Origin of the sequence: Shewanella sp. (genome assembly GCF_048265805.1) — a bacterium.
Classification (GTDB): domain Bacteria; phylum Pseudomonadota; class Gammaproteobacteria; order Enterobacterales; family Shewanellaceae; genus Shewanella.
This window is the reverse complement of sequence record NZ_JBLXAT010000003.1, coordinates 57,672-115,342: the sequence shown is the minus strand read 5'-3', so window position 1 is coordinate 115,342 and position 57,671 is coordinate 57,672. Positions and strand designations below refer to the sequence as shown.

Sequence of the window (57,671 nt, the reverse complement as noted above, 5' to 3'; positions counted from 1 at the left end):
TGCGCACACTGCCCTGCAGTTACAGCGCAAAGGCTGGGATACCGCGTTTCTTGATATTCCTTTAGCGGCTGGTTTGGCTACTGAACGTTTGTCATTGCACATCGGTCAACGGGCACGTTGGGCGCGTGGCATGTGTCAGATCTTTCGTGTCGACAACCCGTTGTTTGGCAAAGGGCTGAAGTTTGGCCAGCGTTTGTGTTATCTCAACGCCATGATGCATTTTCAGTTTCCACTGCCGCGGTTTGTGTTTATTACCGCGCCGTTGGCGTATCTGCTATTTGGTTTAAATATTATTGCCGCGTCGCCGGAGTTGTTACTGGCGTACGCCTTGCCGCATCTGTTCCACGCCCTATATACCAACTCGATTCTGCAAGGCCGTTACCGCTACAGCTTTTGGGGGGAGATCTACGAAACTGTGCTGGCTTTTGCCTTGATTCGGCCAACGCTCGCTTCGCTGTGGGATCCGTCCAAAGGTAAGTTTAACGTGACGGAAAAGGGCGGTTTGCTGCGTGACGGTTACTTTGATTATGACGCAGTGCGACCACACTTGGTGACCTTAGCCTTGCTATTGGCGGGTATCTCTTGGGGCGCGGTGCGCATGGTGTTCAGTGAAGACTTTGCGATTCAACCGTTTGTGTTGGGGCTTAACCTGGTTTGGGCTGGGCTCAACGTCATTATTCTGCTGGCTGCCGTCGCGGTTGCGCGGGAAGCCAAGCAAGTACGTAACACTGTGCGGGTTAACATTGAACTGCCCGCAGTGCTGTATCTCTCAAACGGTTACACCTTGCGCTCACGGACTTGCGATTTGTCGATGGGCGGTATTCGCCTTAAAAACCCCATGGCAAATGTGATGAAAGATGCGGTGGTGGAAGAGATTGAAATCAACTTCGATGGCAAGGCGTTACTGTTCCCTGTCAGTTCGGTATCCAGTGACTCAGAATATTTGCGGTTTCATTTTCGCGAACTGCCGATTCGGCAGCGCAAGAAGTTGGTGAATGTGGTGATGGGGCGTGCCGATGCGTGGGTGGCTGATCATCAACACCCAGCAGATAATCCGTTACGCTCATTCGGTGGCGTGCTCAAAGCGGTGATGGGGCTGTTCTCTTCTGGCGCGAGTAACACTGGGTGGTTGCGCTGGCGTCGCAGTTTGTTTGGTAGCTGGAAATTCCGGTTGGCGTTTATCGCACTCACAGGTTTAGCCGTGGCGATTGTGGCTAACCGCGCATGGGCGGCGGAAGCGCCCATGACCCAGCAGATCACGCTGCAAGATGCTGGCTTCTTTGGCCCAATCTCCGTGAGTGGTAACGGCAATGATATTGGTGCGCATTTTTCAATTCGCAAAGACGAGGTGGCTACTGCTGCATCGTTGAAGCTGTCGCTCAGTTATCCAGAATCACAATTCCCGAAAGACACTTTTTTGGAAGTGTTGCTTAATGGTCAACACCTGCAACACATTGAGTTAGATACTTTTAGTGCTGATGGTTTTACCACCGACATTCCGTTGCAACCAGCGTTGATCGTTAGTGAAAATGATCTGACCTTTCGCATTAGCGGCCAAGAGTCGATCACTTGTACCACCGAAGATCTAACCGCGACACATCGCAACGAAGTGCTGATCGACAATCAGTCAGCCATTAGCCTGCAGCTGCTGCGCTTAGCACGGCCGAATAATCTGCGTGATTTCCCGGCACCGTTTTTCGATAGCGGCATGATGCGTTCGGCCACCATTCCGATGGTTCTGCCTAGCAATGCTAGTGGTCAGGCCTACGAAAGCAGTGCGATTGTTGCCTCCTATTTTGGCAGCTTGGCACGTTTCCGTTCGGTGCATTTCCCGGTGGTGAATGACAATTTGCCTGAGCAAAATACGATTGCCTTTGTGGTAGGTAACCAACTGGCAGGCATGACGTTAGCCCCGGTCACTGGGCCGGAACTGCGACTGATCAATAATCCGCTCAGCCCAATGTACAAGGTGCTGGTGGTGATGGGCCGTGATGGTGCTGAACTCAAGCAAGCTGCAGAATATCTAGTTAGCGGTGCGCCGCTGGCTGGCGAACAACAAGTCGTACAACCGATAACGCTACCTCAACGTGTCGCTAACGACGCCCCCAACTGGGTCGCTACCGGTAAACGTGTGATGCTAGGCGAGCTGACTGACGATCTATCCCTGACTGCTAAAGGTATCTACCACGGTGCTAATGAAGTGAACTTTCGTGCGCCACCGGATATTTTCCGCTGGCGTAACAAGCCAATGAAGATGGAAGTTCAGTATCTGTTCCCAGAAGGGGAATGGCTGGACGAACGTCGTTCTAAATTGAGCGTGACCCTCAACGGCAAATATCTGACCTCATTGCCTGTTAACAGTGTTGGCGTGTGGGCGTCCGTTATGCATCTGCTCGGTAACGATATTCGCCAGCAACGCGCCATTATCGAGATCCCTCCCTATCTGTTGTACGGCGAGAACAAACTCGAATTTTATTTCGATTTGCGTGTGCATCCCGATAGCGATTGCCAGCAAACGATCGGCAGCAACATTATCAGCCGCGTATTGCCAAGCTCTAGCATCGATTTTTCCGGCTCGGAGCATTTTACCGCGTTGCCGAACTTATCCTATTTCGTTAGCTCGGGTTTTCCATTTACCCGCATGGCTGATCTAGCGCAAACCTTGGTGATGTTGCCAGCAAAGCCGGCCAACAGCGAGGTGGAAACCTTCCTTGGCCTGATGGCTCGCATGGGACAGTCTACCGGATTGCCAGCCTACAAGGTGGCGGTACAGCGTGGTTTTGACCGCACTCCGATGATGAAAGACAAAGACGTGCTGGTGGTGGGCGCAACTCAGTCAGTGGCAGCGTCCTTTAGTGGTTCGCCATTCTATGTTGCGGGAGACAAGGTATCGCTGACGCCGTCAAGTTTCTCCAGCAGCTGGAACAATATCCTTGCTGGCGACTGGGGCCGCCAAGAAAAATCCGCCAAGCGGCAACTCGATGGCCAAGCAGGCTTCACTGGCGTGCTGAGTTTTCTGTCACCGCTAAATAGTCAACGGGTGGTCGTGGTAGCTACCGATGGTCAAGCAGCGCAATTGCCGCAACTGGTAACCGCATTGGCATCGCCTCAAGCTTCAAAAATTGCGCACGGAGACCTGCTGGTCGTCAATGGTCAACAGCTAAAAGCCTTCCGTGTTGGCCCAACCAATGGTAGCGGCGCGATGAGTTGGGACATGAGTTTGCGCTGGTACTTTGGTCGTCACGTCTTGTTGTTATTGGTACTGATGTTAGGTGGGATTTTATTGGGCGCAACCTTGCTCTACCCATTGTTACGTCGCCATGCCGATGAACGCTTATCTAAGGTGGAAACACAACATCATGAATAAATTACTCCTGCTAACTTTTGGTGTATCGACGCTCGCTGCGTCCGTGCACGCGGCTGTAGCGGCTGATGCAGAAGTGGCTACGCCAGAGATCCAAGCACTGTTTCAACAGGCGGAGTTTTGGCAAGGCAAGCAACGGCAAGACCTGGCTAAAGACGCCTTGAATCGCGTACTTTTGGCCGCGCCAAATAATACCCAAGCCTTGTATCGCTTGGCGCTGATTGCGTCCTTGGAAGGCGACAACACTGAGGCAAAACGGTTAGCGGAGCAATTGCGTCAAGTCGCGCCGAATGATCCGCACCTGCAAGAGTTAAATATCGCTCAAGCGGCAAGTTCAGACAGTGGCGCGCTAAAATCCGCACGCCTACTAGCCGCCAATGGTCAATATGAAGAGGCGGTAAGTAAGTATCAGACGTTATTCAGTGCTGCTCAACCGCCAGTCAGCTTAGCGATTGAGTATTACCAGACGTTATCCGCCACTAAGCATGGTTGGACGGCAGCAAAAGCGGGGCTGGAACAATTAGCAAAAGATCAACCAAACAGTGTGGCCGCGGCGGTCGCGTACGGCGAAGTATTAACGTATCGCGAAGAAACCCGCCGTGCGGGTATTAAGCTGTTATCTAACTATGCTGCGCAAGACGCTGATGCCAATAAAGCGTGGCGTAACGCGCTGTTGTGGTTGGCCGCCAGCCAAGATGATAAAGCGCTGTACGATAACTATCTGCAAACTCATGCTGACGATGTCGCAGTTGCCGAATACTACAAAAAGAAAACCACGCTGACGCCATCACAGCAAGCGGATCGTTATCGTGCGGTTGGCTATCGTGAATTGCGCGCGGGGAGTTGGACCAACGCCAGCACTTCGTTCAATGCTGCACTGAAGATCAATCCGCAAGACGCTGATGCGATTGCGGGGCTCGGGTTAATTGCACTGCAACGTAAACAATTTAGCGCCGCTGCTGAGCAATTATCACGTGCGATAAAATTGGCCCCAGCCAAGCAACAACAGTGGCAGCAGGCATACCAAAGTGCCAAGTTTTACCGTGAACTGGCGAAAGCACGGGCACTCGAAGACGCCAGTGAGCATGAACAGGCGTTGGCATTGTTACGCCCGTTGGCCGCTAGCGATAACGAAAATGCCCGTGATGCACAGTTGCTTCAAGGCGAGATTTTGCAAAAGCAGCAACGCTTGAATGATGCCGAAGTCGTTTATCGCAAGTTACTGCAAGCCAATGACAAAGATCTGCCCGCTCGCGTCGGCTTAGTCAACGTACTGCGTCAGCAACAGCGTTGGGATGAGGCAAGCACGCTCGCAGAACAACTTCCCGTGTCAGCGCAAAGTGAACTCGGTGATTTTGCTGCTAGCCAAGCGATGATGCTGCGTGATCGCGCTGCCTCTGAGCCAGAAGTATTGGCCGAGGCAACGCTGCGCCAAGCGTCGGCACTCGCGCCTGACAATCCTTGGGTACGGTTAGACTTAGCACGGTTGCTTGATCGCAGTGGTCGCGGTTTAGCGGCTAAGTTACTGATCAATCGTGGTGCTAAAGAGTACGGTAGCAATGATGATTACTATGTGGCCGCACTGTTTGCCAAAGATCAGCAGCGCTGGGATGAAGCGATTAAACAGTTACAGCAGATCCCCGCCGCCAAACGGAATGCTGCGCAAAACAGTTTGATGGAAAGCCTGACGTTGGCGGCGCGCTTAGCGGAAATCGAACGCCGTCAGCAAGTAGGCGACCGTGAAGGTAGCCGTGAATTGATGATGGACCTGTACAATCATCCGCCCAAAACGGCTGCGGGTGTGGGGCAGGTGGCCGACGTGCTTTACAGCAATGGCGAGCCTGCCATGGCGTTGCTACTTATTCGGCAACACAATCAGCAACCACCCACCGCGGCGGTTGACGACTATCTGCAACAGATTTTAGTGATGATTAAAGCTGGTGCGGAGAAAGAGGCCGATGCGTTGCTGTTGCGTTTGAGCCAACGTCGAGATCTTGCGCCCGCCGACTGGCAAGCGATTGATAAGATCCGCAATGCCATTGCCGTCGCTAAAGCCGACAAGCTGCGGCAACAGGAAAGATACGCCGAAGCTTACGATATATTGGCGCAGCGCCTGCGGGTGGCACCTGAAGATGAAAGCCTGCTGTTAGCAATGGCGCGTTTATATCTTTCCGGTGACAAAGGACAAAAATCACTGCAGATCTACCGTTACGCAGTGCAGCATCATCCTGATAGCGATGAAGCGGTCAAAGGCGCGGTGGAAACCGCCATCGCCATAAATGAAGTGCGCGAAGCACGTAAGATGGTGAACTCGTTCAACCGAAATAAAGCTCGTCGTCCCGAAATGCTGCTGCTCGCTGCCAAAGTGGCCCGCGCCGAAGGCAATGATAGCCGCGCAGTCAAGTTGCTGCAGCAGTCGCGCCAGCAGTTATTCCAACATGAACCCGCGCAACCATGGTTGATGGCCAGTGGTGAGCAAGCAGGCTTTGCGAATCCATTTGCGTCAGCTGGTCAGCAAGCCACCAACGAAGCTGACCCGAATAACCCGTGGCAACGGCCGCAATGGTTACCGGGTAGTGGTAGCGCCACGTCTGAATTAGCGACTTGGGATGGCAAGCAACCTGAGACACAACCGTCACTGGCGCAGCAGATCAACGACATGCTGGCTGAAATCCACCATGAACGAGCTAACACCATACAGACGGGGATGGAGTTCAAAAACCGGAACGGCGAAGCGGGTCTTGGTAAAATGGCGATGGTTACCACGCCATCCAATCTGTCGATTCAAGTTGGCAATGGCCGTATGGATTTTGATGTCACGCCGACCTATCTCAATGGTGGCAACTTATCCTCGGGCTACAGCCGGTTAGGTTATGGCGCCATGGCTGAAGCGGGTCAAACTTTAAACGAAGATTTGGAGGGGCTGCCAGCGGTACTTGATAGCATCGAAAGCACCGCTTATGACTACGATGAAGCGCAGACCTTGTATGAAGCGGCATTATCGGTTGATGACATTTCGCCGCTGCAGTTGGCGCAGTATCAGATCAACGCGCAACGCGCACAGCGTAGTTTTGAATTGGCAACCCAACAAAACCTGTTGGAAGCTATCGGCCTTGACATTAATGGCCTGACTGAAGAGCAGCAAAGTGTATTTAATGGTTTTGTGCAACGTCTAGTAGGCGATACCTCAACGGCGTTGTCATCCAATTCATTACAAGCATTTATCGATAGTCGCGCACAGTTAGAAAGCCTCGTTGGCCGCTTACGCACAGCCATGAATACTGCTGTCGCTCCTGCACGCAATCCCCCCGTGCTGCATGATGCTGGGGTAGCGTTGAGCTTCGGCTACAGTATCGGCAACTTTGCCATGGATATTGGTAACACGCCGCTTGGCTTTGAAAAGGTCAATATGGTGGGGGGCATCAGTTGGAATCCGCAGGTTAGTAAAAATACCCAACTGAAGTTGGGCATAGAGCGCCGCGCTGTTGAAGACAGTGTGTTGAGTTACGCAGGTACGGCGGATCCGATGACGGGTGAAGTATGGGGTGCAGTCACCAAGAATGGCATCAATGTCGGCGTAGGTTTTGATGATGGTGCCATGGGGATGTACGGCAACTTAGGCGGCTATGTCTATAGCGGCAGTCACGTAGATAACAACACCGCCTTTGATATTGCTGTGGGTGGTTATATCAGACCAATCAACAACAAAGAGCGCCAGTTACAAACGGGCGTCCATGTGGCGTTTCAAGCGTTTGATAAAAACCTTGGTCATTACAGCTATGGACACGGCGGCTACTTCAGTCCACAGGATTATGTGTCGATTGCGTTCCCCATTAAATATTCTGAGCAGCATGAGAACTATAATTTCTCGGTGAATTTCGCGCCTGGTTTCCAAAGCTTCAGTGAAGATTCGGCGCCATACTTCCCGAACGATCCTGATCTGCAGCGTATTTTAGATCTGCTAGCGCAAATTGATCTGGTCGAGCAGTCTGTGTATCGCGCTAATAGCAAGACCGGATTTGGTATGAGCCTTAACGCTCAAGGCGAGTATGAGTTCTCATCATCATTTACCTTAGGTGGCAAGTTAGGTTTCGATAACTTTGGTAATTACCAAGAAACCTCGGCCCAGTTGTACCTCAAGTATCTGTTGGGAGTGAAGAGTGAATAAATTAACGCAGCAACCGTTGCGCTATTTTGAACAGCAGCATTGCAGTAAACAGTGGCGTTTGGTGATCGCCTCTTTGGGTGACGCGTTAGCAAACCTTGATGTCGCACTGCGGCAGCAAGTGTTGCACAGTACCGGACAGCAGATGGCGCAATCGCTATCGCTGACGGTACAACCATCGCTGGCAGCGTTAAACCAGCAGTTAAATGACTTTTGGTTTGATTTAGATTGGGGCTATGTGGATATCGGGCTGCGGCAAGATGCGCTATACCTTGAGCATCATCATTGTCCGGTGTCATTTGGCCGCTATGACAGTCATGCTTACGTGGCTTTAAGTCAACTGCTGGAAGGATTTTATAGTTATATCCTCGAACAGCAGGGCGGTGATAGCTCCGCCAAAGTGGTGTTTATGCAGGCGGGAAATCCGATGGTGTTTGGCTATAAAGATCAGGGGCAAGGGTAATGCGGTTTATCTGCTTAATGATGGGACTGATAGTTAGCGCTTCGCTGTTAGCTGACGATGATTGGCAGCAATATAAACAGCGTTTTGTGACTGCCGAAGGCCGTGTGGTAGACACTGGCAACAATGGTATTAGCCACTCAGAAGGGCAAGGTTATGGCATGTTGTTGGCGCAAGCCTATGACGACCAGCAAAGTTTTACAGCCATGTGGCTATGGGCCCGTAAAACCTTAGGCCGTCACGATCTACCGCTGTTTGCCTGGAAGTATGACCCACAACATAAACCTGCCATTGCCGACAATAATAACGCCTCCGATGGCGATATCTTGATTGCTTGGGCGCTGCTTAACGCCGGACGTAAGTGGCATAACTCCAATTATATCAATGCATCGCGCCGCATTCGCGTTGCTGTGCTTGATAATATGGTGCACGACTACGCAGGGCATTTGGTGTTGCTTCCTGGTCTCAACGGCTTTGATGGTAACGGTTATATCGACATCAACCTGTCTTATTGGGTGATGCCTGCGCTGGTAGATTTCGCCCAAACGGATAATGAACCGCGTTGGCAGCAACTGGCCGATAGCGGGGTAAAACTGTTGTCATTGGCCAAATTTGGCGATGCCCAGCTGCCAGCAGATTGGATTCGCATGACCAACAAAGGCAAGTTGTCACCGTCGCCAAAATGGCCAAGTCGTTTTAGCTTTGATGCGGTGCGCGTCGGGTTGTATTTCCCATGGGCAGGTTTTGGTGACGATGCGGCGTTAACGCCAATCAAGCAGTTTTGGGAAGCCGGAGGTGCTACACCGCCAGCATGGATAGATGTCAGCAGCAGTGAGGTGGCGCCTTATGCTGCGTCATCTGGTATTTTGGCTATGCGCGATGTACTAAACGACCAACCCGTGACACGGCATATCAGTGATAGCGATGATTACTATAGCGCTTCCTTACTGCTACTGAGCCGCTTAGCGGCACAAACTACACAGCGCTGAAAGCACTCGAATAGTCAGTCAGTTGAGTCGTACGTATTGCGAGAGATACGCTATTAGCTGTGCGGGTTAGCAAAATCGGTGAAGCAATATGCTTCACCGGCGATTAAGACCGCGCTTTTTGCCAAGAGCCTAATAGCTACGGCTAAATTCCTGTTTGGTGAAAAATGGCTTATTCAATTGCTGTTGCTGTTCGTAAATCATTCGATAAGAGAACACACCCTGCACGTATTCGCGTGTCTCGCGATAGGGTATCGATTCAATAAACTGCATCACATCCAACTTGCCACTACTTTGCTTCAACCACTGTTTGACACGATATGGCCCAGCGTTATAAGACGCGGTAGCTAATACGCGATTGCCATTAAATTGTTTGAGCAGCCCACCAAAATAGGCACTACCCAGCGGAATGTTGATGGCAGGATCGTACAAACTACGAGTGCCGTGGTAGGTCAACTTATACTGGCTGGCGGTGAGTTTAGCGGTTTTTGGCATCAACTGCATAAAACCTCGGGCGCCCGCACTGGATGTAGCGTAAGGGTAGAATGCGCTCTCGCGCCGAGCAATCGACATCAGCTGAAATTCATCAGTATTAAACTGTTTGGCGTATTTGCTGTACAGCTCCGGATGTACCACCGGAAAACGCAACTCAAGATGATCCCATGCTTTAGCGCTAATGCTGCTATCAACACTTAAGTTGTACCAGCCTTGTTGCAGTGCATATTGGCCATACTCAATACGTTCTTCAGGTGTGTGACGTTCCATTAAGTCGCGCCATTCGAGCTTGGCGTCAATGGTTTTATCAATGGCCATCAACTCGACAATACGTTGCATACCTTGGTCTTTGAGCAGCTTAGCATTATCCAACTTGTCGGGCAGGGCGGCCAGTTGCAACTGCGGCTGGACACCCTCCTCATAGGCGGCAGTAAAACCATAGAAGTTACGCTCTTGCAGCAATAGTTGCCGATCGAGTTCAGTGCCGACACGCAGTTTCACTCGCCAATAACGCCAGCGGGCATTTTGGCTTTCTTCATCACTGAGTAGTGGTAGCATATTTGCCACGGTTTTATCGTCGCCTTCTGCTAGTGCCCAACGTATGCGCATTTCGAGGAGGGTATCGTCTGGCTGTTTGACTAACCGTTCATCGGCATATTGCTTGAGCGTGTCTTCGCGACGTAGCAGCGCGCGATAGATTAAAAAGTGCTGTAGTTCCTGCTGCTGAAATTCACTAAAACGGCCAGCATCGCGGTATTGATCAAACAGGCGCACAGCTTGCTCGATATCACGTACTGCAAGTCGCATAATGCCACCGCGCACGATCTCGCCATACACAGGTTCCGATTTGCTGAATTGTTTAATATCGCGAATTTTCTGTGGATTGCGGTACACCTCATATAGCAATTTGGCATAGGCTTGGGTGCTGGTCGCGCGTTGCACTAGATAACTCAACAGACGGCTTTGCCCGTTATCAAAACTCAGAATGATGCGCTGCCACAGCAAGGATTCGCTGCGAAGCCCCGCTTTAGTCCAGTTATCAAATAACGGATCGCATTCTTTAGGCTGCGATTGGCCGCTTAACCACAGCATTTCCGCCCCTTGCCATGCCATCTCTAAATGACCAGTTTCGTACTGCGCGACATAGAATAAGCATTGCAAGCTATCCGAACGCGGTGCGACCGGACTCATGGCAAGAAAATCCTGCCAGTGGCGCCGATTGGCGGCACGTTCCAAATAACGGTGCTTAAGCGTGTCGTATAAAGGTGAGCCGAGGAACGGCGTCAGCGCGGTTACTGCGGCGTCACCGGGCAATGCGAGAATTTTATCTTGCTGCTCATGGAAATCGAGATAGATATTGAGCGGATAGTCATCTAACTGCGCGCGCAATTTTTCATACTGCGCTTGCTTTCTCTTATCTAACGCTTCTCGAGCAGCAAGATAGGTTTTGCGGAGTTGGCTGTTGTCGGCGGCGGTAGCAGGCAAAAAGGTCAGTGCACTTCCAGTAAGGGCTACGCTCAGCGTCAGGTTGCGCCAGAGAATTGTATGAGAGACAACACCCATCTTATTCACGTCCCTAAATAGCAGTTAATTTTGACGAAGTTGGCTTATGCTGCTGACGGTAGCATCAGTGCTATCCGTTGTAGCGTCTGATACATCATGGCTTTCATCAAGCGCTTTATCCAGTAGTTTGGCATCAAGTTGTTTACTACTTTCACCGCCCATTCGTTGCAGTTGGTGAGCTTGACGGATTAGGTTGCCTTTGCCGCTAGCTAATTTGTTCATTGCCAGTGCAAAGCTCTTGTCTGCGGTATCTAGCGCACGGCCGAGTTTGTCCATATCATCAACAAAGCTGACTAATTTGTCGTAGATTCGGCCCGCTTGTTTAGCGATTTGTTGAGCGTTTTGGTTTTGATATTCGTAACGCCAGATGTTGCTAATGGTACGCAGTGCCACCAGCAGGTTGGTCGGGCTGACCAACATAATGTTATGTTCTAGGGCGTAGCTGACAATCTGTGGGTCACGCTCAAGTGCCAGCAAAAACGCAGGTTCAACGGGGATGAACATCAACACATAGTCTAGGCTCTTGACGCCATGGAGTTGTTGATAGTCTTTCTGGCCTAAGCCTTTGATATGCTGTCTTATTGAAGCAATGTGCTGCTTTAATGCCTCAATGCGTTGTTCATCATTATCAGCATTGAAGTATTGCTCGTAGGCGACCAATGACACTTTGGAGTCGATAATAACGTCCTTGTCGTCAGGCAGATGCACAATCACGTCGGGTTTGAAATGCTTGCCACCTTCATTTTGAAGATCTTGCTGCACGTCGTATTCGTGACCAACACGCAAGCCACTTTCATTCAGCACTCGATCTAAGATCACTTCCCCCCAGTTACCTTGGGCTTTGTTATCACCTTTTAATGCTTTGGTGAGGTTAACGGCATCTTCGCTCATCTGCAGATTAAGTTGCTGCAACTGCTCAAGCTGGTGCTTAAGCGAAAAGCGCTCCTGCTGCTCTTTGGCGTAGGATTCGTTCACCTGTTGACGGAAGCCTTCCAGCTGTTGTTTAAATGGGCCTAGAATGCCGCTAAGTTGTTCAGAGTTGTCCACGCGCATCTTCTGGGTTTTGTCCTCGAAAATGCGGTTAGCTAAGTTTTCGAACTGGGTTTGCAGGCGGGCTTCGCTGTCTTCAAGTAGCTCCATCTTGTCGTTCAACGCTTGGCGCTCCGCTTCAAAGCGTGCCGTTAGACTTTGCTGCACTGCGTTAGATTTCGACAGATTGAGCTGCGCCTCCATCAAACGTCGTTGCTGTTCGGCCAGTTGCAGCTCTAGCTGCGGTACGCGTTCAGCTTGTGCTTCGGCTTTTCCTAATAGACTGGCTTTGTCCTCTAATTTATCCTGTAACACGGCATATTGTTGGGCAAATTCGGCTTGTAGTTGTTCATTGTTTTGCTGTTGCTGGTCAACTAATTGATGTTGCCGCTGTCGAAAATAAAAAATACAGATAATTAAGGTAACTAGCGCCGTCGCCACGACGACTGAAGTAATAAGGTATGGCAGGGGAAGGGTAGCGGCCAGATCCATAAGAATTTCCTTGTGATAAATCGCGTCAGCCAGATTGGCATGATGATCTTACGGTTGCAAGCGGCTGCCGACAAAATCGCAGGTAGTGATATTTGCTTGTTCAAAATCTGTTACTAATGTAAATGAACCCAATATGGCCAACGGCCGTATTGCTTGATTAATAAGCACAGAGGGACCCATTATGGCACGAGGAAAATTTGTTCAAGGTATTCATAAGCGACCATCGTGGCAGCTGGCTGATAGTGAAGTCACTCCCCAAGCCGTTTTTGCGGCCCGGCGCCGAATTCTTAAAAGTATCGGTGTGGGCAGTATTGCCGCCAGTATCCCCGGCTACGTACAAGCCGGCCTATTCGATCTGTTTGGTGATAATCCGCCGCCGTTTGCGACGCGACCACTGCAGAGTCAGCCGAATGCGCAATTTCAAGCCTCTGACGAACGTACGCCGTACGACAAAGTGATTCGTCACAATAACTTTTATGAGTTTGGCACGGGTAAGCAAGATCCATATGTTAACGCGCAGCAGCTAAAGGTGAACCCTTGGCAGTTGCAGATTGACGGTATGGTCGATAAACCATTGACCTTAGATTATGACGCGTTGTTTGCCAAAATTTCCCTAGAGCAACGTACTTACCGTTTCCGTTGTGTTGAAGCTTGGTCAATGGTGATCCCTTGGGTTGGTTTTCCTCTCGCGTCGCTGCTCAAATTGGTCGGCGTGCAGCCATCGGCGAAATATGTCGCCTTTGAAACCCTATTCGATCCAGAGCAGATGCCGGGACAACGTAATCGATTAATGGGCGGCGGCATTCACTATCCGTATGTTGAGGGATTAAGGCTTGATGAAGCGATGAACGAGTTGGCATTCTTGGCCGTTGGCCTGTATGACCAAACATTGTCACCACAAAGTGGTGCGCCAATACGCTTAGTGGTGCCATGGAAATACGGTTTTAAGAGTATTAAATCTATCATCAAAATTCGTTTGCTCGACAAACAGCCGCCTACCAGTTGGAACCAATTAGCACCGCAGGAGTACGGTTTTTTTGCAAATGTGAATCCGCAAGTGGACCACCCGCGTTGGTCACAAGCGTCAGAGCGTCGTATCGCCAGCGGCGGTCTGTTGTCTGCGGCACGTATAGATACACAGATGTTCAATGGCTATGGCGAGCAAGTCGCTGACCTTTATCGTGACGTGGATTTAAGGAAGTTTTATTGATGCGACGTTTGAGCTATCGCACCGTGGCAATTAGCCGCGCTGTGTTGCATGTGTTGGCGTGCTTACCATTGGTTTGGTTGTTCGTTGCGGTCAATAGTGGTCAAGCGGGTGGCGACCCAGTGCAATACATCATCCATTTTTTAGGTAAAGGGGCGCTTAACTTACTGGTATTAACCTTACTGATATCGCCGTTGGCGCGTTGGCTTAAGCAAGGGCAGTTAATGCAACTGCGGCGTCCTTTGGGATTGTGGGCGTTTGCCTATGCTTGTTGTCATTTAGCCGCTTATGTCAGTTTCGATCTGCTGTTTGCTTGGCAACTGGTGGGAAAGGAGTTGGTAAAACGGCCTTATTTACTCGTGGGCATCACGGTATGGCTGATTTTACTCGCGTTAGCCGTGACATCATTTAAAATGCTGCAACGGCGTATGGGGCGACGCTGGCAACAACTGCACAACTGGGTATATCTGGCGATTGTATTGGCGGGCATTCATTATTACTGGTCTGTGAAGTCAGAAATTATCGAACCGAGTATCTATCTGGCTATTATCGCGCTGCTATTACTTATCCGTGCGAAAATCCACATACACAGGTGGCGACACTTTTTTCGCTTCCGTTGATGGCTCAGTTGGCCGCTTCAGCTGAGGTTGCTGTTTACTGATTCGCTTCTGCTGATACATCTGTTGATCGGCGTAGGAGATGAGTTCTGTTAGATTATTGCCGTGCTCTGGATAGATGCTACTGCCGATGCTCAAGCCTACATCAAGCATCTGTTGTAGCTCTTCAATATAGATGTCATGCCCGAGTGATCGGAGTTTTTCGACCACAGTATCTATCTGGTTATCTCCTTTGAGAGGGTCTAACCAGATAATGAATTCATCGCCGCCTAAGCGGGCAATAATGTCAGACGCCCGCAGCGTGTGCATCATTCGGTTTGCCAGTTCTTTTAGGACGATATCCCCAACCCTATGACCGAATTGATCATTGATGGGTTTGAAGTCATCAAGGTCGATAAACAGCACCGCCGCTTGCGTCTGTTGCCGCTTGCAACGTTCCAGCGATATAGCGATATAGTTCTGCGCAGCCCCACGATTATAAATCCCCGTGAGGTCATCATATTCGGCCATTTGGCGCAGTTTCTCTTGCTGCAATAGCAACTGTTCCGTCTGCGCTTCAACCTCTTTTTGTAATTCATCGCGTCGCTGCATTGTCTGCATTAACTCATGCTTCATTTGGTTAAATGTATCGGCGAGTTCGGCAAATTCATCGCCTTGCGGCATAGTCAGTTTACTTGACAAATCGCCTTGCGCTAACTGCTGAATGCCTTGTTTTAGCGTGCCAAACTTACGCTTAAAGCTGTTCAACGTATGCAAACTAAATAGCGTAACGATGAGGGCGATAGCCAGAATTAACGTTGCATTGAAGAACAGGTGTTTGCTTTCGGAGTCAAGCGAGTTGCGAATGGTTATTTGTTGAAACCTTAGCGAATCTTCACTAAGAGATTGCACTATGGTGTTGTACCTAGCCGTCAGCGCAGCATTGCTGGTGGCTTCCGCACTGACCTCGTGTCGATTAGTGGATTTATTCTCGCTCAGTTGCAGCAACAGGGTGATGTTGTGTTGGTGGCGGCGAATGTTATGCAGTAAGCGCTTTTCATATTCGTTGAGGGGTAACTCGGCGGTAATATCTATCATCCGTTGGAGACGATCTACTGCTGAACGGGTTTCACTCACCGCCTTTTGATCTTGAAATTGCTGTAATAACCATAAATTGGCACGGACTAAGTCAATCGTAAGTTGTACCTCAATCAACTGATTGACTTTGGCATAGGAATCTTCCATCTCTTTGCGCTGACCATTGAGGGCGAGCGCTAAAATGATGGTGAGAATAATGCACAGTACGGCAAGCAACTTTAAGCGTTTTGATAGAGTCATCTGGTGCGCACCAATGGTTTATAAATCGCTTCGTTAAGTGCCGTTGGGTCGACAAATTGTCGATAGTCTGGCGGATTCTCTAGCGTTGTCAGTTGTCGCTGAATTGCCCAGCGAGCCTGTGCACTTAAATTACTGATCAACGCATTGTCGAGTGACAACCTAAACAGATAGTCTGGCCAAAGGCCTTGGATCTCATTTAATGGTACTTTGAGGTATTGCCCAATATGCTGTTGTGCTTCTGATGGATTCGCCAGAATAAATTCATTGGCCCGTTCAAGTGCTTTTAACAGTTTTACTGACTCAGCTTGATATTGTACGTTGTCGGGTTTCCTCATAATTAAATTGAAAGAAATGCCATAAAATCCTTTGGTATCAAAGACAAAAGTCTTTTCAGGGTAGGATTCATGTAGCTTGTAGGCGAACGGCTCCCATACCGCAATAGCATCTACCGCTTTTGCCATCAAGGCTGCACCTTGCTCATTGGGTGGCATATTGATGTCGTTGGAGGTGATGTCGACATCATTCATTTTCAGTAGCGAATCATAAAAGTATTGGCTAGCGCTGCCCATCACCATGCCCACCGTTTTGCCATCCAATTGTGCTAATTCGGTAAGATTGTCTTCTTTGCGGGTGATCAATTTCAGATCATTATCTGATTGCGAGAAGCTGGCAATCACCACGAAGTCACCGCGGTCGAGGCTGTTAAACATCACCACTGAATCTGAGCTGGTGGCGAGATCCACATCGATGCGCATCAATGCGTTGAAACACGCATTGCCGCCTTTAAAAGGCACTAACAGCACATCTAACCCTTGGTCAGTAAAGAAACCCAAGCGGTCAGCAATGATGATAGGGGAAGATAATAAAGTGCTAGAAACGCCGATTCGGAATGTGCGTTCCGCGGGTATAAATTCAGAGATTTCGGTTTGGGAACGGCCTAATAGCAACAACAAAATGCTTAACAGCGCAAATAAAGCTAGAAAAATTTTTTGCATCAGTGTCCTTGTCAATCACAACTTGCCACCGCGAAATTCGCTTTACTCAAGCATAGTGGAATTCGTTGGAACTGCCAGCAATCAATGTGTTAACGAATAGGAATTTCACGGCGGTGTCTCGGCGTTAGCTGCTGATCATTCAGAGTGAAAGAGGAGCTTGAGTAGCGTGCTTGGTAATTCGATGATGCGGTAAATCCGAGTAGGCAAACAGCAATGGACCGTGAGTGATGACAACCTAGTTGCGGCGGGAAAAGATCTGTTGTTCAGATGAAAGTTAACTATTTAATTTAACCATACTATCAACTAATCAAACGGCTATTAGCTATTTATTCAGCTAAGTAGGTAATTTTATTTGCTATGGACACTAAACGACAAGGGACGATTACCGTCCCTTGTCGTTAAATCATTTGGCGTTTGCCATCAGTGTTATCACTTCATCGTAGGACATGTTTAATTCTTTCGATAGATTGATCACTTTAGATTTAAATGTCTGTACTTGCTCTTGCTTAACTTGATCGTTTTCCATCTCTGCAACCAGAGTGTTTACTGCTTCCTGCAAGGTTTTCATACGACGCAGGCTGTAATCGAGCGATTTCAGATAGCGTGTCATCTGTTGCTGATTACGGGCATGTTCTAAGTCGTTTGAATGTTTTTTATCATGTCCATATTCATCAAGCGCAGCAATAGCGTTTTGCAAATCAATTTCGCTGTTTGTCATTATTTTCTCTTAATCAATTGTAGACTTGCTGATATGAATGAGGTTTCGCCAAGATACGCAAAGGTATCCGAACGAGTTTATATTATTTTAAAAGGAATGCTCAATATATTCTCGAAAACTATACCTTTCTTTAGATAACTTGGTGAAATTTATTACCTAGAAGCAACATTTACGATATCTAATCTATACAGCTTGGTCTGCGACTATTGGGTAGTCTGGCCGTTTTTATACCTACGCCGCCACTGAACCGTCACATAACTGTAAAAAGGTAGAGAGTTTGGCAATGATGAACTAACTTTTGGAATTAAGTCGGGCAGAGTCTAGGGGCTGTTTATCTTTGCTGATTGTTTTTGCGCGCTGCCGCTGCCCTAGGGTTGTTCGCGCACTATCTGCCCACTCCTTAAGTTGTTGGTCAACAAAGCGCTGATATTCTGGCATAGTATGTGGAATAAGCATGAAGAAGAAGGAAACTTTCATGAAAGTGCTCAAGTGGATACTGATCGGTATCATTGTCGTGGTGGCTGGTGCTATCACCTATCTCACCGTATTCCTCGACCCGAACGACTTTAAGCCACAGATCATTGCTGCGGTTGAAAAGCAAACAGGCAGGGATTTCAATATTGATAAACCGTTGGAGTGGACTTTTTTCCCATCTATTGGCATTAAAGCGGGAGGAATTTCTCTCGGTAATCCAAAGACCTTTAGTCAACCGACCTTTGCCGCGGTAAGTGAAATTGTGGCAACCGTTGAGTTGATGCCGTTATTTAGCCATGAGGTCAAAATCGCCGAATTGGTGCTTGATGGTCTGCGGTTGAATATAGTCACAGATAAGCAAGGTAAAACAAGCTTAGACGGATTAAATAGCGCTAAATCTGCTGATGCAACTCCAGCGGCTTCAGAGCCCGCCGCATCCACGGCAGACGGTGGTTTAACGTTGAAGTCGCTCAGTATTGGTGGCGTGAGTGTCACGGATGCGCAAGTGCATGTGATCAATGAAGCCACTGGCAGCGATAATCTGTTCACCTTAGACAGCTTTAAAATCGGCGCCTTATCTTTGGGTGAGTTTGCTTCACTCGATTATGAACTTTCTGCGGCTTTAGACGGATTAACTGTCAGCAGTGAAGGCCACGGTCAGCTAAAAATTTCTGAAGATCTGAAAGTCTTTTCGCTGAAAGAATTGGCGTTAAAAACGGTAGCAGAAGGTAAATCGCTGCCAACAGGTAAAATAGAGAATAGCGTGACCGTTGATGCCACCGTGGACACCAACAAAAGCATCGCTACGACTACGTTAACCGATCTCGCCATTAACGATATTAAAGGTAAAGGTCAGTTAGATGTGCAGTTCGGTGCGGCAGTACCTAATATTGCGGCCAAACTAACACTGGGTGAGATTGATGTAGACAAGTGGTTGCCAGAAAGCAGCGAAGACAAAACTGCTGCTGCCCCTGCGACTGAAAGTCCATCAGCCCCAGCAGCCAGGGCGCAAGAACCTGACTTAACCGGCTTGAAAGCGGTCAACGCTGATTTCGAATTAGATGTAGCTGGCATCAAAGTCTCAGGGCTAACCACTAAAGACTGGAAGATGATCATTAACCTCAAAAATGGGGTGATGAATATGAAGCAACTGTCTGCTGCCTTGTATGATGGTAGTTTACAAGCATCTGCAAGCTTAGATGGCCGCAATCCGGTGGCTAAGTACAGTTTTGACAGCCAAATCTCGGCGATTAATATTCGCAATTTGCTGAAAGATGCCGCTGATACCGATATTCTCGCCGGTACCGCTGATATCGCGATTAAAGGCGACGGCAATAGTTTAATTCCTGACAACATTAAGCAACGCCTTAGCGCCAATGGCAAATTTGCGATTAATAACGGGGCGCTTTACGGTGTCAACGTGCCGCAGATGATTCGAGGCGCGCAAGCAAAACTGAAAGGCGATTTCACCGAAACCAATAATGAAACCAAGAAAACTGATTTCACCAGTTTGACTGGCAGCTTCAGCTTGGCAAACGGTGTTGCCAATAATCCAGATCTGCTGATGGCGTCACCACTGATCCGTATCTCGGGTCAAGGTGATGCACACCTGCTGGACCAATCTCTGGATTACAAATTGACGACGGCACTCGTTAGTACGTTGAAAGGTCAGGGCGGTAAAGAGCTGGACGACCTCGTAGGTGTTGAGATCCCGCTGGCAATTAAAGGTACGTTTGCAGAGCCTAAATTCAGTTTAGATACTGATGCGTTGTTTAAATCGAAAGTGAAAGAAGAAGCTGACAAAGCAAAAGAAAAGTTAACTAACAAGCTGTTCGAAAAACTTGGCGGCAAGAAGTAACCCTAGAAAAGCCCTTGATTGAGGGCTTTTTTCTTAATAACGATGAGCAACATCAATCCAGATGCGAGACCGTTTTTCGCCTCTGGCCTGTTAGCTTGCGACTCATGCTATGTAGAGAGTTAATGATATGTCCGAGCCTGCCAATCAACTCGATGGTGCAAAAGTGCTTGTATGGGCATGGTCCGGTGCGACGCCTTTTGGTGTGGTACGGGACAGTTTAGGAACGGTCATCGATGAGATTTATGGCTTGGCGATTTGTCGTTACGCAAGCGACGGCGTCGTTTATCGTTTCAGTTGTAATCATCACTGGGAAGTAGTGCAAGATGCCGATTATGTCTCTGTTGATGAAGCGAAATACCATCTGCCTACAAAGTATAAAATGGTGCCTGTCACTTGGATTACTTACGAAGAGTCCTTGCGGTAAAGTGTTGCGACTCATCGTCACTGTCTGAAATATTTTGCTAAGGTCTGTGGATGAAAAGGGTGATTCGATGTAAATCCGTTTTTTGGCTGTTCATCGTCACACTAGTTCAAATTCGCTTTGCCTAGCTCGGGCGAAGAATGGCGCTGCTTCAATAGATTTTCTTTTACGCCGTAGCTGGCGAAAACAACAAGGTCAGGTAAGGCCTGACCTTGTGACTCATTGATAAACCGCTATTGGAACTGTGCGATCAGCTCTTTTTGCCGCAGGCTTTGCTTTTGCAGCTCGGCACCATGGCTGGTCGCTACTTGGCTATTATCTCTCAAGCGACTTAGCCCTTGCTGTAACTTGCTGGAGTTATCAAACAGCTGCTCTACGGTATAGGCCTGTTGCTCGGTAGCAACTGCAATTTGCTGACTATTGCCAGCAATTCTCGCCAAGGTTTGGGCTTCCTCAGTCAGTTGGGAAACTAACTGGTGTTCCAACTTGGCTCTTTGCTCGACCAGTTGTTTGCTTTGGCTCATCTGTTTCACTGCTTCAGTGCTTTGTTGGCTGAGCTGGCGAATAATTTCATAAATTTCTTGGGCTGAGCTAGAGGAACGTTGCGCGAGCGCACGCACCTCATCGGCAACTACAGCAAAGCCGCGGCCCGCTTCACCCGCTCGTGCCGCCTCAATAGCGGCGTTCAACGCGAGTAGATTGGTTTGCCCAGCCAACTGCTCAATCACATCCAACACCGAATTGACTGAGGCGCAGCGTTTGGCTAGCTCAGTAATCTGCGTTTCAACCTGCTGCACTAAGTTATTCATCTCAGCATTGGCCGTGAGACTGGCGTTGAGTGAACGCATGGTTTGCTGATTGCTTTGCTCTAAATTTGCCACGTCAGTTGCTGAACCCGCCGATGTCGCCGCAATTTCACTGATTGCGCTTTTCATCTGACTGATGGCCGCGGCAAGTTCATCTAAGGCACCCGCTTGAGACGACAGTTCATTGTGATTATTGTCGACTGATTGCTGATGGCAACTGAGATTTCGATCCAGCAACTCGGCTGTATCATTAATGCGTGCCGTTATGGCGATAACCTCAGCCTCACGCATGCGCAAACTCAGTTCTGCTGCGCTGAGTTCATCCGTGTCACCGGTATAGATGCCTTGGAGTAGGGCATTAGTCTGTGCCTTTTCTGCCACGCGGCTCAGTATGGCGCAACGTTTACTCAAGCGTGCGCCAAAGTAACCCATGCCGAGCAATGCAAGCACAACGCCGCCAATGGCATAGATACCACCCATTAAACAGCCTGCGGCAATCACCACGCTGGAGGCGAACCAAGCTGATAGTACTTTCTGAGTCAGAGACAGTTGCAGCTTTGGCAGCGGCAGTTTGCCTTTTTCAATATTCTGATAGCACTGCTTCGCTCGCTCGATAAGTTCAGGCTCTGCGGTGGTGCGCACTGATTGATATTCGACAATTCTCCCGTCACGCAGAATTGGTGTGATAAAGGCATTCACCCAATAATAACCACCGTCTTTACGACGGTTTTTGACAAGCCCCATCCAGTTTTTTCGAGCCTGAATGTTGTTCCATAAATCGGCAAACGCCGCTTTGGGCATGTCTGGATGGCGCACAATATTGTGGCCGTGACCTAGCAGCTCATCTTTGTCAAAGCCGCAAATATCACAAAAGTCTTTGTTGATATGTGTGATCCGTCCTTTCAAATCTGTGGTCGACAGGATACGAAAAGATGTTGGCACGGGGGTTTCAATATTGGTTATGTCTTGCTTGGGTCTCATTGGGCACACACCTGTCTTCAGCAGGATAATTGTTATTTTGAGTGTCAAATTTGTGACACCTATTAATTTGCCTATTATTATCGCAATGACTTATGTAGTTCTATGAATGAGATCATGTAAAGTGGAATATTATTTGCGGTTTATGTAAATAATGAGGGATAGAATGGATTTTACGAGTTTAGTTTGAACTGACGTTGACAATGGAGATTATGGGGTGAAGCCTCAACTCACAGGGGGACGTCGAGGCATTTATGCGGTGCAGTTTAGGGGGGGACAGAGCGAATAACTACGGTGCGTGCTCTGCATGGGTATTCCGCTTTCAGAAGCAGGGCGCAGGTTACCGCATTGCGTATGGCAAAACCGCAACGTAACAGATGAAACTGCATGCCATACTCTTCAGGAATTTTTCAGCTAACGCATTGCTGCGATAGCCAACTTTGCCGTGCTTCAGCATGCCCACTGCTGGTTACCTTGAACCGCTATTGCTTACACATCCACGGGGGGCAACAACTTGTTTGCAACTTCACTAGCTTTCGCTACGGGTGACGTCAACAAATAGGGTTAATGTTTGCCCAGGTTGCAGGTAGTTATGCTCATTTAAGCGGTTCCATTTCACTAACTGCTTGACGGTTACTTTAAAGCGGCCAGCAATTCTTGCTAATGAATCACCGTTGCGCACTTTGTATTTAACTGTGCGTACTATGCCTTTACCGTTTTTAGCGTTATGCCACACCACTAGCACTTTACCTGGCTTTAGCGTGTCTTTCGTGGTCATGCTATTCCAGCTAGCCAGCTGCTGGGTGCCAACGTTAAATTTGCGCGCAATTTTCCATAATGAATCGCCGGATTGCACTTCGTATTTGCTGCTGTAACGGCTGTTATTGTTGCTTTGACGCGCCAAGACACGCTGTTCTGCTGACAACGGATAGTCGCTGGCTTCTTGCAGTGATACCGGTATGAGCAGGTATTCCCCAGCAACAATACGGTTGCCTTTAATGGCATTGACGCTGCGAATAATATCGACCGTCGTTTGATATTTTTTGGCGATCAGCAGCAGCGAGTCACCCGATGCGATCTGGTAACGCAGCCAGTTAAGTCGTTCTGTCGGATCAAGTGCGGCTAATGCGGTACTAAACTGTTCGGCTTTATCGATTGGTACCACTAACTTATGGGGGCCTTTGGGCGCGGTTGCCCAGTGGTTATAACCCGGATTAAGCCGTTGTAATTCACTGATGTCAATATCGGCTAACTCTGCCGCTTTAGCTAGATCTAACTGGCTACCAATGTCGATTACAGCGACGGCCGTTGAGTTATCAATCGGTGTCAGGTCAATGCCATATTGAGAAGCATGCTTAATAACATCGGCTAGGGCTAGCAGCTGCGGCACATAACGTTCGGTTTCGCGTGGCAATGACAATGACCAAAAGTCGGTAGGTTTTCCTGCAGCCGCGTTGCGTTTCACGGCATTAATCACACGGCCTTCACCGGTGTTGTATGCAGCGATGGCATATAACCAGTTGTGATCTGTCTTTTCGTAGAGGTATTGCATCATGTCGAGCGCGGCGTCGGTTGCCGCAGGTACATCGCGACGTCCATCATACCACCAGTTAATTTTCAACCCAAAATGGCGTGCCATTGGCGAGGTAAATTGCCATAGACCAGAGGCCGCGCCCGGTGAATAGGCAAACGGGTCAAAGGCGCTTTCCACTATTGGCAACAACGCCAATTCCATTGGGAGGCCACGTTGCTCAATATCATTCACAATCAGGTAGAGAAATGGCTTGGCCCGTTCAGATATCTGCTGCAGATGCTTAGGATTGGCGATGTACCATTCACGATAACGTTTAACCAATTTTTGATCGGGAATAGGCATATTGAGCTGTTCGCGCAAACGCTGCCATACATCGGTGATCGGCGCAGGTTGCTGCACATCTTGTTCTACTGCTACGGGAACAGAAGGAACGGTGGTGCTGTTGTCACTGATTGGCTCGTCCATAACATCTGATGACGGCGCCACTTGGCAACCAGATAGAAGCAATAATAATGCTAAGGCGGTGGTGATTTTGTAGTGCTTCAAACGCGCTTTACCTCAAGGTGTATTTAGGCAATACAGACGTCATCCCGCTGTCATCTGAACGGAGCAGAAATTCCAGCAAGCGTCGACAATGTTACAACCTTCTGTTTTTATAGAAATAAAAAAATGGCAGCTGGGTGTTTAACCTAGCCGCCGAGCATTCTAACGAAATATTTAGAAGTTGTCTTTCCAAAGACGCAGCAGTTTTAACCGATTTTCAGGATCAGGACAGGGTTGTTTGAACTGCTGTTGCAAAACTGCTTGTAGACGGTTGTCTGTGCAATGTAAGAACGGATTAACCGCTTGCTCGCGCGCAATTGTCGACGGTAAAGAAGGTTTAGACTGCTCTCGCTCCTCTGCTACCGCCCGTGCATATTGTTGTAATTCGATGTTATCTGGTTCGACAATCAGGGCAAAATTGATATTGGCGAGCGTGTATTCGTGAGCTGCATAGACGCGCGTTAGCGGTGATAGTTTGTCTAGGGTGGCTAACGAACGATACAGCTGTTCTGGTGTGCCTTCAAACATGCGGCCACAACCACAACTAAACAGGGTGTCACCACAGAATAACGCATCATCAATCAGATACACCCAATGATCTAACGTGTGTCCCGGTGTTGGCCACGCTATGGCTTGCAGGTCAAAACAGTTGTTCTTTGAACTCAAGGTGATTTTACCTGAGTGCTCCAATGGATGACTAATTGCACTGTGGCAATCTGTTGGACCATAGACAGGGGTGTCACTGCCAAAATGTTGTAGCAAGTCATTCACGCCTCCGGTGTGATCTTTATGGTGGTGGGTAAGCAAAATACCGCTCAAGCGCAGTTGCTTCTCTTCAAAAATCTTGATCACAGGAGTTGCATCGCCCGGATCAACTACCCAAGCATTGCCAGCTTTATCTCCAATAGCCCAAATGTAATTGTCATTAAAGGCCGGAATGGGGGCAACGATAAAACCGTTATGAGTTTGTCTGAATGGAATGGACTGAGCCATTAGAAACTCCTGATAAATAATGTGAACTTGCGAGCGTGGTAAATTTAACGCACTGAGTCGCTTGCCTCAATGGGGTATCCATTATTAATCTACTCAAAACGCAATGGTCAGACCGGAATATTAAGGTGTCAGCAACTACTGAATTATTATGGCAGGACTGGGAAAATCTTCCCAATGGCGTGCAGCTATTGGCTGAGGTGGATGAGTCACTTGCACCTTGGTGGCCGCGCATCTTTGGTTACCACCTGTTACAACTTGGGCCAATGAGTCTGAGTTTGGATCTGCAACAGTGCAAAGTTAACCATAGTTTTTCGCTGTTTCCAGAACAACGTGCTGATGTTATTGCCGATTTTGATGCATTGCCGCTCCAGTCAGCTTCAATTGATGCCGTGGTAATGCCGTTATTGTTGGAGTTTGAAAACGATCCTTACCGTATTTTACGTGAAGTTGACCGAGTATTGGTCAGCGGTGGTTATATAGTGATTTGTGGTATTAACCCTTTCAGCAGTGCCTATCTCGGTAAATTGTTTCCTAAACGCCAAAATAGCTGGCCGTGGAATGGCCGATTCTTCATGCCCGCTCGAGTGCTCGATTGGCTGGGTTTGCTCGGTTATCAATTGGTGCATGATGAGCGCATCGGTTTTCATGCTTTTCTGTCAGACTGGGACTACCCACAAATTTGTCGGCAGTGGCAACAAAAGGTCCTGCCGCGCACTGGCGCCCTATACGTTATGGTGGCGCGTAAACTCGATTCACCTTTAACGCCATTGCCGCAGAAAAAGAAAAAAGCGGTAACTGGTTGGCAACCTGCGCCGAGTGGTGGATTTTCAGGACGACATTTAAAAGATTCGGAAAAATAGATGCGAATAACGCTTAAGCAGTTAATGATTTTTGAGGCGGTAGCGCGTCAAGGGCAGGTGGCAAAGGCGGCCGCTAGAGTCAATCTCTCGGCACCAGCAACGTCAATGGCGTTGTCCGAGTTAGAACGCCAATTGGATGCGCGTTTATTTGAACGGATCGGCAACAAGCTGCAGTTAAATTCCCAAGGGGCAATGCTGTTACCGCTGGCGACCACAGTATTACAACAAGTCGAGGCAATTGAACAGGCTTTTACACCATCGGCAACCGTCCTTGCCGGCACCTTAAATGTGAGTGCCAGTAATACCATCGGCAATTTTCTATTAGCCAAAGCGGCGGTGGCATTTTGCCAGTTACATCCCGACGCGAATGTGGAACTAAATATCGATAACTCACTGCATGTCGTGCGTGATGTTACCGAGTTTCGTGCCGAGCTCGGTTTTATTGAGGGGTACTGTCTTGATAGCCGTATCGAGGTGACCACTTGGCACCATGATCAGTTGAAGATTTTTTGCCATCCGGCACATCTGCTTGCAGGAAAAACAGTACAACCGCAAGAGATCAGTAATGCTGCGTGGGTATTGCGCGAAGAGGGCTCAGGTACGCGAGAATATTTCGTCAATGCGGCAAATAAACTGAATCTACGGCCAGAGGTACGGTTTACCTTTCCCACTCCGGATGCAATTAAACAAGCGGTGAAGCAGGGAGCGGGGTTGGGCGTTCTGTCGGCGTTGACGATTGAAAAAGAGCTAAATCGTAAAGAGATCAATACTGTAGAGGTAGCGGGAATGACATTAGAACGGCCATTTTACCTGCTGCGACATAAACACCACAGCATCTCGCCATTAGCGCAGGCATTTATTGAGTTCTGCGCTAATTTCTTGCGATTACAGCCAACGTCATAACCTAATTACGGTTGATAGCCAGTATCTGGACGAACCGCATCCTGCTCGGCCGCGGTTCTTGCCAGCTCATCGCAACGTTCGTTTTCAGGATGGCCAGCATGGCCCTTGACCCAGTGCCATTCGATTTGATGCTGCTGACAGGCAGCGTCGAGACGTTTCCACAGATCAACATTTTTTACAGGTGTTTTATTGGATGTTACCCAGCCTTTACGCTTCCAATTGTGGATCCACTGAGTAATCCCTTGACGCATGTATTGGCTATCACTGGTTACCGACACTTTGCACGGCTCTTTGAGCGACTCGAGTGCCACTATCACCGCAAGCAACTCCATGCGGTTGTTGGTAGTGAGACTATATCCTTTGGATAGTTCTTTAATGTGTTGTTTATATTTTAAGATTGCGCCGTAGCCACCAGGACCGGGATTTCCTAGGCATGAGCCATCAGTAAAAATCTGGATGTGTTTGAGTTCAGTCATCAACTTGCTAACATAGCCCCAAGTTAGAGTAATAATCCGTTTCTAAAGCGACAAAATACATGAATATCATCTCAAATGCGACGCGTCAGGTGATCCTCGATACCGAAACCACCGGTATGAATCAGGGCGCAGGCCCTGTATTCCAAGGTCATAAAATTATTGAAATTGGTTGTGTCGAAGTGGTCAATCGCCGCTTAACTGGCCGTACCTACCACCAATACATCAACCCGATGCAAGCGATTGATGAAGAGGCGATAGCGGTTCACGGCATTACCAACGAGCGCGTGGCCAATGAACCAACCTTTGCGCAGATTGCACAAGACTTTATTAATTTCATTGATGGCGCAGAAATCGTCGCACATAACGCGCCCTTCGACGTCAGCTTCATGGACCATGAGTTTTCCATGCTGTCGCCTCGAGGCCCGAAAGTAGCCGATATTTGCCAAATCCTCGATACGTTAGATATTGCTAAGTTCCTGCATCCGGGACAAAAGAACAACTTGGATGCCTTAGCAAAACGCTATCACATTGATAACTCTCGTCGTACTTACCACGGCGCATTGCTCGATGCTGAGATCCTCGCTGATGTTTATTTGGCGATGACTGGTGGTCAGACTAAATTTAATTTGAGCCTCGACAGTGAAAGCAGCGGTGAGGCTGGCGGCATCATTCGGCTAAGCGATAATCGTAGTTCTCTTAAAGTGATCAGCGCTTCTGCCGATGAACTTAGTATGCATGAACAGCGCCTTGATTTAGTGGGAAAATCAGGTAAGTGTCTCTGGCGCGACGAACCATCAGGAATGTAACTTGGCAATATTTGCGCGCGGTATCAGCTTAGCGTTGATCTCTGTTATGGGGCTATTGCCCTGTGCTTGGGCAAAACAAGAGCGAGTAGTACCTTATTCACAGGCGTCAGAGTTAAAGAATCGCTTCCGTATCGACCACATGGTCGATGAAGTGACGCTAATTGTGCAACGAAAATTTGGCTCGGCGCCGGTGGTTGTCATTCAACCTGATGGCTCAAAATGGTACGCCAATCGCCATCCGCAAACTGTGAAGTGGACTGACGCAGAGTCTGGAGATGTTATTAATATTCAACAGCCTATGGCTGGCCCGTGGCAGTTGACAGGGAAAATCGTTCCAGGCTCTAAAATTGTTATCTTGTCTAAATTGGCGATCGATGTGGAGCCTTTCCCACAGCCACTATTTCAAGGTGAGCGTTTAAAGTTACGAGCTTGGTTAACTGGGGATGACTTGCGGTTACGTTTACCAGGGCTGGCTTACATGGTGCAGTGGACGGCAGGCTTTTCTTCGTTACAAAACAAAGATGATGCAAACTTTGCCGCAGGGACCTTTAACGTGGGTACCTATCAAGATAACGGCAGCGAATTAGACGAACAACCTGATGATGGTGTGTTCACCTCTAAAATTAACCTCGATCAGCCTTGGGGACATTATCAGCTAAAAATCCAAGCACAAAACGAGGTCTTCCAGCGCGAATATCTACAAGAGTTTGTATTGTCTAAAATACCGGCGGATATCACTGTGGTCGAGCCGGAAAAGCCACTTGAGCAACCTTGGGAGTTGAAGTTAATCGCAGATGGTGAGCAACTGAACTTAGCAGAAACCTTCTTTGAACTGGCAATTGTTGGGCCTGCTGGGTTTCAAGCGACCATCAGCGAACGTATGGAAGGGGCTACCGAGAAAGAACTACAGCTGACAGATGTGAGGGACTTTGGTAGCTACCGCATCAAAGGCACACTGTTTAGTACCACGCATACTGGCCGCGAGATAGTGCTGACGTTACCTGAACGTTTCTTCAATTTCATTGAGCCACCCAAACCACCACCAAGCGCAGAAGAGCTAGCGGCACGCGCGGCAGCCATTGCCAAAGCAGAAGAGGAAAAAGCCAAATCAGAGGCCATGAAGCTGGTTATTATCGGCAACGTGCTATTACTGCTTATCGGCGCGGGTATCATATTGTTTTTACGCAAGCGTAAAAGTTTAAAATTGGCATTGGCCGCTGCTGAGCGTGCAGCAGCGGAAAAAGCACCGCCACAGTCGGTAAGTGATGCGCTTGATGAGATAGATCTCACTATGCCAGATGATGTCGATAAGAATCGATAATTTGCACAATTTTGTAAAAAAACAGCGAATGGTCAAAAAATGGCTTAACAGCTTCATTTTGGTAAAAAAACTGTTGACGCTACGGTAGCTGATTCGTATTATTGCGGCCATCCTAAGTGGAGCGGTAGTTCAGTTGGTTAGAATACCGGCCTGTCACGCCGGGGGTCGCGGGTTCGAGTCCCGTCCGCTCCGCCAGATGTTACAAGAAGCCAGCACCTTGATGCTGGTTTTTTTGTTGCTGACTCCTGCAATGGGACTGTTTATTTCATCCCCGATCCATGCACCGATTTCCTATTTAACTCTTTATTGCTGGCACATTTTGCTACCAAACAAAAATAAGCTCCGCAGCGGCTAATGGGCGTATTCTGGTGCGGTCTTATCTTGGCGCATGTAAACAATAAAACTCAAACTCAGTAAGGTAATAAACAGTAGGGCATTTGCTGGTGCTTGTAAGTTAAAATCTACGGTGTTGTGGACCAGCATATGCACAATGGCCATCGCGCAACCAAATGCTATGCCACGGCTTAGCTTGTTATGCTTGCGGCGCATTGTCGCCATGTTCAGTGCCAAGGCAATGATCAGCCAGATGCCGAGCAACAAGGTTGTTGGAATACCAAGCTCGATGGAAAACTGCAGATATTCATTATGAGCATGATCGTAGAAGCCGTGATAAACCGCTGACTGGTAGGCGGGAAATACGGTATAAAATGTTCCCCCGCCAAAGCCAAACCAAGGTGCATCTTTAACAATAGGAAGTGCGTCGTGGTAAACATCATCCCGAGCTTCCGAGGTAAACGATGTTTCGTGATAACGCTGTTCTAGTTTATCGAGTCCGAACATTGAGCCAACGATCAGTGAGTCGAGGATAAAAATACTAATCACTAAAGGCTTCAATAGTGTAGGGCGGTTTTTATAAAACCAAATCGCGTAAAGTGATATCAGTAATAATGAGCTAAAAAATGCTGCGTTTCCCATTCTGCTGCGACTAAGCACCAGGCCTATCATCATCACAACTAGCGCTAAACGTAATAGAATTTTACTGCTGAGCAGTGATTCTAAGACCGAGCGGCCGATGGCGCGCCAATTCCACTGCATACGGCGACTTGAAAGCTGTGCCATCAGTACGCCGACCCCAAGCGCTAATGTCATGGCTAAGTAGTTAGCAAAATGGTTTTGATAGACGAAAGAGCCGCGAGCACGATTTCCCTCGGTAACACCAAACAATGGCGACAATTCTGTACCAGAAAGATTGAGAATGGCGCCATAACTGCCTTGAAATACACCGCTGCCCACAATGCAATAACAGAGAATTTTAAGCTGACGGTCCGTTTTGAAGTAACTGACGATAAGCCATGCAAACAGGCCGTAACACAAGCTTTTAACCACCATAATTAGCGTTTGATTGGCATCAATGGTGTAAAGCCATGGTGTGGGTGAAACTAGCTGTAACCCAATAACTAACATCACTAAAACAAACGGCATCAAACTCAAGTATTGCCAACGACCGATGACCCACGGCTCCTTGCCGCGAATTACTGAGACTAGATGCAAAGCGAAGGTAACAACAATGAGTAATTCTAGGATTGACCAAGCCCAAGGCCTGTTGCTTGCAAGGGGGATTGGTGCCCAAAACAAAATTGTGCAGCAGCATACCCTTACCATGTTGGAAAAAATGGATTGATTCATCAAATGTGCGTCCATGCTCATTGGGGATAGTAAAAGAGGGCCGATAATTGGGCCCTCTAAAACGGAAGTCAATTAATTGTTTGATGCGACGCCACCACCGCCGCCACCTGAACCACCACCGAAACCGACACCGCCCGGAGAGGTAGGTGAGCCCGCGATTGATGCTGGAGTGCCAGTGCCCGGTGCTGGTGTTCCTCCGGCTGCAGTGGCTTGAGTGACTGCACTCATATTCACATCAGGTAAAAGCAATGCGACAGTGGTGATGACATCGGCTGGCATGCCCGCAGCAGCAGCGCCGGAAGCAACGGCCGCTACAACTGCATCACCATAAGGGGCGGCAGCACCAAGCGCCGCTTGTAGGATGGATTGTTTATCTTCATCTGTAGTGGCGGCTTGAATCAGCTGTTGTACCTGCGCCGTTATCTCAGCGTTCGCTTGAGCTTCAGCAGTTTCGGGGGAAATATTCGGTTGAGCGTCTTGGTACTGAGTCACAAGCGCATTGTGTTGATTAACCACTGCTACAACGTCCGATGTATCGACCGCAGCGTAGACCGTGCTTGACGTGAGTGCAGCAACTGCGAGCAGCGCGGCGGCAATAGTTCCTTTACTCATCTCGATATCCTTATCTTCAGAAACGTGCTGGATTAGTTAATTCTAAGTTAATAATGTTGCCTGTCAAGTTACTTTTATTTGTCAATATATTGGCTTTTTGTGGTACGGACAACCAATTCCCTTGTACTGCATCGACGCCTGTTGATTGACAATTGCGCAAAATCTCTTTGCTTTCAATGTGCGGGGCAATTACCGGTATACCGAGCCCGTGGCAGATTTGGCACAGTGTTTTGATGAAAAACAAATTGTCTGCACTATCAATTGCTAGGCTGTATGAGCCATCAACTTTTACATAATCAACATCAAGACCTTGCAGATATTTGAAGGTGCTTAAACTGGCGCCGAATCGTTCGATACAAATCTGACAGCCGTTACGTTTTATTAACTCAAACAGTGCTTTAGACTCTTCGGGGGCTTTGAGTATTGAGTGCTCTGATAACTCAAAAATAATGCTGCCGTGTTTATCCAATGCTTGTAACTGCGCATCCAGCCACTGACCAAAGATTTTGTTACTTACTGCGCCGAGTGACAGATTAATCGCATAGGGATATTCCGGCCGTTGGATAATCTGCTGCAAAATAAAGCGAATAACCTTCATGTCCAGTTGCAGCGCTAAGCCTTGTTCCTCTGCCATTGCATAGGTTTCAGCGGTCGCCAGTGGCTGTTGTTGATACTTAAAGCGCACAAACGTTTCGATGTACAAGATAGCATTGTCGTTGCTCACCACGGGCTGTGCCCATAGTTCAAACTCTTCAGTATCTAGTATCTGCTGGATCAGTTGGTTCCATGCCATTCGACCTTCTGGTTTTTCGCGCTGATCGTCACTGACCATCACGGGTAAATTCGGTTGCTGCTTACGCTGAATATTGGCTTGATCCAATGCCGATAGATAGTGGGGCAGCGGTGTATCTGCATCAACGGGCATCATCACTACGGAGCCGAAGCCGTTTTGGTAGTGTTGGTTGTTGAGCAGTTTTATCTGTTCGTTGAAACTGTCGAGTGCTCGCTGTAGATTTTTTTCATGCGCATGGCTCAGAAATACTATGTCACTGCCGTTGATACGGAACACCTCACTGTCGGTATTTGCCAGCGCTATGGTTAGCTCGTTGACCGCACGTAAAATATAGCGGTCTGCCTCTGCATAGCCTTGCTGATGATTTACCTCGGCCAATGAATGCAAGCTAAGCAAGCCAATATGCATTTTGGTTTCGTTATTGACGATACCTTGTTGTGCCGCTGCGAAGCGCTGTTCCATTAAACGACGGTTACCAAGTCCGGTCAGGTGATCCTGAAACGCTTTGCGCTTTAACTCATCAGCCTGTTTAGTTAATGAAGCAAAACTGCGTTGAATGTTGGCCACCATGGTATTCATGGCGTTCACAACGGCGCGTAAATCGGTAGTGAAGGGCAGTTGTTCGAGTTTTATAAAGTTCTTTTTGCCAACTTCATTTGCGAGATGCTCGATTTTCTGTAGCGGTTTTAGCACCGCAATTGTAATAAGTTGGATCAGCACTAGGCTAAGCAAGGTAATTCCCGCAATGCCCAAGAAATTACGTTTAGCGGTACGCCATAATGCTTTGTAAGCAAAACCAGGATTGGATTGAACCGACAGCACGCCACCATCCCCCCAACCACTATTGACCTCTGTGCTGCGTGACGGAGGGGTGAGGGGGAACATACTGACAAACCAATGTGGTACTTCATCAAACTCAACTGGATTAGTTTTGTGAATTTTTACGTCACCTTTGGTGTCGGTAAACATAATTTCTTCGTAATAACCCGAGTCAAAAATGGCGCTGACCATAGTCTTTGCCACCACTAGGTTAGGGTCATCCAGATAGCTGGAAATTGATAATCCTAGGCTTGTGGCTGTATCTTGCGCATGTGACTGCATTTGGGTATTTAAGTACTGCTGGGTGCTCTGTATCGATAGATAGAGGCTGGAGGTAAATGTTAGCAGCGCTACCAATATAATCAGTAGGTGTAACTGAAAGCGGAGCGAGATGCCCGGCATAAAGCCTTTTGATGTTGACGTCATAACAGTTACATTCCCTTTTCTATCCTGTTAAGTAAGTCTTGCCAGTTGGACCCACCTGTTTTTCCTTCTACTTTTCTACCTAGCCCTTGTGCTTTTGCCAGCCAAAGACCTTCGGCGTTAAATCCATATATAGGCTTTAGATCGGCTCTACGTGTTGCAGGTAACAGTTTTGGGTTTAAGTTATCTAATACTTTAGGTACAGCATCTTCTTGTTCTATATAGAGCAATACCATGTGTGGTTCGTCAACAGAGAGCGCCCGAACATACATGATGCGCAGTTTGCTATCTGGCACGCCCATGGCTCGAAGTGAAACGTACTTAGCGATAGCGTAATCCTCACAATCCCCCGCGCCGGTGCCGAGCGTTTCAACTGGTGTCGCCCAATAATCCTCTTGGCCCCAATGGACGAGATCGGATTGATACGTCACATTCTTGTTAAAAAAGTTGTTAACGTTATTAATGCGCATCCAATCACTTTGGCCTTTGCCTTCGTCAAGCAGCCTTTTCCAGCCAGCGATACGTTCGACGGCCTCATCACCGTATCTATCCTTTATCTCGGCCATATATTCTGGTGAAAATAGCTGGTTAAGATAATTGGCATTGCCGAGTAGCAATGTTACGGAGATAAACAGCAATACAATCCTTATGTATTTGAACTGTATATCTTTCCAACCCATGAACGATCCTATGTTTATTGAGTGGCTGCAGATATTACGTGATTAAGAAGCGCACGAGTGATGTCCTTTGCTTGCTTAGCACTTTCCTAGTCAACAATAGAACGATTTCGACAACCTAGCTATCCATGCTGTTTATTTAACATTCTTGTCACCTATATATTACATAAAGTTGTAACAACATGTTACTTTAGTGTTAGGAGGTATTGCTAATCTTGCTTGATTTCGTATACCTTAGATATTGTCAAAATTATGACGAATATGAAAGTTTTTGACAGATTAAGATTTAAAACTCATGAATAGTGCTGAGTTTTACCAAAATAATGATAAATATTAATGGCTGGATTACAGATGTGTTGTTCGTTTCCAGCGTTTGAACTGGTTATTCAAGGACGACTAACTTACCCCAAACGAGAAGTCGTTGTGAAAATGTAGCCCCCTAACTTAGCAGCAGACATGGAGCGTTGAATGCAAACTATCACAAGCCGCAAGGTAACTAAGGCCATTATTCCTGTTGCGGGACTTGGCACCCGTATGCTTCCGGCCACTAAGGCTATTCCAAAAGAAATGCTCCCTGTTGTCGACAAACCGCTCATCCAATATGTGGTTGAGGAGGCTGCTGCTGCTGGGATCACGGAAATAGTGTTGGTGACTCATAGCAGTAAAAATTCCATTGAGAACCACTTTGACACCAGTTTTGAACTTGAAGCGCAATTAGAAAACCGCGTTAAACGTTCGCTACTCGAAGAGGTGCGGTCTATCACCCCTAAAAATGTCACCATTATTTCAGTACGTCAACCAGTCGCATTAGGATTGGGCCACGCTATCTCTTGCGCTGCTCCAGTGATTGGCAAGGTGCCATTTGCAGTATTGCTGCCCGACGTGCTGATTAACAAATTTCAATATGACGTAAAGCAAGACAATTTAAAGTCGATGCTTGATCGCTATGAAACTACAGGCATAAGCCAAATCATGGTCGAAGGCGTTCCAGTAGAATCCGTTAACGCCTACGGGATTGTTGATTTACAAGGGAAAGATATCACTGAGGGCGGTTCTGAAAAACTTCACGCTATGGTGGAGAAGCCTAGTGTAGAAGAAGCGCCTTCTAATATGGCAATTACCGGGCGCTACGTATTGTCACCTTTGGTGATGGAACTACTCGATTTCACCACTGCGGGGGCTGGCGGGGAGATCCAATTAACCGACGCACTAGCGCAACTTGTACGGGAAGAGGAAGTTGAGGCGTATCGCTTAGTTGGCAGAAGTCATGACTGTGGTAGCAAATTAGGGTATTTGGAAGCACTGGTCACATACGCTCTCAATGATCATATTTTAGGTGAGGACTTTGCGAGGTTTTTGAATACTTGCTCTGGTAAGGCAACACGCAAACTGGAAGCGCTGTAAATAGCAAGTGAATAGGTGTTTTATCATCTATCTGCTTGATTATTTGCAAATAAGTGAGTTGTTAACATGAAAGCGCTAATAGAAAGTATTTTCTCAAAGGGCTGTTTCTTTGTGCTGCAGTTTCTGACGTTGATGGTCCTCTCTCGGTTCGTCGACAAGCAGTTCTTTGGCACATTTTCCATCATCAACAGTTTGTATTTTTTCTGCATTATTCTGTCAGAAGCTGGCGGCATGCAGCAAATCATCAATGCCGAATCGGCAGATGACGAACGAAGAGTGCTAGCCAACGCCCTTGTTACCTCCATCAGAGGAGCCGTAATAATGGTGGTGCTATTGTTGGTGTTTCCTTTGCTTTATCAGTTTAAGGTCGACAACCTTGCTATTGCGCTATTGGCTGCCGCCCTCATGCTATATGGCGTGGCTTCAGCATTAATCGGCTTGTTATATAAGCAACTTAAGTTTTTTAAAGTGGCGGTGGTTGAATGCACGGCTGAGCTCATTTCTCTGCTAGGTGCGGTGCTGGTCGGATTAAGCACAGATTTTGATATGAATGTGTTGGTGGTTAAAGTGGCGCTATATTCATTTATACGTGTGACTTGGCTATTTGTGATGTTTAGGCAATATCTGCATCCACAAGAACTGATAAATCAAATTACTGACAGAACGGCGCCAAAATCCACGTTTTCTAGAAGTGTTACTTCAAGCAATATTGTCTCTTTTTTCGTGCGCTACGGCGACAATTTACTTATCGGACGCTTATTTAGTATTGATATTTTGTCACTATACGACCGTGCTTACCAACTGACTAAATATCCCGTAATGCTGCTGTCGTTTTCACTACAGCCAGCAATTCAACCACTAGTTAAAAAACTCCAAAGTCTAGATGAGGTTAGGGCGTTTATTCTCAAGTTAAACGCAGTATTTCTTGTGTTTGGGAGTTTGTTGTTTTTATTTATTTACTTCTATGCGGCAGAGATCATCTCGCTGGTGTTAGGGGATAAATGGTTGGATGCGAGAACGATTTTGGTCGTACTCAGTTTTTCCATTCCATTTCAAGCGATCTATAGCATTAGCGGCGGGGTATATTATGGTTTGGGACAACCGCAGAGAAGTTTGAAGATCAATATTTTATTGGCGTTGTTTTTGGTAAGCGCAATATCTATTAGTTCCTACATTGGTAACTTTAATCTTTGTACCACCTTGATATCTGGTTCATTTGTTGTTGCTGCATTGTGTTGTTTTCTCGATATTTGGTTTATGGAACGAGAGATGTTTCTCGCTTGGAGTAATAAATGAAAGTTCTTCATGTAGCCGAGACGGTAAAAGGTGGTATCGCCACTTACCTAAATATGCTGACGTTAGCTACGCAACAAGAGTGTGAAAATATCTTTTTAGTACCGGAAAACCAGCAGCAGTATATTGATGCTGACTCCATTGGCTATCGCTATAGCCAACGACGTCCCAAAGATCTGCTTACAATGTTTAAGACCTTTTATCGAGTATATAAAGAGCAACAGCCAGATATCGTTTTTATGCACAGCACTTTTGCAGGCTTACTTAGGTTGGTCTGCATCATCGAGCCAGGACTTAAACGTAAAATTGTTTACTGCTCTCACGGTTGGAGCTTCAGTATGAATAGTCGCAAGATCGTACTGAAGACTTATGCCGTTGTTGAACATTTATTATCCAAACTTAACCGTAAAATTGTTTGTATCTCAAAGTACGAAAGAGAACAAGCTAGCATTATTGGTATAAAAAACAGCTTATTAACTGTTATTTATAACTCCATACCTAAAGATGTCGTTATCGATGAGGCGGTGACGCTGACACTCGCTGAAGATGAGAAATATCTTGTCTTTGTCGGGAGAAAGAGCGAGCAAAAAGGATATGACCTTTTAGATGAAATAGCGAAATACCTGCCGAATAACTACAAAATAATCGTTATTGGTGACTTCCAATCGGGGGATTTTTCCAGCCAAAAGATTATTACTACTGGCTGGTTGGATGGCGCTAAGGTCAACTATATCTTAAAGAATGCCAAAGCGTTGATCTGTCCATCTCGTTGGGAAGGTTTTGGCTTTGTCGTTATTGAAGCGTTTCGCGCTGGAGTACCGGTTATTGGTTCCAACCGTGGCGCATTGCCTGAATTGATTTTAACTCCGCTTAATGGGTTTACATTCGACCTTGATAATATGCCTAAGCTCGAAAAAATATTTAAGGTGCTGGATGATGATCTCAAGTGGCATCAACTAAAAGCCAATGTTAGCCACTCATTTGAAGATAATTTTAGTTTAGATAAGTTCAAATTCTCTGTTTTACAACTCTATAGTGAAATTCAAGCGGGGAACTAACATGATTACCATCAATACACATATTTCTACATCGCTTGGTGGAATTGAAACGCTCATTAGAGAGTTACAGATTCAATATTTAGGTTCTGAGAGAAAAATCAAAGAACTGTTTAAGTACGATGGCGCTGATGAAGTTTATCAAAAATCTACTAGTGTTGATTATATAGAGTATGGTTTTTATAAAGGTAATTCGGTTTTTAAAGTGGTTTCTGCACTCAATTTAAAAAACGCACTAAGAAAACAAAAGCCGGTTGGGGAGGATGTATTTTTATTCCACCCAACGGATCTGCTATATATCCCCGTTAGTGTGTTAGATAACAACAATGTCATCATGGTACAAACTAATCGGTTTGACATTATATTTACTAAATTTGGTAAGTTGGCGATGTCATTACGCGGGAAATATATTAAACACTTCACCGTTTATACAGCATATGACCGCGAGCACCTTGCACAACTGTATCCAGAACTCAGCAATAAGATCAGTATTATTCCGCGCGGCTGTAAAATTGAAAAAGCGCACAACATTCCGCCTATATCAAAAAAAATACTGATGGTGTGTCGAATTGAAGAGAAACAGAAGAACTTTAAGGCGGCCGTTGAGGTGTTTAAACATTTGCCTGACGACTATCGCTTAGATATTTATGGCACCGGTGACGCCGTTGAAATTGCCGAGTTAACCAAGCTGATCAGTAGCGATAGCCGAATCAGTTATAAAGGCGCGACAGATAAGGTTGAAGAGGTCTACCGACAGTATTCGCTGTTCTTGATGACATCTAAATATGAAGGCTTTGGGCAAACCTTGATAGAAGCTCGTAGCCAAGGGTTACCAATTGTATTGTTTGACACGTTTCCAGCAGCCAAGTGGATCGTTAGGAATAGTGAAAACGGCTATCTTATCTCGCCCTATAACACACAGGATATGGCATTAAAGATAAGAACGATTTTAGAGTCTCCTGAAATTTACCACGCGTTTTGCCATGGTGCATTGCTGCTCGCCGACGAAACGACTAAGCATACGGTTAACGAACGTTGGAAGGAGCTACGGGTTGAATAGCAAACTGTGCTCCATCATCATCCCGGTGTATAACGACTGGCAATATCTTCACCGTTTGCTGGAAAGGTTGTTACATCTCAATGGGCGGGTATCTTCATCAGTTGCCGAATTGTTTAACATTATTGTTGTTAACGATGGTTCAGCGGAAGACCAAAGTGACTCACTACCACAATCCCCCTTGGTTAGCTGTTTTAGCAAGCCCAATGGTGGCGTTTCCTCTGCACGCAATTTTGGTCTAGCACAGGCGCAATCTGACTTCATCATGTTTCTGGATTGCGATGACGATGTGCCAGACAATGTGTTCGATATTCTTTATCGTGACCTGCATGGCTCAACTATCGATGTTATTCAGTATTCATATGTAAAACATGTCGGCGCGGGGCAGGATAAGCTATTTGCCGTTAAAGATGGAGAAGGAGTGCAGCTGTTTAAGAATCTGCTGCTGAAGAAAAATAGCTTTCATATCTGCTCTTTTGTGTTTAGTCGTCATTATTTGAACGATAATCACATTCGCTTTGATCAATCTATTGGTTTGAGTGAGGATGTGCTGTTCGTGGTTGAAGCGTTAGCTCGCACCGAGCGTTCAGCCTCTCATCAAGAGGTGATTTATGCATACAATGCCCGCCCAGATTCCGTTATAGCCTCGTTTAAAGGTAAACGCGAAGTTGAGCATCTACACGCTTTTAGCAAAATTCAGCACATCATCAACACCTATTTGACGTCAGAGATGCAGAGCTGTGGCAATTTCTTTTTGAAGACCTGCATCGCCAATCTGTATTTGAGAAGTACCAAGCTAGCCATGAAAAAGGACGGCAGTGACTACGAGCGACTACTGCAACAGCTAAAAGAATTTTATCGGCAGATCGGATCGTCCCGTTACCCTTTGACCGGTAGAACCTTATTTATCATGTTGTTGGAGCTAACGATCAGAAGCCGTGCCTACTATCGAATCTCGAAAAGAATTAATCGAGGCTACTATGGGTAAGGCGCTGTTATATCTGTCGAGCGTTTTTTTAGTGTTCGAGAACACTGCGCTAAGTGCGATTGGTGGGGCTTTTACTGCGCCGTTGGTCATTTCCTTGCTGCCACTAATTATGCTGTACCTTGCGTTTAACTATAAGCGCGTACCTGCTTATGCATGGCAGCCGATAGTATTTATCTTCATCGCGGGGCTATATTCGCTGGGTTATTCGCTATTTTTTGCCGATGACACCGACTTAGCGTTTCTGGTTGATCGCGGGGCACGACTTTTTATTCTTAACTTCTCGTCGTTTGTGTTCTTCACCTTTTTTCTATGCTTCGATTACTCGGAATTAAAAGTGGCGAGTAAAATTGCCAGTTTTCTTGTAGTGGCAGTGTTCATGTTGAACTTGCTGTCCCCAGATACGGTGAATAGCCAATCTTTTCTACAAGGTTCTGCAGCCTTTTCACCCGATCGGATGCGGGGTTACACCTTAGAAGCCAGTACGTTTGGTTTCCAAATAGTGACGGCATTGATGTTGCTGATGATTGTGTTCAACGTCAGCTTTCTCACTGCAACAATCTCCGTGGTTGCAGTGTTGCTGTTTGTATCCTCCAAAGGCGCACTACTCACGTTTTTAATGGCATTGGCTATCGGCAAATTTGTTATCACTGAAAGCGGCCGCAACAAATCACTGGTACTTATTATCGGCAGCGTTACCTTTTTGGTGGGCAGTTACTACCTAATTTTGGACGCGTTTGTACTGGATATTGAAAAGTACAACAGCTCCTCGACCCGCAGTGTGATGATTTTTACTGCCATCTATAGCTCAGTGTTATCGCCGTTAGGTGTCGGTTTTACGGGGTATTTTGACCAGATCTATAACCTTGGCCCGACCGTTATCGACTTTATGGATTCGTTGTTCCCCAATGCCCTTAATTTTGAAGAAGTGGCGGTCTATTTCATCCGAGGTAACGTGCAATCCGTCTCGACCAAAACGTTCTTTTTCGACTGGGTGATCTACTTCGGTTGGGTGTTCATTTATTGCTTTTTCAGATTTGCGGCAAAGAACTTCAAAAAGATAAAAGGTGATGGAGTGAACAACATAGCACTCTACATTTTTATGCTGGTATCTCTTTGTTTTTATGTGCCATTAGATGGACGAATTATCGGGCTTTTAGCGCTGACGACATTGATAAAGTATAAAAAGGAGGGCACATCATGAAATATCGTGCAGATATTGATGGACTGAGAGCAGTAGCCATTGTGCCGGTGATACTTTTTCATTTCGGTATCGGCATTTTTCCTGGTGGTTTCATTGGCGTTGATATTTTCTTCGTTATTAGTGGTTTCTTGATCTCGTCAATCATTGTTGAGGAGATCAGGAACGGAAGTTTTTCGTTAACTTCTTTTTATGAGCGCCGTATTCGGCGACTGATGCCTGTATATTTTGCTGTGATTGCGCTGAGCTGCGTGGCGTCGTTGACGTTATTTAGTCCTAAAGAGCTAGTCTCATTCTTAGATAGCTCCATTTATTCGCTGTTTTTCGCATCTAACATTTTCTTTTGGAATAATTTTGGCTACTTCACGGATACCGCAGAAAGGCTGCCATTGCTGCACACTTGGAGCCTTGGGGTTGAGGAACAGTTCTATCTGTTTTTCCCACTGATTCTGATCGTTATTTTTAAGACAAAGTTGCGGTTACATTTAACTGCAGTTGTTGTCTTTATGCTGGTCTCTAGCTTTATCATCTCTTGTTATGGCTCGTACACGCACCCGCTAGCCAGTTATTATCTATTGCCAACAAGAGCTTGGGAGTTATTGTTCGGTGTATTAGCGTTTGTTGTGCGAGACAAGTTATCACTCAGTGAGGGCAAAAAGGGTATAGATACATTGTTGCTGCTGTTTTTTGCTGGGTTATTACTGTTTCTGGTGCAGTTCAACAACAGCCTACCGTTTCCTGGGCCTTGGGCATTATTACCCGTTTTGGCTGTATTTCTGATCTTGGTGTTTGACCATCCCGATTACCTAATGCACAAAATATTATCCAATGAGGTGTTCGTTTTCATTGGGCTAATCAGTTATAGCCTGTATATGTTCCATCAGCCGATAGTGGTTTTTTACAAGTACATGGTGGTGCCTGATGAGCATGGCTTAATACACAAGTTGATGTTGATATCGTTTACCTTTTTCGTGGCTTATGCTTCGTATCTATATATTGAAGCGCCTTTCAGAAATAAGAAAACATTCAGTCGGCAGAAAATATACAAGCTTTTCTATGGCTCGTTTGCCTTTACTTTGTTATCTCTGGTACTCATCAGAGGAACGGTCGATGTGGCTCCGCAAGTGCTTTACGCCGACAATGTAGTAGCGGTTGATAAGCTCGTTAAGCCTAATATCGGCCTATCTGACACCTGTGACCTCGGCCAATATGGCTTTGCGGTTAAGTGCCAGAATAGTGCAAATCCTGAGTGGGTGGTATGGGGCGACTCGTTAGGCATGCACACCGCAAGCGCGATCGGTACTGACGATGCTATTAAGTTGGTACAGAAAACCTTCAGTGCATGCCCACCCATTTTAGACTTTAGCGTGATGCGTAATGACCATACTGGTAAGTGGGCCAGAAAGTGTATTCGCAATAATCATGAGGTGTTTAGCTATATTACTGATAATCCTAAAATTAAGTACGTAGTGCTGACATCTACTTTCGATTATCAATACAGCAAAAACTATTATGATAATGAGATACGCGACTATAACGAGCGCGTGGTACTCAACAAGCTGGTATATACCATCAACGCGCTTAAGCTCGCGGGTAAAAAAGTGGTAGTGGTCTCACCGCCGCCACGCTCGTATTTTGACCCTGGATTTTGCTTTGTTCGCTCTGTGGTGAATTCATTCAACCGCGAACAGTGCAACTTTAATAACGATACTTCGATTACTAGCGTCAGCTTATTAAGCCAAGTAGAAGATGTCGCGCCAGTGATCTCATTGTCGAAGTATTTCTGTGAGAGCGACGGACATTGTATCGCTAGCTTTTCCGGTAAGCCGTTATTTCGTGACTCGATTCATCTGACTAAGTCCGGTGCGGCTTATTTAGGTCGCGATACCTCATTTATCGAGGATTTAGTCACGGATGTCGGCATAACCGACATAGCCACGGCAGAGCATACTCTTGGTCAACGCTAGCGAGCAATATGCGTTAGTTGGACGGCTGTACTGGCTCGGGCATCGGCGGCTGGCCGCATCAGTGCCAACTGCCAGTTGCAAATTTTTCCATGAGTATTACGTGGCGAATGTTTACTTATATCGCTTAATTCGTCGACACTTTGTTGTGTTCCTCTGATAGATGAGGCACAGAGCTTGCAGTGACAAGGATTGAACGAGGATTCCGCAGCTATCGTCGGTACTTTAGGCTATACGGCGCATCAGTCACTTCTTATCTTTAATTCATTGCTGTTTGGCGTTACTGGACGGATTGATTTTGTGGCATGCACATCAGTGCACTTGCTACGAGTCACCCCACTGCTGGTTGCGCGACAGCTATTCTCTAGCAACGAAGTGCCGAACGTATCGCACGGTGTGTTCAAGAATACGCTCGGCATGTGATTAGCCGTGGGAAGTTATCTGCTGGCGATTAGTGGAACAATGCGATGATTCCAATGGTAATTATTCCAGCGAATAGAGAACACTATGCGATTTTGTATCAGCGTCATGCTAATACCAAAGCCAAATAGGAAAACGCTCTTAACGATGAAATTGACAAAACTGCCGTCTTCCATCGGCGATGTGAACTCCCAAATGTAGAATGCAAAAATATGCCACAGATAGATCCACAAAGAGTTGGATGACAGCCAAGTAACAATGGCCTGCGCAGTTATGCTGCTGATTTTAATACTACGGATACAAAGGTAGATGGTGTTAATGGCAAAAAATGCATAAGACAAGTAGTAGATAGTTGGTGGGTATTTATATTTCTGCGTTGAGATTACCTCGCCAACCTGTTGATATTTGACGATGGCGAGTACCACGAATATCACTAATGAAATGACTATAGCGGTGATGATGGTTTTATCGCTAATTTTTGTGAGTCTAAATGCGTAGAGATAGACTAGTGAGTAGGGGATAAAGGTAAAAATAATTGAGTCGACATATTCTTTATAGGATGCCGCTAACAGCGGGTCTACAGCGGCCAATACCAACTCGTAAACCACATATGCTGCGATAAGTGCCGCTAAGTAGTTAAGGTTGCTATCACAACGATTATTGAGGTAAATAGCAATCGGCGTGACGATAGCCAGCATCAGATAGATTTTAAATATCCAAACAAAACCAATACCTTCCATAAAAATATATGAGGTCAGTACTTCTTGGGCCTTAAAGGGAAAATCTTTGTTCGTTATAGTGGCGGCGGCGTAGAGGCAGACAAAGAAAAATGAGAGGAAAATCCACGCTGGTAGAATGAGTTTGGGGAGTCTTTTTTTGAGAAAACTAACTGCTTCAATCTGTCGCTGTGAGTAAATGAGTGAATAGGTCAATCCCGAGCCTAAGACCAACAACGGTGTACCAAAATTTCGTAACTGGAATAACCATCCCGGCGGCGATGAATGAGCAACCATAATGATCAGTAAACCTAATAGACGCAACAAATCGTAGTTAAAGTTTCTATTTTTCATCTTAAAATTCCATTTCATCAATGTAGTCAAAAAACTTGTTAACCCATTAATATTACGTATTTAAAATATCTACTGCTGACGGTGTTAGTTACTAGGAGCCTTACAAAACTGTGCAAGTATTTTTGTCTGCTGGTCTTCGGTAAACTCCGCTTTGCTAGCTCTCAAATAACTACATGACACGCGGTACATGCCTGAATCTCTGCTAAGTCTTAATGCTTCGTGGTAGGTATCCCAATCACTCACCACGGCATATTTTAATGCCGATAATGTGTCCAGTTTTTGCTCGGAAGTGAGATAGCGCCATTGGGTAAAACCTACGCCGATTTGGCGTAGCAGGATCTCCGGTAAGTAGGGACCATAGCGGTGGGCGAGTGCTAGCTGCTCAAATGCCTCAGTGACGCGAAATTGGGTAACGCCTAAAAAGTACGCATAATCAGCATGAGCATTTGGCCAAGTTGGTCGCATGGCAATAGCTTGCAAATACAACTGCTCTGAAGCGTCTAATTGCTCTGTGGTCATTAGGCCTTTGTACCATAACCACTCATTTAGCTTGGCTTTGGTCAGTAAATAGTGCGGATTGTCTGGCGCGAGTGTTACCGCATGATCAATGGCATCTACGGCCTGTTGCGCTGATTCTTCACTGAAAAGCGCTTCGTCTTGTATCCACAGGGTAAGATAGTGATTAGCTTTGAAGTACCACGCGCTGGCCAGCCCTGTGGGCACAATGTAGAACCACAGTAACAGCAGCAGTAACACCAAGGCTGATAGCGCCACTATGCGACTGACTAAACTGGGGCGGATGGACTCATTAGGGCGTTGTTGCTTCATTATTTAGCTGTCCTTAGCTATAGAGTGCCTGGCTGATCTGTGCCGGCGTTTGCTTGGTCAGTTTGTCGGCGTATTCTTGACCGTACACCGCCGCAATCGCTGCATGTGCCTCGGCCAACTTGGGCGGACGGCGGTGCATGTTATGCGCATCGGTCGCTACGACATCAACTGCGTTGTCCTCGAGCAGATCTACCGCTGTTGATAGGCTGGCTTCGCCCATGTCGCCAATTACCGAGCTGGCCGTCAATTGCAGCAGGCAATTCATTCGCCGGAACGGAAGTAACTTTTTGATGTTTTTTTGAACATCTCTATTGCGCTCAGGGTGAGCTATCATCGGCAGAATATCTCGACCGATGAGCCATTTGACGAGTTGTTCAGCGCCAACCGGAATATGGCTGTGTGGAAACTCTAGCAGTAATACTTTATATCCTTGGTATTCACCTAGATAGGGTACTTCGTCGGCTTCTATCCACCTAGGTAATTCGGCACATAGCCGTACTTCGGCCGCGGCGGCGAGTTGAAGGTCTAGCCCTTCGTCTTGGATGTGCTGCTTAAGCTGTTGTAGGCCTTGATGAATACTGGCTGGTGTATTGTCGAAAATGCCTGGATGCATATGCGGCGTCGCCACGACATGACTGATGCCACTACTATGGGCGAGCTGTAATAGCGCTAATGCCTCATCCATCGTGCGAGCGCCGTCGTCAATATTGGGAATTACATGACAATGGATGTCGTACATTAGCTGTGCTCACTGCTGTAGTATTGGTAATAGCCATATTCGCTATAGTCGCCGTATCCTTGTGTGGCTTTTTTCAAATTCACTTTGTTGAGGATGACACCACATAAGTTGTTCTCCGCCTGCAGCAATTTATCAATACCGTTTTGTACCGTACCGGCACGCGTTTTGTCTGCGGCAACCACATAAAGTACGGTATCAACATGCTTGGCGATGATTAGCGCGTCACTTACGGCTTGAACTGGCGGAGTATCGATGATGATTCGATCATAATGTTTCGTCAGCTCCGCCACCAATTCAGAATATTTTGCTGAGGACAGTAGCTCCAGAGGATTAGGAGGTACATTGCCAGCGGGGAGTAGGCTAATGCCGGACTTTTCATCATGGACGACACATTCTTCGAGTTTGCCGTGTCCCGCAATAAGGTTGGCTAGCCCAGGCTGGTAAGCAGGTAAACCGAACCGTTTGGCTAATGTTGGTCGCCGCATATCTGCATCTAACAGTAGGACTTTTTCCATTTGCCCAAAAGCAAATGCTAAGTTAACTGCAGAAGTGGTTTTCCCTTCTGAAGGGACCGACGACGTCAGCTCGATAACTTTGAGCTTCTTATCCAGAGACAGCAGCGTTAGGCTGGTACGTATGCTGCGCACTGATTCCGCGTAGAGTTTGTGGTCGTCGTCAAAGAAGCTGTATAGCGGTAGGTCTTCGTTCTTCTTGTGCTTGATATTGGGTACAAAACCCAGTGCTCTAAGCCGCAAATCATTTTCGACATCTTTGGGGGATTTAATCGTGTCGTTCATTGCATCAAGAGCAAATGCAACGAGAATCCCTAACCCCAATGTGGCGCAAAATGCCAATAGCACGATGACTTTTCTTTTTGGCGCCACCGGATAGGTTGCGGGAATTGCACGATCAGTGAACCGAGCAAGCGCGGAGTTGAAATCGCTAGTGACTTCAGTTTCTTTTTGGCGAGACAAAAAGGTATCAAACAACTGTCGGTTAGTTTCCACTTCTCGTTGGATGCGTTGGTATGTGGTTTCCTTAATGCTGGTGTCTTGGTACAGCGCTTTGGCTTTAGCTAATTCGGCTTCGAGTGAGGTGACGGTTTCTTGCACTGAGCGTGCTTCATTCTCAATACCTGACACCAATTTTTTGATCTGGGTGTGCATGCTATTTTGCAAGGCAACCAGTTCACTTTTGGCGGCGATCAGTTTGGGGTGCTTAGGCCCGTAGGTTTTTGATAACTCAGAGACTTTTCGCTCGGCTTCAACAAGCAGCGTTTTTACATCTTGAATATTACGATGTGCGGTAACTTCAGGGAGGCTTTCTAGCTGTTCAATGTTATCTACGCCGTATTGGCGAATAACACGTATAAAACCATCTACTTGCGCTTTGTGGCTACGTGCTTCGGTCAATTCATCTGAAAGACGCTCCAACTCTTTTGCGGCAAGGCCTTGTACCCCTTCCACATCTATCAGACCTTCTTTTTCACGGTAGGCTTGTAATTTGGCTTCAGAGTCATCGAGTTGTTTACGTAATTCGCCTAAACGGCCACCCAACCATGTTGCTGCTTTTTGTGTGATGCCAAGCTGCGCTTCTAGCTGGCTATTAATGTATTCGTCGCCGACGGCATTAGCGACTTCCGCGGCTAAATTCGCCGAGTAAGTGGTGAAGTAGATTTTCACCAATTGAGTTTTGCGAATAGGGTTGATATACAGCCGATCTTGGAAGGCATTGACCAAGGCTTCTCGTTCGCGAAACGCGATTTGCTCTGGTGTAAGTGCGGCTTCGGCATTCGGCAAGAAGGGGATTAAGTCCCGAAGCCGTTGCATAAGGCTCGGTTTCACTACAAAGTCAGGGTGGTCTTTGAGTTTGAGTTTATCAACGACTGTCTCAGCAATAGCTCTGGATTTCAGAATTTCAAATTGGGTGAGGTAATATTCCTGCTGACTGGAGTTGATGCCAACCACTTCTTCAATTGAAATTGCTTTGGCTTGTTGGCTCTCAATGAGTAAGGTTGCGCTAGAGGCGTATTTACTTTGCATATTGAGCACCACTAGCACAGTTAACACAGTGACTAATAATGCCAATGCTAGAATGCGCCACTTATATAAGTTAACAATGCCGATGTATTTACGCAGGTCTATGGCTTCCTGCCGCGACGATGCCGCTGTATCCGTTGCTGACATATTAGAAGAATCTCTGCTCAATAATGACGGTATCGCCGGGGGCTACTTTGGTGCTTAATGTGGCGGCTTCCTGTTTGTCTTTGAACTCCTCGCGCATGATATAAATCTTTTCACGCGAGGCGCGTTCAGTAAGTCCACCTGCAAGTGCTACTGCTTGGTTAACTGTCATCGCTGGCGTGTACGGATAGCCGCCAGGCTTTTTCACTTCGCCGTGGATGAAGAACGGCCGATATTCCACCATACCGACAAATACATTGGGCTCAACGAAGTAATCGCCTTTTAGTCCTCTATATATGACGTTTTCTAACTGCTTAATCGTGAGTCCTTTGGCGGTAATCTCACCCAAAAACGGATAGTTAATTTTGCCACTATCGGTGAGTTGGGTTTCGATGGTGAGATCATCCTCACCAATCACTTTGATAATGATTTTGTCAGCGGGCCCTAATAAATAAGTCTGCTCTTGCTCAGCAACCGCTGAGAAAGAGCAACTTAAAATAAGGGCAACAATGAATACGACGAGTTGTTGCATAAGTATCCTGTTAGCCGTTGATTGTTAAAGCGAGAAGTCGAAATTTATGCCGTAGATTGACCGATCAAATTCAATACCGGGAACTGAGGAGGTTTTATCGGTAATCGTGGCAAATAGGCTGATGTCGATAAAACGACGAAAGGCATAATTAATGCTGATCTCGTAGGAGTCGTTGGTATCTTTACGTGTGACGCCAACATAATCTTCTTCCACACGGTCATAGGACAGTTCGGTCTGGATTAACTCAGTCCACTTATGGGTCCAGCCAACTTTATAGGTCGTCTCTTTAACATAATCGCCGTTTTGTAACGGGTCTTTGGCGCGCCGTCCGGTTCCCACATTGAAGCTGCTATATGTCAGGGGAGACCAGTCCATATCGACGGTCCAAGCGAGGCCATTGAAACTTTCGCGGTTGTCGTCATCAAAGTCTTTGCGTTGATAACCGATTTTGGCTTCACCCGTTGTGAGTGCGGTGATTTCCCACTCAGCCCCTAATCTGGCATTGGTGACGGTGCTGTCACGGTCGGCGGTAGGATCGTTTTCGCTGTAACTGATTTTCTCCATATTAGTTTCCACCACAGCGATGATGGCGGACTGGGTTGCAAAGTAGAAGTTAACGCCACCTAACCACGAGTCATAATCACGAAAGCGGGTGATCTCTCGGAGCGAAGTATAAGATTTATTGAAATACTTGGCGCCAAAGCGGATACGGGCAGGGGATTCGGAACCGCCAAACTCGTAATAGCCTGACACGGTTTGAGTGTTGTAGCGTGTGGGTTCATCTTGGTTGTTGTTTAATCCTTCGGTGATACCAGTACCGCGATCTTCATGACCCCAAATAAAGTCACCTTTCAGGTTGATCTTGCTGCGCTCAGATAGCCGAGTATCGAACAATGCACCCAGCGTCGTATCGGTAAAGTTATCATCACTACTATCAAAATACTGGCCACGATATACGCCGCCAGTAAATTCATACACAGTTACACCATCGTCTAAACGTGCACTGATTGATGGCACGATACTTAACACCCAACTATCAATTTCACCACTACTTACACTGGTGACGTTGTCATCGTACTTCAGCCCAGTGGTCAGTAGCGGGGTGATGTCGAATCCCGATTCTGTGGGAATAGCTTGGGGATCGACAGCTAGTGCTTGGCTGCTTGTGCAAGCCAAAATGACCGCTAGGGCCAATTTGGATTTAAAATGCATTCCCTTGTTCATGAGTATTCCCTTTTAGTAAGCATTTTTTCCGGTGAATCCGCGGAAAAATGTTAAAAATACAATCTTGGCATCCCACCACAATGACCAGTTTTTGATATATGCCAGATCAAATTCAACGCGTTTCGCCATTTTCTCTAGTGTGTCAGTTTCGCCACGCCAGCCATTGATTTGTGCCCAGCCGGTAATACCGGGTTTAACTTTATGGCGCAGCATGTAAAACGCGACCAACTTGCGGTATTGCTCATTGTGAGCAACAGCATGTGGACGTGGTCCCACAACCGACATAGAACCTTGTAATACGTTGATAAATTGGGGTAACTCATCTAAAGAGGTACGTCGTAGGAATGCACCTAATGGAGTGATGCGCATATCGCCTTTTTTCGCTTGTACCACTTGGTCGCCATTCTCTTGCACGGTCATGCTACGGAATTTATAAACTTTGATACGTTTACCATCCAAGCCATAGCGGTCTTGCTTGAACAGTACCGGCCCACGACTGGTAAGTTTTATCGCCACAGCAATCGATAACATGATCGGCGAGAGCATTAGCAGTGCTGCGGCACTGAACAAGATGTCAAAACTACGTTTTAACCAGTCGCGAGCGCCGTAAAAAGGAGATTCAAACACGCTGATGGTTTCGACATCACCGACACTTCCTAATCGCGCTAGCATAAGGTTGTATACCAGTGAATCAGGCACAATATGCACATCCACGGTGGTATCGCCAAGGCGATGGATGATTTCGGCAATGCGTTTATCGGCGGAGAAAGGAAGAGTGATATATAGCCGCTCAAAACAGCCATTACGTGCCGCATCAATACATTCTTCCACATCACCGTTGATGGTTTTGGTCATGCAGTTCATCCGGTCAGGACTACGGTCGTCATAGATCCCACAGAAATTTAGGCCGATTTCTGGATGGTGTTTCATCTCAATGATCAGGCTGTCAGCGTTGCTATTGCATCCGATAATCGCTACTCGGCGAGTACCAATGCCTTTGATGTAGAGATTTTTCTTGATGTTACGGCTGATCTCGCGCCAAACGGTCAGTTGTAACAACGCCAAAGTGAACCAGCCCCCGAGGACCAAGCGCGAGAAGATAGCGGTGACTTTGAACGCAAAGGCGAGAGCTAACATGGCGCTAAAAGCGACACAGAGACTGAAAATAACTAACCAGATGTTACTACCGAGATTATTTACATGGCGGTAGCGATAGAGTTGCACGGACTCGGCGGTATACAGATAGGCTGCCAGCACCATGAACAGTAGCAGCGTGTAGTGGGTTGTAACCACCTCGCCTTGTAACTTTAGGCTGGCATACAATGCTGCACTTATGAGTGTTACATCTAAAAATCTATTTAGAAAGCCGCAGCTGCCTTCTTCCTTGAAACTTGGGCGAGTGTTCATAGTCACATCCTGTTAACTATTTAAATAAATTTTGATGAATGGTGATATTAAGCATGTGTTAAAATATAGGTAACATCATTTTTACAATGCGTCTAGTTTTTTTACAGAAATGAATAATGAACAACTTATGCCACTTGATGCATAATCATACGACTTAAGTAGTTGTTTATCAGTTAAAATGGTTGTGTGTGCATGGAGAGAGTTTTTTTTGATATGAAATTTTATTAACCAATTAATTCCATATAAAACAACATGATATAATAATTTTATCGGTGATAAAATTATTTTCATGCCATGATAATGGCTAGTGGCTGAAAGTGACGTTTATGTTTTTATTAATTAATTAGTTACAGCGACTTGGTCATTTTTATGGGATGAATGACGTTTAAAAGCAACATATTTGTAATTAAAAGTTCTTCTTGAACTGAAAGTTACAGTTATCGCGGTATATTTATTTTGCTTATTAATCAAATAGTTGAAATTTTTTCGCGGTTATGTGGCACCACGAAGCTAGCAAATTACCCGGAATTGTTAAAGCTTGGTTAGTTTTGGTTTTTGTTTGTCATTATTTTGACTTCTGCTGTTTTTTCATTGGCTTGAAGTCTCATTGGTAAAATGTTGACGCATGCAAATTGTGTTTACTGTGCTGATAGAGAGTAGAGGGGTTGAGTCGCTAGATACTGTTTGCTGGTAGTGGGGAGTTGGTAGGGACTTGACGGTGGACCGCCTAGAACAGTGACAAGCGGCTAACGATTCAACCGCTTGATGCTATGATCTTAAGCAACAGTGTTACTGTGGGTAGGCGTGGCTAAATTGCTTATGTTAGTATTGCCGGTCACTCGTTATGAGTAGCAGTTAGTTTGTGGCCGTGAGCCAAGGTATGACGACGATCGATGTTTATTGTGCGGCTCCGGACTTTTCGTGCTTCAAATACAATGCATCAGCTAGGTGGTGTTTAACGGTAGTATTTTTTGCTTCCGCCAGCTACTTATTCTCTCGCAGGATGTTGATCCGAACGCGGGATCCAGTCGATACTTCTTCAGGTTCACTTTTCTACCGCAAGTTAATTTATTCTTGTCTGTCACCAATGTAATTGGAAACTAGGGACTGTAATGATCGAACAAATTACTGGAATGTTGGCGTTAATTGGCGTCCTTTCTCTGTTATGCCAGTGGATTGGTTGGCAACTGCGTCTGCCAGCCATTTTGCCATTACTTTGCTGTGGGCTGGTGATCGGGCCAGGTTTCGGCTGGCTGGATCCAGATGCTATCTTTGGTGATTTGCTGTTTCCGCTGATCTCTTTAGGGGTGGCGGTGATTCTGTTTGAAGGCGCACTAACGCTGAACTTTAAAGAGATCCGTGACCATGGCCGCATGGTGACTCATTTAGTCACCGTTGGGGCCATGGCTACTTGGCTAGTGATCAGCGTGGCATCGTGGTGGTTATTTGAGTTTTCAGCGTCGTTAGCTTTACTGTTTGGGGCTTTGGTCGTGGTTACTGGCCCAACGGTTATTGTGCCGATGTTACGTACCGTTCGACCCAAGTCAGAACTGGCCAGCATTCTGCGCTGGGAAGGGATTATCATTGACCCGATTGGCGCGTTAATCGCGGTGTTGGTGTACGAATACATCACGGTGAGTTCAGATCAAACCTCCCACGTACTTACTGCCTTGGGTTCTATGCTTAGCATCGGTTTAGGTATCGGTGCATTAGCGGGATATCTGCTTGGCTGGGTGTTACGCCGCAACATATTGCCGCATTACCTCACCAATACTGCGGTACTGACGATCACACTCGGTGTGTTTGTCGGCTCGAACTTGCTGCAGGAAGAATCCGGCTTGTTAACCGTAACCGTGATGGGCATTTTATTGGCTAACATGCGTGGCGTTGCCATTCAAGCCATTCTGGAATTTAAAGAAACGCTGACGGTGTTACTGATCTCGGCACTGTTTATTTTGCTGGCAGCACGATTGGATTCCGATGCCATGCTCAATCTGGGTTGGCAGGGGGGCGTGTTGCTGTTGGTGGTGTTGTTTATCGCACGCCCGCTCAGCATCTGGCTGTCTGGTATCGGTACATCGCTACAGTCTCGTGATAAGTGGTTTTTGAGCTGGATAGCGCCTCGTGGGATTGTTGCTGCGGCGGTGAGCTCATTGTTTGCGATTAAGCTTGAACAACGCGGTATGGAAGGCGCGGATATGTTGGTGCCGCTGGTGTTTTTGATCATCATCGGTACGGTGGTGATCCAATCACTCACCGCATTGAGCTGGGCGAAACGGCTCGGCGTGACCGCGAAATCTGCACAAGGTTTTCTGATCTTTGGCGGTTCTAAATTTGCTCGTGAGCTAGCCAAGATTCTGGTATCTAAAGGCATCAAAGTCATTATCGCCGATTCAAACTGGGATAACGTCCGTCTGGCGCGGATGGATAATATTCAAGTGTATTTTGGTAACCCAGTGTCGGAACATGCGGATACTTATCTTGACCTGAGTGGTATTGGTAAAGTGCTGATTCTTAGTCCATATCAGCAACTTAACCCTGTGGTGTTTTTCCACTTTCAAGATCTGTTTGGCTCTGAAAAAGTCTTTGGTGTGAGTACTACTGACTCTGCCGGTAGTGCTAGACACCAGCTGTCAGAATCCTATCTGCGTCGTATGTGCTTGTTTAATGAGTCGGTGTCTTATTCTAAGCTGGCTAGCTTGATGAGTCGTGATGCCGTGCTGAAGACCACCAACTTAACGGAAAACTTCACGTTCCAAGACTTTCTCGATCGTTATGGAGAAACCGTGGTGCCGTTAATGTATGTTAAGTCCGAAAAGGTGCACATGATCACGGCGGATATGAAGACAATACCTATGGGAGTAGAGCTAGTGAGTTTGATCCCGAAAGAAGCGTCTGAACATCAACAGAAAAAAGCGGCGGAAGAGAAAGAGCTGAAGGAGTTGAGAGAACAGAGTGAAGCGGCTATAGAGGCTGAAGTCACTGTGACGCCAACTACCAGCAACTAACCGTGCGCTACGGTATAAAAAAGGAGGCATCTGCCTCCTTTTTATGTTTAATGGTTACCGTTAGGCTGCTTTGTGTTTACGGTTGGCACTAGGTTTTACGGTATTGGCCCGCAGCTCTGCTGGGTCAAAGTCATCTACGTTAATCGACAGTAAACGTCCTTGTTCGGCCAGTTGCAGTAACTTGACTTCGTCCTCAGACAATACGCCCAGCGCTAAACCTTCTGCGGCAATCTTATCCAGTTGCATGAAGGGGAAGCGCTTACCCGCGGCTTTGCATACTTTGTCGTAGAGTGGTTCGGCACGTAGAATATTCGCCAGCGTTTGCTCTTGCATTCCCACAGGGTTGTTGGCTTTGGCTTGCAGATATTGCCCTACGCCCATACGACTGCGGCTGCTACACGGTGTTTGCATGATGCGAGCTACCTGGTGATCCAGTACGTCGGCAGGGCGCTTAACTGGACGGCCAAATGGGAAGATAACAACACGCAGCAGAGGACCGAGCTTGTTAGGGAAGTTGTCTAACAGTTCATCCAATGCCGTTTGTAAGCGGTACAAACAATCTTCTACCGCCCATTGCACCATCGGTAGATCTTCACTCAAGCGGCCATCATCTTGGTAACGTTTCAGCGTTGCAGACGCTAAGTAGAGCTGACTGAGCATGTCACCTAAGCGAGCTGATACCCGTTCTTTACGTTTTAAGCTACCGCCCAAGGTCGCCATGGCTAAATCAGATAACAAGGCAAGGTTGGCACTGAAGCGGTTCATCTGCTGATAGTAGCGCTTGGTTTTATCTTTCACAGGCGCATTGGAGAAATGGCTGCCAGTCACGCCCATCCACAAGCTTCGAACAAAGTTGGATAGGCTAAAACCTATGTGACCAAACAGGGCGCGATCAAAAGCGCGTAAACCACGCAATTCATCGGGTTCAAAGGCTGATGCCATTTCCGCCAAAATATATGGATGGCAGCGAATCGCGCCTTGGCCATAGATGATCATTGAGCGGGTCAGGATGTTGGCACCTTCTACGGTAATGGCAATCGGTGCTGCTTGATAGCCGCGGCCGAGGTAGTTATTAGGACCAAGACAGATCCCTTTACCGCCGTGAATATCCATTGCATCAATTAAACATTTCTGCATACGGTCAGTTAGATGGCATTTCACAATGGCAGAGATTACTGACGGTTTTTCGCCGCTATCGATCGCGGTGGTGGTGAGTGACGCAACTGCATCCATCAGATAAGCGTTACCGCCAATGCGCGCCATGGGTTCTTCGATACCTTCCAGTTTGCCAATCGGTAACTTAAACTGGCGGCGAATACGAGCATAGGCGCCGGTTGCCATGGCAATCGTTTTAACACCACCCGCAGAGTTGGATGGCAATGTGATACCGCGCCCCACTGACAAACATTCCACCAGCATACGCCAGCCTTGGCCAGCCATTGTGGCACCGCCAATGATGAAGCTTAGTGGCACAAACACTTCTTTACCGCGTGTGGGCCCGTTTTGGAACATACAGTTGAGCGGGAAGTGGCGACGGCCAATCTCAACGCCCTCAATGTCGGTGGGGATCAACGCACAGGTAATGCCTAACTCTTCCTCTTCACCAAGCAGATGCTCTGGATCGCGCAATTTGAACGCTAAACCAAGAACTGTCGCCACGGGCGCTAAGGTGATGTAGCGTTTGTTCCAAGTGAGTTTCATCCCCAGCACTTCTTCACCTTGCCAGGTTCCTTTACATATCACGCCAAAGTCAGGAATTGAGCCTGCATCAGAACCCGCCTCTGGGCTCGTCAGTGCAAAGCAGGGGATTTCATCGCCTTTCGCTAGGCGAGGCAGATAGTGTTGCTGTTGCTCTTCGGTCCCATAGTGTTGCAACAATTCGCCGGGGCCGAGTGAGTTGGGCACCCCTACGGTAGATGCTAACTCACTGCTAACACCTGCCAGTTTTTGCAACACGCGAGACTGAGCATAAGCAGAAAATTCTAAGCCACCATATTGCTTCTTAATGATCATCGCAAAGAAGCCGTGGCTTTTAAGGTATTGCCATACTTCCTCAGGTAAGTCAGCCAGTTCATGCGACACTTGGTGTTGCGTTACCATGGCGCAAACTTCTTCCACTGGACCGTCTAAGAACGCTTGTTCAGCCGCGCTTAAACGCGCTTTAGGGTAGTTGTGCAGCTTGCGCCAATTGGGATTACCTGCGAACAGATCCGCTTCCCACCAAGTGGTACCCGCATCGATAGCTTCTTTTTCGGTGGTCGACATCTCCGGCATAATTTTGCGGTACATTTTTAGTGCCGGTGTGGTAATAAACTGCTGGCGGATAGATGAGATATTGAGTGGCAGCGCTACTAATAAGAAGGGGAGCCACACCCAAAGGCCTATTGCGCCCAGCAGGTTGCCGATAATAATCACAGCGGCGCTGAGTAGGCTGGTAGATGTTAGCGAGACCCTTAGGTAAGCGGCCGCCCCTAGCACAGATAACAGTGCAATGAGCCATATTAGGGTAGTCACGTTACTTCTCCTCGATTAATCGGGTTATCTAATAATTAGTACGTTTGTGCAATAAATGAGGCTGGTCTGACCTCTGTTTAGATAAAAGTAATAGACAAAAAGTGTGAACTCAAGCGTTTTTCAAACAATCGTTTTAATCTTTAGTCGTAGCATCCTTTCCCATCTGTTGGCGATCTCGCTACAATGTCCGACAGTAAAGCTTTTGAGGAATATCGTTACCATGTGCGAGTTGTTGGCAATGAGTGCAAATGTGCCCACCGATATTGTATTCAGTTTCACTGGATTGGTTGAACGTGGTGGGGTGACAGGCCCCCATGTGGATGGTTGGGGCATTACCTTTTATGAGGGCAAAGGGAGTCGCACTTTTAAAGATGCGGTGCCGAGCTGTCAGTCCCA

Annotated in this window: 43 protein-coding genes and 1 tRNA gene (2 of these 44 cut by a window edge); 23 read left to right on the top strand and 21 right to left on the bottom strand. The window is 47.0% G+C overall.

Translation table 11 applies throughout. The features are described 5' to 3' along the window. The 4 genes in view from bcsA to ACN0TT_RS02955 are tightly spaced (each overlapping or abutting the next) and all read left to right on the top strand, a layout consistent with a single transcriptional unit that may run on beyond the window. Window positions 1–3,367, top strand: the 3' portion of a protein-coding gene (gene bcsA, locus ACN0TT_RS02970; protein ID WP_417760655.1) for a UDP-forming cellulose synthase catalytic subunit. 959 nt of this gene lie to the left of the window's left edge; 3,367 of the gene's 4,326 nt are visible here — the last part of the coding sequence; its start codon lies beyond the left edge, outside the window; its stop codon occupies window positions 3,365–3,367. Further along, window positions 3,360–7,532, top strand: coding sequence for a cellulose synthase subunit BcsC-related outer membrane protein (locus tag ACN0TT_RS02965; protein ID WP_417760654.1), 4,173 nt, complete (start codon window positions 3,360–3,362; stop codon window positions 7,530–7,532). Before bcsA ends, ACN0TT_RS02965 begins: the two co-directional genes overlap by 8 nt. After that, the gene (gene bcsD / locus ACN0TT_RS02960) at window positions 7,525–7,992 is read left to right on the top strand and encodes a cellulose biosynthesis protein BcsD (protein ID WP_417760653.1); all 468 of its coding nucleotides are present in this window, start codon (window positions 7,525–7,527) and stop codon (window positions 7,990–7,992) included. The genes ACN0TT_RS02965 and bcsD overlap by 8 nt, the downstream gene beginning before the upstream one ends. Then, complete coding sequence (locus ACN0TT_RS02955) at window positions 7,992–8,978, top strand: glycosyl hydrolase family 8 (RefSeq protein WP_417760652.1); 987 nt, start codon at window positions 7,992–7,994, stop codon at window positions 8,976–8,978. Before bcsD ends, ACN0TT_RS02955 begins: the two co-directional genes overlap by 1 nt. A 129-nt stretch (window positions 8,979–9,107) precedes the next feature. On the opposite strand, the gene ACN0TT_RS02950 is transcribed toward ACN0TT_RS02955, so the two are convergent. Together ACN0TT_RS02950 and rmuC are read right to left on the bottom strand one after the other, a co-directional pair. Continuing rightward, window positions 9,108–11,033: a transglycosylase SLT domain-containing protein gene (locus ACN0TT_RS02950; protein ID WP_417760651.1), complete on the bottom strand. Its 1,926-nt coding sequence runs from the start codon at window positions 11,031–11,033 to the stop codon at window positions 9,108–9,110. 24 nt (window positions 11,034–11,057) lie between these two features. Beyond that, window positions 11,058–12,554 (bottom strand): DNA recombination protein RmuC, encoded by a 1,497-nt coding sequence (gene rmuC / locus ACN0TT_RS02945; RefSeq protein ID WP_417760650.1) that lies wholly within the window; start codon window positions 12,552–12,554, stop codon window positions 11,058–11,060. Between the two features lie 181 nt (window positions 12,555–12,735). Between rmuC and msrP the strand changes: the two genes are divergently transcribed. Next, a complete protein-coding gene (gene msrP / locus ACN0TT_RS02940; RefSeq protein ID WP_417760649.1) occupies window positions 12,736–13,764 on the top strand; it encodes a protein-methionine-sulfoxide reductase catalytic subunit MsrP in 1,029 nt (342 codons plus the stop codon). Next, a complete protein-coding gene (gene msrQ / locus ACN0TT_RS02935; protein ID WP_417760648.1) occupies window positions 13,764–14,381 on the top strand; it encodes a protein-methionine-sulfoxide reductase heme-binding subunit MsrQ in 618 nt (205 codons plus the stop codon). The genes msrP and msrQ overlap by 1 nt, the downstream gene beginning before the upstream one ends. Here msrQ and ACN0TT_RS02930 read toward each other — a convergent pair. The 3 genes from ACN0TT_RS02930 to ACN0TT_RS02920 all read right to left on the bottom strand — a co-directional run bounded on the left by ACN0TT_RS02930 (window position 14,322) and on the right by ACN0TT_RS02920 (window position 17,408). Next, window positions 14,322–15,695, bottom strand: a complete 1,374-nt coding sequence (locus ACN0TT_RS02930; RefSeq protein ID WP_417760647.1) for a diguanylate cyclase — start codon at window positions 15,693–15,695, stop codon at window positions 14,322–14,324. The two genes, msrQ and ACN0TT_RS02930, sit on opposite strands and share 60 nt — an antisense overlap. Next, a complete protein-coding gene (locus ACN0TT_RS02925; RefSeq protein WP_417760646.1) occupies window positions 15,692–16,690 on the bottom strand; it encodes an ABC transporter substrate-binding protein in 999 nt (332 codons plus the stop codon). Before ACN0TT_RS02925 ends, ACN0TT_RS02930 begins: the two co-directional genes overlap by 4 nt. Window positions 16,691–17,093: 403 nt before the next feature. Further along, window positions 17,094–17,408 (bottom strand): hypothetical protein, encoded by a 315-nt coding sequence (locus ACN0TT_RS02920; RefSeq protein WP_417760645.1) that lies wholly within the window; start codon window positions 17,406–17,408, stop codon window positions 17,094–17,096. 475 nt (window positions 17,409–17,883) lie between these two features. On the opposite strand from ACN0TT_RS02920, the gene ACN0TT_RS02915 reads away from it, so the two are divergent. Together ACN0TT_RS02915 and ACN0TT_RS02910 are read left to right on the top strand one after the other, a co-directional pair. After that, entirely contained in the window at window positions 17,884–19,740 is a 1,857-nt protein-coding gene (locus ACN0TT_RS02915) for an AsmA family protein (protein ID WP_417760644.1), read from the top strand. Window positions 19,741–19,867: 127 nt separating this feature from the next. Then, window positions 19,868–20,164, top strand: coding sequence for a hypothetical protein (locus ACN0TT_RS02910; RefSeq protein ID WP_417760643.1), 297 nt, complete (start codon window positions 19,868–19,870; stop codon window positions 20,162–20,164). 230 nt (window positions 20,165–20,394) lie between these two features. Here the strand turns inward: ACN0TT_RS02910 and ACN0TT_RS02905 are convergent, their stop codons facing one another. From ACN0TT_RS02905 to gloB, 3 genes are all read right to left on the bottom strand, one after another. Beyond that, entirely contained in the window at window positions 20,395–21,948 is a 1,554-nt protein-coding gene (locus ACN0TT_RS02905; protein ID WP_417760642.1) for a methyl-accepting chemotaxis protein, read from the bottom strand. 526 nt (window positions 21,949–22,474) lie between these two features. Beyond that, a complete protein-coding gene (locus tag ACN0TT_RS02900) occupies window positions 22,475–24,025 on the bottom strand; it encodes a LysM peptidoglycan-binding domain-containing protein (RefSeq protein ID WP_417760641.1) in 1,551 nt (516 codons plus the stop codon). A gap of 171 nt (window positions 24,026–24,196) precedes the next feature. Continuing rightward, window positions 24,197–25,015 carry a hydroxyacylglutathione hydrolase gene (gene gloB, locus ACN0TT_RS02895; RefSeq protein ID WP_417760640.1) on the bottom strand — a complete coding sequence of 273 codons (819 nt, stop codon included), beginning with the start codon at window positions 25,013–25,015 and terminating at the stop codon, window positions 24,197–24,199. A gap of 125 nt (window positions 25,016–25,140) precedes the next feature. Here gloB and ACN0TT_RS02890 point away from each other — a divergent pair, with 125 nt between their 5' ends. Next, window positions 25,141–25,875: a class I SAM-dependent methyltransferase gene (locus tag ACN0TT_RS02890; RefSeq protein ID WP_417760639.1), complete on the top strand. Its 735-nt coding sequence runs from the start codon at window positions 25,141–25,143 to the stop codon at window positions 25,873–25,875. Continuing rightward, complete coding sequence (locus ACN0TT_RS02885; RefSeq protein WP_417760638.1) at window positions 25,876–26,778, top strand: LysR substrate-binding domain-containing protein; 903 nt, start codon at window positions 25,876–25,878, stop codon at window positions 26,776–26,778. A 5-nt stretch (window positions 26,779–26,783) separates the two neighbouring features. On the opposite strand, the gene rnhA is transcribed toward ACN0TT_RS02885, so the two are convergent. Beyond that, window positions 26,784–27,254 carry a ribonuclease HI gene (gene rnhA, locus ACN0TT_RS02880; RefSeq protein WP_417760637.1) on the bottom strand — a complete coding sequence of 157 codons (471 nt, stop codon included), beginning with the start codon at window positions 27,252–27,254 and terminating at the stop codon, window positions 26,784–26,786. A 59-nt stretch (window positions 27,255–27,313) separates the two neighbouring features. On the opposite strand from rnhA, the gene dnaQ reads away from it, so the two are divergent. From dnaQ to ACN0TT_RS02865, 3 genes are all read left to right on the top strand, one after another. Next, window positions 27,314–28,060, top strand: a complete 747-nt coding sequence (gene dnaQ, locus ACN0TT_RS02875; protein ID WP_417760636.1) for a DNA polymerase III subunit epsilon — start codon at window positions 27,314–27,316, stop codon at window positions 28,058–28,060. A gap of 1 nt (window position 28,061) precedes the next feature. Further along, window positions 28,062–29,381 carry a TIGR03503 family protein gene (locus ACN0TT_RS02870; RefSeq protein ID WP_417760635.1) on the top strand — a complete coding sequence of 440 codons (1,320 nt, stop codon included), beginning with the start codon at window positions 28,062–28,064 and terminating at the stop codon, window positions 29,379–29,381. Between the two features lie 118 nt (window positions 29,382–29,499). Further along, window positions 29,500–29,576, top strand: a tRNA-Asp gene (locus tag ACN0TT_RS02865). Window positions 29,577–29,732: 156 nt separating this feature from the next. On the opposite strand, the gene ACN0TT_RS02860 is transcribed toward ACN0TT_RS02865, so the two are convergent. The 4 genes from ACN0TT_RS02860 to ACN0TT_RS02845 all read right to left on the bottom strand — a co-directional run bounded on the left by ACN0TT_RS02860 (window position 29,733) and on the right by ACN0TT_RS02845 (window position 34,394). Further along, the gene (locus tag ACN0TT_RS02860) at window positions 29,733–30,863 is read right to left on the bottom strand and encodes an O-antigen ligase family protein (protein ID WP_417760634.1); all 1,131 of its coding nucleotides are present in this window, start codon (window positions 30,861–30,863) and stop codon (window positions 29,733–29,735) included. Window positions 30,864–31,139: 276 nt separating this feature from the next. Then, window positions 31,140–31,679 carry a hypothetical protein gene (locus tag ACN0TT_RS02855; RefSeq protein WP_417760633.1) on the bottom strand — a complete coding sequence of 180 codons (540 nt, stop codon included), beginning with the start codon at window positions 31,677–31,679 and terminating at the stop codon, window positions 31,140–31,142. Window positions 31,680–31,695: 16 nt separating this feature from the next. Next, window positions 31,696–33,717, bottom strand: coding sequence for an EAL domain-containing protein (locus ACN0TT_RS02850; protein ID WP_417760632.1), 2,022 nt, complete (start codon window positions 33,715–33,717; stop codon window positions 31,696–31,698). Window positions 33,718–33,722: 5 nt separating this feature from the next. Next, window positions 33,723–34,394, bottom strand: coding sequence for a transglutaminase-like cysteine peptidase (locus tag ACN0TT_RS02845; RefSeq protein WP_417760631.1), 672 nt, complete (start codon window positions 34,392–34,394; stop codon window positions 33,723–33,725). A gap of 465 nt (window positions 34,395–34,859) precedes the next feature. Here ACN0TT_RS02845 and galU point away from each other — a divergent pair, with 465 nt between their 5' ends. From galU to ACN0TT_RS02805, 8 genes are all read left to right on the top strand, one after another. After that, window positions 34,860–35,795 carry a UTP--glucose-1-phosphate uridylyltransferase GalU gene (galU, locus tag ACN0TT_RS02840; RefSeq protein WP_417760630.1) on the top strand — a complete coding sequence of 312 codons (936 nt, stop codon included), beginning with the start codon at window positions 34,860–34,862 and terminating at the stop codon, window positions 35,793–35,795. Between the two features lie 66 nt (window positions 35,796–35,861). Beyond that, window positions 35,862–37,091: an oligosaccharide flippase family protein gene (locus tag ACN0TT_RS02835; RefSeq protein ID WP_417760629.1), complete on the top strand. Its 1,230-nt coding sequence runs from the start codon at window positions 35,862–35,864 to the stop codon at window positions 37,089–37,091. After that, complete coding sequence (locus ACN0TT_RS02830; protein WP_417760628.1) at window positions 37,088–38,146, top strand: glycosyltransferase; 1,059 nt, start codon at window positions 37,088–37,090, stop codon at window positions 38,144–38,146. Before ACN0TT_RS02835 ends, ACN0TT_RS02830 begins: the two co-directional genes overlap by 4 nt. 1 nt (window position 38,147) lies before the next feature. Continuing rightward, window positions 38,148–39,203, top strand: a complete 1,056-nt coding sequence (locus tag ACN0TT_RS02825; protein WP_417760627.1) for a glycosyltransferase — start codon at window positions 38,148–38,150, stop codon at window positions 39,201–39,203. Further along, entirely contained in the window at window positions 39,196–40,188 is a 993-nt protein-coding gene (locus ACN0TT_RS02820; protein ID WP_417760626.1) for a glycosyltransferase family 2 protein, read from the top strand. Before ACN0TT_RS02825 ends, ACN0TT_RS02820 begins: the two co-directional genes overlap by 8 nt. Then, window positions 40,181–41,389: a hypothetical protein gene (locus tag ACN0TT_RS02815; protein WP_417760625.1), complete on the top strand. Its 1,209-nt coding sequence runs from the start codon at window positions 40,181–40,183 to the stop codon at window positions 41,387–41,389. Before ACN0TT_RS02820 ends, ACN0TT_RS02815 begins: the two co-directional genes overlap by 8 nt. Further along, window positions 41,386–43,353 (top strand): acyltransferase family protein, encoded by a 1,968-nt coding sequence (locus ACN0TT_RS02810; RefSeq protein ID WP_417760624.1) that lies wholly within the window; start codon window positions 41,386–41,388, stop codon window positions 43,351–43,353. The genes ACN0TT_RS02815 and ACN0TT_RS02810 overlap by 4 nt, the downstream gene beginning before the upstream one ends. Window positions 43,354–43,542: 189 nt before the next feature. Beyond that, complete coding sequence (locus tag ACN0TT_RS02805) at window positions 43,543–43,773, top strand: hypothetical protein (protein ID WP_417760623.1); 231 nt, start codon at window positions 43,543–43,545, stop codon at window positions 43,771–43,773. Window positions 43,774–43,787: 14 nt separating this feature from the next. Here ACN0TT_RS02805 and ACN0TT_RS02800 read toward each other — a convergent pair whose 3' ends face one another. The 7 genes from ACN0TT_RS02800 to ACN0TT_RS02770 all read right to left on the bottom strand — a co-directional run bounded on the left by ACN0TT_RS02800 (window position 43,788) and on the right by ACN0TT_RS02770 (window position 51,753). Beyond that, a complete protein-coding gene (locus ACN0TT_RS02800; RefSeq protein WP_417760622.1) occupies window positions 43,788–44,840 on the bottom strand; it encodes an acyltransferase family protein in 1,053 nt (350 codons plus the stop codon). Between the two features lie 84 nt (window positions 44,841–44,924). Then, window positions 44,925–45,668, bottom strand: coding sequence for a hypothetical protein (locus ACN0TT_RS02795; protein WP_417760621.1), 744 nt, complete (start codon window positions 45,666–45,668; stop codon window positions 44,925–44,927). A gap of 13 nt (window positions 45,669–45,681) precedes the next feature. Beyond that, on the bottom strand, window positions 45,682–46,407 hold the full coding sequence (locus ACN0TT_RS02790) for a tyrosine-protein phosphatase (RefSeq protein WP_417760620.1): 726 nt from the start codon (window positions 46,405–46,407) through the stop codon (window positions 45,682–45,684). Beyond that, window positions 46,407–48,593: a GumC family protein gene (locus ACN0TT_RS02785; RefSeq protein ID WP_417760619.1), complete on the bottom strand. Its 2,187-nt coding sequence runs from the start codon at window positions 48,591–48,593 to the stop codon at window positions 46,407–46,409. The genes ACN0TT_RS02790 and ACN0TT_RS02785 overlap by 1 nt, the downstream gene beginning before the upstream one ends. Before the next feature lies 1 nt (window position 48,594). Then, window positions 48,595–49,122, bottom strand: a complete 528-nt coding sequence (locus ACN0TT_RS02780) for a polysaccharide biosynthesis/export family protein (RefSeq protein ID WP_417760618.1) — start codon at window positions 49,120–49,122, stop codon at window positions 48,595–48,597. 24 nt (window positions 49,123–49,146) lie between these two features. Further along, complete coding sequence (locus ACN0TT_RS02775) at window positions 49,147–50,346, bottom strand: outer membrane beta-barrel protein (protein ID WP_417760617.1); 1,200 nt, start codon at window positions 50,344–50,346, stop codon at window positions 49,147–49,149. A gap of 12 nt (window positions 50,347–50,358) precedes the next feature. Continuing rightward, window positions 50,359–51,753, bottom strand: coding sequence for an undecaprenyl-phosphate glucose phosphotransferase (locus tag ACN0TT_RS02770; RefSeq protein WP_417760616.1), 1,395 nt, complete (start codon window positions 51,751–51,753; stop codon window positions 50,359–50,361). A 1,112-nt stretch (window positions 51,754–52,865) separates the two neighbouring features. Between ACN0TT_RS02770 and ACN0TT_RS02765 the strand changes: the two genes are divergently transcribed. Next, the gene (locus tag ACN0TT_RS02765; RefSeq protein WP_417760615.1) at window positions 52,866–54,761 is read left to right on the top strand and encodes a cation:proton antiporter; all 1,896 of its coding nucleotides are present in this window, start codon (window positions 52,866–52,868) and stop codon (window positions 54,759–54,761) included. Window positions 54,762–54,821: 60 nt separating this feature from the next. On the opposite strand, the gene fadE is transcribed toward ACN0TT_RS02765, so the two are convergent. Continuing rightward, window positions 54,822–57,275 (bottom strand): acyl-CoA dehydrogenase FadE, encoded by a 2,454-nt coding sequence (fadE, locus tag ACN0TT_RS02760; protein ID WP_417760614.1) that lies wholly within the window; start codon window positions 57,273–57,275, stop codon window positions 54,822–54,824. A 220-nt stretch (window positions 57,276–57,495) separates the two neighbouring features. Between fadE and ACN0TT_RS02755 the strand changes: the two genes are divergently transcribed. Then, window positions 57,496–57,671, top strand: the 5' end (the start) of a protein-coding gene (locus tag ACN0TT_RS02755; protein ID WP_417760613.1) for a class II glutamine amidotransferase. The gene runs 628 nt beyond the window's last position; 176 of the gene's 804 nt are visible here — the first part of the coding sequence; it begins with the start codon at window positions 57,496–57,498; its stop codon lies off the right edge, out of view.

Bases quoted from the DNA above. Each gene is read 5' to 3' on its own strand.
- ACN0TT_RS02965 (WP_417760654.1), top strand. From the start codon at position 3,360: ATGAATAAATTACTCCTGCTAACTTTTGGTGTATCGACGCTCGCTGCG.
- galU (WP_417760630.1), top strand. From the start codon at position 34,860: ATGCAAACTATCACAAGCCGCAAGGTAACTAAGGCCATTATTCCTGTT.
- ACN0TT_RS02855 (WP_417760633.1), bottom strand. From the start codon at position 31,679: ATGAGTAAAGGAACTATTGCCGCCGCGCTGCTCGCAGTTGCTGCACTC.
- ACN0TT_RS02815 (WP_417760625.1), top strand. From the start codon at position 40,181: ATGGGTAAGGCGCTGTTATATCTGTCGAGCGTTTTTTTAGTGTTCGAG.
- ACN0TT_RS02910 (WP_417760643.1), top strand. From the start codon at position 19,868: ATGTCCGAGCCTGCCAATCAACTCGATGGTGCAAAAGTGCTTGTATGG.
- ACN0TT_RS02920 (WP_417760645.1), bottom strand. From the start codon at position 17,408: ATGACAAACAGCGAAATTGATTTGCAAAACGCTATTGCTGCGCTTGAT.
- ACN0TT_RS02950 (WP_417760651.1), bottom strand. From the start codon at position 11,033: ATGGGTGTTGTCTCTCATACAATTCTCTGGCGCAACCTGACGCTGAGC.
- ACN0TT_RS02770 (WP_417760616.1), bottom strand. From the start codon at position 51,753: ATGAACACTCGCCCAAGTTTCAAGGAAGAAGGCAGCTGCGGCTTTCTA.
- ACN0TT_RS02930 (WP_417760647.1), bottom strand. From the start codon at position 15,695: ATGACTCTATCAAAACGCTTAAAGTTGCTTGCCGTACTGTGCATTATT.
- ACN0TT_RS02845 (WP_417760631.1), bottom strand. From the start codon at position 34,394: ATGGGTTGGAAAGATATACAGTTCAAATACATAAGGATTGTATTGCTG.
- ACN0TT_RS02955 (WP_417760652.1), top strand. From the start codon at position 7,992: ATGCGGTTTATCTGCTTAATGATGGGACTGATAGTTAGCGCTTCGCTG.
- ACN0TT_RS02860 (WP_417760634.1), bottom strand. From the start codon at position 30,863: ATGCCGTTTGTTTTAGTGATGTTAGTTATTGGGTTACAGCTAGTTTCA.
- ACN0TT_RS02790 (WP_417760620.1), bottom strand. From the start codon at position 46,407: ATGTACGACATCCATTGTCATGTAATTCCCAATATTGACGACGGCGCT.
- ACN0TT_RS02775 (WP_417760617.1), bottom strand. From the start codon at position 50,346: ATGAACAAGGGAATGCATTTTAAATCCAAATTGGCCCTAGCGGTCATT.
- ACN0TT_RS02810 (WP_417760624.1), top strand. From the start codon at position 41,386: ATGAAATATCGTGCAGATATTGATGGACTGAGAGCAGTAGCCATTGTG.
- ACN0TT_RS02850 (WP_417760632.1), bottom strand. From the start codon at position 33,717: ATGACGTCAACATCAAAAGGCTTTATGCCGGGCATCTCGCTCCGCTTT.
- dnaQ (WP_417760636.1), top strand. From the start codon at position 27,314: ATGAATATCATCTCAAATGCGACGCGTCAGGTGATCCTCGATACCGAA.
- ACN0TT_RS02915 (WP_417760644.1), top strand. From the start codon at position 17,884: ATGAAAGTGCTCAAGTGGATACTGATCGGTATCATTGTCGTGGTGGCT.
- msrQ (WP_417760648.1), top strand. From the start codon at position 13,764: ATGCGACGTTTGAGCTATCGCACCGTGGCAATTAGCCGCGCTGTGTTG.
- ACN0TT_RS02800 (WP_417760622.1), bottom strand. From the start codon at position 44,840: ATGAAAAATAGAAACTTTAACTACGATTTGTTGCGTCTATTAGGTTTA.
- ACN0TT_RS02830 (WP_417760628.1), top strand. From the start codon at position 37,088: ATGAAAGTTCTTCATGTAGCCGAGACGGTAAAAGGTGGTATCGCCACT.
- ACN0TT_RS02825 (WP_417760627.1), top strand. From the start codon at position 38,148: ATGATTACCATCAATACACATATTTCTACATCGCTTGGTGGAATTGAA.
- rmuC (WP_417760650.1), bottom strand. From the start codon at position 12,554: ATGGATCTGGCCGCTACCCTTCCCCTGCCATACCTTATTACTTCAGTC.
- ACN0TT_RS02765 (WP_417760615.1), top strand. From the start codon at position 52,866: ATGATCGAACAAATTACTGGAATGTTGGCGTTAATTGGCGTCCTTTCT.
- ACN0TT_RS02785 (WP_417760619.1), bottom strand. From the start codon at position 48,593: ATGTCAGCAACGGATACAGCGGCATCGTCGCGGCAGGAAGCCATAGAC.
- ACN0TT_RS02925 (WP_417760646.1), bottom strand. From the start codon at position 16,690: ATGCAAAAAATTTTTCTAGCTTTATTTGCGCTGTTAAGCATTTTGTTG.
- ACN0TT_RS02905 (WP_417760642.1), bottom strand. From the start codon at position 21,948: ATGAGACCCAAGCAAGACATAACCAATATTGAAACCCCCGTGCCAACA.
- rnhA (WP_417760637.1), bottom strand. From the start codon at position 27,254: ATGACTGAACTCAAACACATCCAGATTTTTACTGATGGCTCATGCCTA.
- ACN0TT_RS02780 (WP_417760618.1), bottom strand. From the start codon at position 49,122: ATGCAACAACTCGTCGTATTCATTGTTGCCCTTATTTTAAGTTGCTCT.
- gloB (WP_417760640.1), bottom strand. From the start codon at position 25,015: ATGGCTCAGTCCATTCCATTCAGACAAACTCATAACGGTTTTATCGTT.
- ACN0TT_RS02795 (WP_417760621.1), bottom strand. From the start codon at position 45,668: ATGAAGCAACAACGCCCTAATGAGTCCATCCGCCCCAGTTTAGTCAGT.
- ACN0TT_RS02885 (WP_417760638.1), top strand. From the start codon at position 25,876: ATGCGAATAACGCTTAAGCAGTTAATGATTTTTGAGGCGGTAGCGCGT.
- ACN0TT_RS02835 (WP_417760629.1), top strand. From the start codon at position 35,862: ATGAAAGCGCTAATAGAAAGTATTTTCTCAAAGGGCTGTTTCTTTGTG.
- msrP (WP_417760649.1), top strand. From the start codon at position 12,736: ATGGCACGAGGAAAATTTGTTCAAGGTATTCATAAGCGACCATCGTGG.